We start from the raw sequence: 55,784 nt of genomic DNA on the forward strand, positions 1-55,784 counted from the left end.
CGATGGGGATGCAGCCAGGCTGGGCGATCGACAGGACAAGCGTCAATACGAACGTTGCGGCGACGCCGAAAGGAGTCCAGACGGCGAATGCCGAAACGGAGGCGATAACCGAAAGGATGGCAATGCAGAGATGGAACATGACATCCGAGCGCAACGAACTCGACGCAGGCGCCCCGTAACCGAGCTGACCTCCCGCAACGCTCATGACCGATCCTTACCGTTCCGCATCAATCGTCGCTCCACAACGCGATATCCTCCCGCATCTCAGCCGCCGCCGTGCCCGCCCAGCAGTGCGGCGATCATCGAACTGTCAAAACCTTCCGTGCTGCGCCTGCTTTCGATGAAGCCAAAGCCCTGGTCGAGCTCCCAGTAGGTCCAGCCGACCTGGTTGGCCTCCGCCGCCTGCCGGACAGCCCGAACCCAGGATGTGCGGCTTGCGGCATCGACGCAGAAATTGAGCACGCCGAACTCGTTCAGCATCACCGGGCAGTCATGTGTTTCCGACCAACGTTTAAGCCGCGCGAACTCCGTCGCGATCGCCGCTGCCGTCCATGGCGTCGATAGCTGTTCCTTGATGAGGCTCACGGCCTTCTCATCCCCGGCAGCACGCAGCTTGTCGATGGTTTCCTGGATGCGCGGTGTGGCGATGGTGGCCGGAAAGGGCAAATTCGATATCCGTGCGAGCGGAGAGGCGTCCCAGGTCTCGCATTGATGGGTGAAAGCCATGGGCGCATAGAAATGAATGGCGGCGATCTGGTTGTCGTCCGCAAGAGGCGGCGTCTCCCCGATCTCCCAAATCCCCTGGGAGGGCGACGGACCCCAGATCAGCGTGTGGCCTGGACATCTCGATCGCACGATCTCGGCAAGCCGATCCCGCAATGCGAGCCAGGCATCGCTTCGCATGGGCGGCTCGTTCAACAGTTCCGGATAGACGGAGCTATCCGGCAGATCGGCGACAAGTTTGCTCAGCGCCGCCCAGGCGTCGGCGACCCTTTTCGATCCGGTCTCGAAATCCCGGCGGAAAGCGGTATGAAGATTTTCGGAGGGATGCATATCCACCAGGACGGCAAATCCCCGCCGCATGAGCATCTTCACGCCCTCATCGATACGGCGGAGCTCGGCTGCGTCGCCCGCCGATATGAGATCGGCGTTTACCGGCAGGCGGATCGTCTCGAAACCCAGACGATGAAGCCTTTCGAGCGCTTCCTCGCCCGGCGCAATCCCGTCTTTTCGATCCAGCCATCCCGGCAGATTGACGCCGCGGGTGGGGACTGCGCGTTTTTCTGCGGCCTTCGCCGCGCCCGCGGCAGGAATGGCCGCAAGAATGGATCCGCCTGCGAGCTTGAGTGCGCTACGGCGACTTATCAGCATCGATGATCGCAAGCCTCGCCCCACGATCATCCCCTCGCGGACATTCTGTCGCTCTGTTCGCCGTCGCCGGACGACCGGATCGGCCGCACCACCTGGCTGCGTCCCGTCTCAACGTGCTCCGGTGTAATCGCGAGCGTTGCGCTGCGTCCGATCTGGTCGGCATCGAGGCGTTGGCGAAGCATGTTGGCGACTTCCGCTGTCTCTTCGGTGGGGCTGAGCGCAAAAAGCATCAGGTCCGCCTCGGCGAAAAGTGCCGGATCCCAGTTGCTGTCGACGATGGAAGGCCCCATCAAAAGCACAAAATCGAACGTGCCGGCATCGGCCAATATATCGTCGAGGCCGGGGCGCGTCATCGAATCCCCATTCTCCGGCGCCGGCCTGTTGTAGACGATGGTCCGCAGGCCGCTCGCGCCGCTGACAAAAACGCCGTTGCCGTTGCGCGCCGGCGCCTCCAGGCCCGGTTGGCCATCGAACTCGACGACAAGCACATTCTGCTCGGCCTGCTGCAGGCCGATGCCCACCATAGCCCCCGCCAGTCTCGCCGCCAGCGGCGTATGGAGCGGCGAGATCAGCAGCACATAAGGCTTCGGATGTTCGGTGAGGTGCAGAATGATGCGTCGTATGAGCTGCAGGACATCCCGCGAGAAAGCCTCGTTTCCGGTCTGGAAAAACCGCCGCCGCATCGCGCGGATGCTCAAATAGGCGCCGGCGCCCGCAACGCCCGGCAGGCGATATTCTCCGAGACTGACGGGGACCGGCTCCGGCTTTGCGACGTCCGTCAGGGTGTCCTTATGGGGCTCGAGGTCGAGCAGGCTGCGACGCAGAGGCGTTGTCGGATCCTCTTCCGGCCGATTTTTAGGGCCGCGTACCAAAGCAAGCCCGCAGCCGATGATGAGACCCAGCACCGCGCTGACCGGCAACAGCAGCAACGGCTTCGGCCAGGTCGGCTGCACCGGCGGAGCCGCGGCGCTGATCACCCTTGCCTCCTGCAATTGCAGGCCTTGCATCTGCGAAGTTTCCTCGGCGCGCTTAAGGAAGTCGTCAAGCACGGTGCGGGCTGCCTTTGCCTTGGCCTCCAGTTGCCGCAACTGCACCTGCGCGGCATCGGAACCTTCCAGCTTCTGGCGAAGATTGTCGAGCTTTGCCTGGAGCGCGGAGACATTCTGCGCAGCCAGGTCGGACTTTGCCTTCAACTCCCGCGTGATGCGTTGCGCTTCGACCGCCATCAGGTCCTGCATCCGGTCCAGTTCCGAGCGCAGCCTTTTGATCATCGGATGGCGCGGCTGGTACATGGCTTCGTAGTTGGCAAGATCGGCGGCGCGTTGATTGTAGTTCTCGCGCAGCTTCACCGTCGCCTCCGACGAGAGGATTTCGGAGAGTTTGGCAAGGCCGGCCGGCGAAGTACCCGCGGCCATCGCCTGCGCATATTTGTCCTTGGCCTGGTCGGCATCGCTCCGCGCGGTGATCAGTTGGTCGGTAAGCTTGTCGATCTGGGACTGCAGCGTGCCGCCGGCGGATGCGTCCAGGATCTGATGCGTGACCTTGAAATCCCCGACCTCCTGCTCCGCATCGCCGACATTCTTCTGAAGAGCGTCGATCTTGGTGGCAAGCAGCGAGTTCACATCGCTATTGGCCGTTTCCCGCTCGCCCGAAAGACCGGCCTTGTAACGATCGACGATGGCATTGGCGATCCGCGCCGCCTTGTCGGGGTATCGGGATACGAAATTGACATCGATGACATAGGTGAGCCCTGCCCGCTCGACGGTCACGCCGCGCTGAAAGCTCTTGAAGATCGAATCCCTCGTGGGATGAGCGGCCAGACCGACGCGCGACAGGAGCCCACCCCCGGAAAACTCGGGATCGCTCTCGATGTTCTCGCTTTCAAAGACCTTCATCAGCAGGTCGCGCGACTCGATGACGAACACCTGGCTGGCGATAGCGGCGCTGTCGCTGCCGATACCGGGAAGCACGTTGTTCAAATTCGTCGCGTGCAGATCACGCGGATCGATCATGACCGAGGCCGTGGCGGTATAGCTCGGCTTGGCGACGGCGAGATAGGCAACCGTCGCGAGAAGCACGGCGCAAGTGCATGCCAGCACCGTCATCCGGCGTTGCCAGAGGATAGTCCATGCGGCGCCTACATCGAACAGCGGCGGAAGCGTGCGCTCGTCCATGCTAAACGGCTTCATCCAAAGGTTCTCCGCAGCCGCGCAACTTCCGGCTCATCGTACATCACTAAATTCAGTATTAGTGAATAATGTTAATCATCCGTTGAATTTACACCGCAGCGTGTGATCGAAACGGGACACCGCAAGTAACCATGTTGCGAGTTCGTTCTGGCGCGACCATAAGAACTTACGATATTAGAGATACATTCTATTTCAGGACTTGCCGGCCTTCCGACCGGATAACAATCAACGCAGGATTACGACGTTGAGCGATAAAGCACGCAGTTTTGATAGTATATCGGCCGAAGCGGCGACGCCTGCGAGCAACCTGCGCTTGTCGATCGGCGCGCTTGCAAAGAGCGGCGCCGTTGCGGGCGTCATCAAGCTTGCGAGCGCCGGCCTGTCGTTCCTGATGTTCGTCGCCGTCGCCATGACGACCGACGGACGACAGTTCGGTCTTTACAGCGCCGCCTATGCCGGGGCGAGCCTGGCCTCCTTCTTCGCCGTGGTCGGCCAGCAGAGCGCGGTTTTGCGGTTCTGGCCCCAATATGCCGGCAACAACGATCTCAATTCGGCAAACGGCATGATGGCGGGCTCCATCCTTGTCGCGCTGGCCGGGCTCGCAGGCTCCAGCCTGATCATTCTCATCATCGGCTTCTTGCCATTCGCGGGTGCCCGGACGCCCGAATGGCTGCCGATCTGCGTGGCAACCATGGTGCTCGCCTTTGCGCTCGGCTGGTCGGAATTCGTGGCCTGCGCCCTTCGTGCCAAGAATGCGCTGATATTCGCGCTGCTCCCGCGCGACGTCCTGTGGCGGGCAGTCGCCATTCCGGTCTTCGTTCTCGCCCATTTCATGCACATCGAGATGAGCGCGGTGACCGCAACCTACCTGACGGCCGGATTGCTGCTTGTCATGATCGCCCCGCAAACGGTCGTCCTGTTCCGCGATACGCTCCGCGCCCGGCGCGGCCCGCTCACGAAAGAGCAGAAGGATGAATTCAGGACCGTGACCTTCGGGCTCTGGGGCGTCACCGCCTTGCCGCCGGCGCTCAGCCAGGCGAGCACGCTTCTCGTTGCGGCCATTCTCGGCCCGGAGGCCGCAGGCGCGATCTTCGTGGCGGATCGGACGATGCGACTGGTCGTGCTGGCGCTCAACGGCATCAACCAGGCGCTCGCGCCGCAGATTTCCGGCGCGTTCTATACCGGCGACAAGGCGCATGTGCAGCGCATCACCAGCCTTGCCGCCCTGGGTGGCTTCGCGATCGCCTTGCTCGTGCTGATCATGTTCCTGTTTTTCGGCAATCTGATCCTGTCGATTTTCAATCCCGCCTATGCCACGCCGACAATGCAGGTAACGCTCATCATCTTCGGGATCGGCGCAACCGTCGGAACCGCCTGCGGCCCGACCGAGATCCTCATGCAGCTGACGGGCCTTCAGCACGCTCTTTTCAAGCTGCTGGTCATCGTCAACACGCTTGGGCTCTGCGCGACGGCGGTGCTGACCTATTGGCTTGGCCCGATTGGCGCCGCGCTCAGCATTGCCGGCACCATCATCGTATGGTGCGTGACGGCCGTATCCATTGCGCGACGCACCATAGGCATCAATCCTTCGATCCTCGGCTTCTTCGCCGGCGAAGACGCCTTGGCCGCCCGCTCCTTCCTGAAAGGTCGCTCATGAAAATCGTCCAGGTGCAGACCCAGGCGGAAGCCGGCGGGGCGCAGCGCATTTCCGACATGATCGGCGAGGGGCTGCGGGCTCGCGGCCACGATATACGCACCGTTTTCATGTACAGGAAAACCGACGTCTACGACCGTGACCCTTATGCGGATTTCATCCTCATGGCGCCGCCGCGCGGATTGCCCGGGCAGATGCGGGCGGCCTTCGGGCTTGCGGGTTACTTGCGCAATGCCCGGCCGGATGCCGTCATCACCTTCCAGCATTACGGCAATGTTTTCGGTACCATCGGCGCACGGCTGGCCGGCACAAACCCGATCATCGCCAACCAGAGCGGAGCGCCGCAAAGCACGGGCGTGAGGGGTGTTCTCACCCAAATCGACAAGCTGATGGGCACTCTCGGCCTCTACCATGCCAACGTCGTCAATTCGAGCTGGACCGAAGCGCAGTTCGACAATTTTCCGAGGGCCTATCGGCGGCGGACGTTGCGCATCGACCACGGCGTTCCCGCCCCCTCGACCACACCCGACAAGGTGGCTGCGCGTACGGCCTTCGGACTTCCCCAGCAGGCATGGCTTGCCGTTTCCTCCGGCCGCATGGCGCCTTCGAAGAACCAGATCGCGCTTGCCGGCGTCCTCGTCCATCTTCCCGACATTCACATCGCTATCGCCGGCACCGGCCCGGAGCGGGATGCGATCACGGCGTTTGCGCAAGCCAATGGCGTCGCCGACAGACTGCATCTGGTCGGCGAAGTACCGCCATCCCGAATCTTCGAGTTCCTCGCGGCCGGGGACGCCTATGCCTTTTCGTCGTTGACGGAAACCTTCGGCCTTGCCGCTGTCGAAGCCGCCATTTGCGGCCTGCCGGTGGTCGCGAACAAGCTGGACGTGCTGCGGGAAGTGCTGACGACGGACGACGGCGAAGCCGCCGCGCTCTTCGTCGATGCCGATGCGAAGGGAATTGCCGAAGGGCTCGCCGAGCTCGTCGCCAGGCCGGAGCTGGCAGCAAGACTTGCCGCAGCCGGCCGACAGCTGAAGGAGCAGTATTCCCCGGCGCGCATGTGCGCCGGATACGAAGCGCTGCTCCTGTCCCGCTCACTTCCGCACGGCTGCAATCCCGTCGATCACCTCCAGTCGGCCTGAGCGATTGAGGGTGTGGATTTTCGGATAGGGCCAGTCGCCTTGGGTCGCGATCGGTCGCGGCGGCGACAGCCGAACCGTCTTTTCATCGAGCTCGAGCAATTGCGAGATACCGAGGCCACCGCCATAGCCGAGGGTTCCATCCTGGACCGGCAGGCAGACGCGGCCATCCCTTTCGCGGATGAAAGCGCCACCGGGGCGCGCCATGCGGCGATCGATGAGAACAGGGTTCAATACATGCGGCGTCCAGGGACCCGTGAGCCGGGGCGCATGGAAAACCACGAGCGTATCGGACGTGCTGCCATAGCCGTCGCGGTCGGTCGCAAACAGCCATAGCTGCCCCCCATGTTCCAGCAGGGTGGCATCGGAAATCTCGCCTTCGATGAGAACGGCCTCGGGAGCCCAGCGATCCGGAAATTCCGTCGCGCGATAAAGGACGAGCTTGCCGCCTGAGCTGGCTTCGGGGAGCATCCAGACCGAGCCATCGCGCTCGAAGACCTGCGGATAGGAAAGATGGTACGGCTCTTCCAGCACGCATCGCGGCTCCTGAGGCACGCCGGCGGCATCGAAGGGCACGACGGAGATGACCGCCTTGCCTGTCGCATGCGGATAATCCTCCACGAACAGGAAGAAACGGTCCTGCCACTGCAGCGGGAAGGGATCCGCATAGAAATGATCCCCCCGGTCCGGCAGGACCGACCAGCCGCTGCCCAGCGCATGGCTGCTTGCCACGCCCGGCCCTTCGGCAAAGCGATAACCGACGCGCCAATGTGCGTGGCGATAGCGCGTGCGTCGCATCGCTTCACGGCCGAGGCGCGGCAAGGCGCTGGTCAGATAGGCATGAGCAAATCCGGTCGTTCCGGCAACGGAATTGCTGGCTTTCGGGGAGGTTTGTTCGCTCAAGGCGGGCCGGTTTCCGGCAAAGGCGCTAACGACGGAAACAGAAAGCGTAATGGCGCGCGCCAAGACATCCTCGACGCCGAGCGATGCGGCCTCCCGTCGATCGACCATCGGCCAGGCGCGGTCTATGACGGTCTCGCCATCCAGCACGGCTTCGATGACGGGCAAAGTGCCCGACGCGACCGATTTTGCGACCGAAAGGTCGGAGGTGAAGCCGTCGAACCTCAACGCAATGGTCGGAACGCCCGATGATACGGCGCTGCCTGTCAGATCCAGGCGAAACGCCGCGGGCCTGTTGCGCGGGTTTTCGGAAATTTCCGATAGCGGCGCGGCAAGGGCCGGATCGCGCCGGCGGAAAATCGTTCGCTCGAAGGCCAAAGCCGCATCGACCGCCCCCGGCCAAGCGGCTGACCGGGGCTCATGCAGGACAGCGATGTCGTAGCCGTCCGCCTGCAAACGCCGGATGACAATCTCCTGCCAGCGGCGCGGAGCGGATTTCGGAACGATGATATCGATCGACGGCATGGCGCTTCCCATCCGCGGCAGCATCACCCGGGCCGCAAGAAACCAGAGAAGCTATATTTATTCGAGAAAGCTTACTTTCACGTTATTCTTTGGTTGTATTGAAGAATTGAGCTTCTCTACCGACGATGAAGGGTGCGCGCAATGGAAAGCGACCAAGGCCAGAGGCATCCGCCAACAAGCGAATGATGCCGATGACCTTGGTCAGCCCCGCGCCTAGGATCGGGGCGCAGTCTTCCCATGCAGCGGCTCCTTGCGGTGCCAGTTCTCGAGAATTCGGCCGTCGGTGTGTTTCTGATGCGCCCAGCGAATGCCGTTGGAGATCACCCTCAGAACATTCTTGTTGTGATAGACGGGATAGCTCTCGTGGCCCGGACTGAAAAAGAAGATCCGGCCGCGGCCGCGCTGGAAGGTGCAGCCGCTGCGGAACACCTCACCGCCAGAATACCAGGAGATGAAGATCAGCTCGTCCGGCTGCGGGATATCGAAGGGCTCGCCGTACATTTCCGATGCCTCCACTTCGAAATAGGGCGGCAACCCCTCCGCAATCGGATGCGAGGGATTGATGACCCACACACGTTCGAGATCGCCTTCGGGAAGCTCGCGCCAGGATAGATTGGCGTTGGTGCCCATCAGGCGGCGGAAGAGCTTCGAGTGATGACCGGAGTGCAGGATCAGGAGCCCCATGCCCTTCAGCACCCGCTGCTGTACCCGGTCGATCAAGGCGTCGCTCACCTCATCATGGGCGACATGTCCCCACCAGAGCAGAACGTCGGTATCCTCCAAAAGCGCATCCGACAGCCCCTGCTCCGGATCGTCCATCGTTACGCGCCGGATCTCGAAATCCGGACTTTCGATACCGCCGGCGATCGCGCCATCCATCCTGTCGGGATAGAGCTTCCGCACGATCGCGTCCGTCTGTTCGTGCCGGCCTTCATTCCAGATGGTCACCTTGATTGGCACTGCGCTATCCTCCTCCGGTTTCCAGCGTACCGATTGCTCACACGTATGCTCAAAAATTTCAATGCCACGACGAAATCATTCCGGAGAATATTTGATACATTTGGTTATATTGAAAATATTTCGATATCTAGTTAGATGGATGTTGCGCAAACGTGTGCGCAAATGGAGGAATTCATGTCAAAGCCGGTTCGCCTGGCCGTCATCGGAACCGGGCTGAAAGCTGCGGAATATGCCCATAGCTGGGTGCGGATGCCCGAAATCGAATTCGTTGCCGCAGCGGATGTCAGCGCCGCCTCGCGCCGCCGGTTCGCCGACATCTGCGCGGCTGCCGGACGGGCACCCTTGCGGGAATTCGATGATTTCCGGATCATGCTCGCGCAATGCAAAAGGGATCTCGACGCGGTCTACATATCGACACCGCACGCCTTCCATGCCGAGCAGGCGCTGGCGGTGATCGAGGCCGGTCACGACCTGTTCCTGGAAAAGCCCATGGTGACGACCGTAGCCGAGGCGAAGGCGCTGATCGAAGCCCGCTCGAAATCCGGCAACACCGTCGTCATCGCCTTCAATGGGGCATTGTCGCCACTGGTGCGCGACACGCACAAGCGCGCAGCTGCGGGCGAATTCGGCGAGCTGGTCAGCGTTTCGGCCACCATATGGGAGGGCTGGTCCTCCAAATATGACGGCCAATGGAAGCAGAAGCCGGAACTGTCGGGCGGCGGTTTCATGTTCGACACCGGCGCGCACATGATGAACACCGTTTGTCTTCTCGTGCGTTCGGACTTCGACCGTGTCTCCGCCTACATGAACAACTATGCCAAGCCGGTCGACATTGCCTGCGCGGTGGCCGCCCGCCTCGAAAACGGCGCGCTGGTCACGTTCAATGCCGCCGGCGAAGGCCCTCCGGGCTGCGCCTCGCACATGACCCTGTTCTATTCGAAAGCGATCGTGCGAATTGACGCCTGGGGTGCATGGCGCGAGATCGAAATCGAGGGAAGACCCGGCCCTCGCGAAGTTGCAGAAGCCGCCCATCAGGAGAATCCGTTAAAATCCTTCCTCAGCGTGCGGCGCGGCGAGGAGGAAAACCCCTCCACCGTGGAGAATGGGCTTCGCTTTGCCCGCCTCTGGGATGCTATCAAGACATCGGCTGCGCGAGACGGAGAATCGGTGAGGATCTCCGACATCGGCTAACAGGAAGCGAACATGAACAAGCGCATCACCTCGAGGGAAATCGCAAAGCTCGCCGGCGTCTCTTCATCGACGATCTCCAGGGCGTTCTCAGGCGATGCGCGCATCAGCGAGCGGACGAGAAAACGCATCATGTCCATCGCCGACGAGCACGATTATCGCCCGAATGCGATTGCACGCTCGCTGAATAGCCAGAAGTCGCGCCTCGTCGCCCTCGTGGTCAACTCGATAGAAAATCCCTGCGAGGCGCAACAGCTGCAATATCTGGTGCAACGCTTGCAGGAGCGCGGGCTTTTGCCGATCCTGCTTTGCTGCGCCGGCTACGATGACCGAGCGCAGCTGATGCGCATGGCGTCGGCCTATCAGGTCGACCACGCCGTCATCTTTTCCGACATGGTATCCATGGCGGACGCCATCCAGATTTTTCGAACGGCCCGCCCGATCATGGTTTCCTTCGAGCCGATCGCCGACCCCGGCATCGCGCAACTCCTGCTCGATGGATCGAAAGCGGCGGCTGAAGTCGTCGCAAAGGCGGTCTCTTCCGGGCGCAGCCGTTTCGCCTATCTGACCGGCCGCAATTCCAGCTGGATCGACAAGCAGCGAAAGCGCTGGTTTGCCGATGCGCTCGCCACGCATGGCCTCGGCTTTGTCGCGGAGAGCCACGGCGACTATTCCTACGATTCCGGGTTCAAGGAGGCCGTGGTGCTTCTTCGCCGATCATCGGTCGATGCCGTGGTCTGCGGCAACGACGCCATGGCGATCGGCGTCCGCGACGCAGCCACGCGCGTTCTCGGCAGGAAAGTTCCCGAGGATCTGGCCATTATCGGCCAGGATGGCATCAATCTCGCAATGTGGGAGTGTACCGACCTGACCACGCTGGCGCTCGATTTCGCAGCCTATATGGATACGATTATCGGCTTCATCGAAGATCAGGCGGAGGACAAGAAGGGAACTACCTCCGTGACGCATGAATATTTCATTCGCTGGGGCTCCACCTGCTAAAATCCCTGTCGGGCGCCTGCGGCGCTCATGTATGAGCACCGCACCACACAATCAATTTCATTCCCGCTCGGGCGCCAGGACGAAATCGTGCTCGACCTGCCAGAACGATCTGCGGAAACCGAGTTCCCTGGCGCGGGCGGGATCATCCGTCAGCTTGAACTCGGCAAGCAGGCTTTCCTTGACGCCGAACACCGCATCGGAATGGATGTACGGATCATCGGGATCGAAGATATGGGTCGTCAGCGTCTCGAACCCGTCCGCCTTGATGATGTAGTGCAGATGAGCGGGCCGGTAGGGGTGGCGGCCGAGGGCGGCAAGCAATTGGCCAACAGGGCCATCGTCCGGGATCGGATAGTATTTCGGCTTCACCGCCCGGAACCAGTATCGCCCGTCCTTGCCGGTGCGGAATATGCCGCGCAGGTTGAAATCGGGCTGAAGACCCTTCTGCTGGACGTCGTAGAATCCTTCGTCATTCGCCTGCCAGACGTCGAGCACGGCATTCTCGATCGGCTTGCCTTCGGTGTCGAGGATGCGGCCGCTGATCACCATGTCCTCGCCCTTCTGGTCGAGGCAGATGTTGGCGCCCATGGGAAGCTCCGGCGCATCCGCGACATGGAAGGGCCCGAGAACCGTGCTCTCCGAAGCGCCCGACGGTTTGCGGTTGTTGATCGCATCGACCAGCATCGACACGCCAAGCACGTCCGAGAGCAGGATGAACTCCTGCCGCCAGTCGGTGCAGGTATGGCCGGTGCGGGTGAGGAAGAGGATCGCCTCCATCCACTCGTCCTGGGTCGGCTCCAGTTCCTTCACGGCCTCGTGCAGCTTGCGGGTGACGACTTCCATTACCTGCTTCAGCCGGGCGTCCCGGGCATTCACGTTGCGGCTGGTGACAACCTCGACGGAATTTTCCTCTGTGAAATAGCCTTTTTCTTCGATGCTCATGATTGCTTCACCTATTCAGAATTGTCTTCAACACACGACGCAGTTCGCTCTCGGGATCGGCGACGGCGGCATGCGCGCGCCAGCCGACATGGTGGTCGGGACGCACGAGCAACGCGCCGGAGTCGCGGATTTCCCGCGCCCGCGCCCAGTCTCCGGTCAGGTCTTGCCATTCCTGCCGGGGACCTATCCTGTGGACGGCGATCGGCAGCTTCAGCTCTTTCGACAACGCCTTTGCCGCCGCGATCCAGCCGTCGCCACCAATACCGGTCAGCACCGTGAAGATACCGTGACCGGTGAGATCGAAGCTCGATACCTTCTCGCCGCTGTCGTTGAACAACCAGACATGCGGCAACCGCGCGCCGGGCCAGGTCGTCGGTTGAAAATGCAGTTCCGCGTCCTTCTCGAAGGCAGGTTCCGGCTGACCGTCCTTGACCACGGCATTCGAGGCATAGCGATGGTTCATTTCCACGCCATGCGCATCGAACTCGTAGACCTTATGGGCGATCGCCTCGCGGATCGCCGTGCGCTGGCGCTCGGCATCGGCGGTATCGTCGCAGCGCGCGTCCATATTCTGCTGCATCTTCACCGGATCGACGGAATCGAGCAGACCCAGCGACTTGAAGATCGGACCGAACTCCTCGATCGATTTATTGGCTCGGGTGACGATCTGCTTGGCAATCGGCGCGCGCTCGGCCTGGTAGCTGTCGAGCAGGCCAATGCCGGCCTGACCTTTCAGGACCATCGCCAGCTTCCAGGCAAGATTGAAGCCGTCCTGGATCGAGGTGTTGGAGCCGAGGCCGTTCGAGGGCGGATGGCGATGGGCCGCATCGCCCATGCAGAACACCCGGCCGTTCGACATCGTGGTCGCGTACATGTTGTTGACCGTCCAGGTCGAGACGGATTTGATCTTGGGCTTGAGATCGGCGACGCCCACCAGCTCGCGCACGACCTTGGTGGCGAAGGCGTCGTCGACCTCGGGTGGCGGCTGATTGATGTCATAGCCCCAGACGATCAGCCATTCGTTCCACGGCCGTACCATGCGCACCAGGCCCATGCCGATGCCGCCGACATCGGCGCCAGGCTGCAGCACCCAATAGAGAACGGACGGACGGTGCGCGACGTAGCGGGAAAGATCGGCCTCGAACAGAATGTTCATCGAGCCGGCGACGCCCATCTTGCCCTCAAAGGTCAGGCCGGCATGTTCCGCGACCTTGGAGTTGCCGCCGTCGGCGCCGATCAGGAATTTCGAGCGGACGGTCAGCTCCTTGCCGGTCAGGCGGTCGAGACAGGTCGTCGTGACGCCTTCGGCATCCTGAACATGGTGCAGATATTCCGTCGACATGCGGGCCTGTGCGCCGCGCGAACAGGCTGTCTTGAACAGCAGCGGCTCCATGTAGGTCTGCGGCAAATCGTTCATATGGGCGGGCGACGAAAGAAGGTGCTCGGCCCGCGACAGCGGATGATTGCCCCAGCTCTGCATGCGGCCGATTTCCTCGCCGGCAACCGCCGTGCAGAAGACGTTCTGTCCCATCAGATCCTGCCCGGTCGCAAAGATATAGGCCTCCTCCTCCACATCGCGACCGAGATCGCGCAGGACCTCCATCGTACGCTGGTTGGTGATGTGCGCACGGGGCGTATTGGCAAGCCAGCGATAGCGGTTGATCACGATGGGCTCGAGCCCGTAGCTTGCAAGCAGCGCAGCCGTCGCCGAGCCGGCTGGTCCCGTGCCGATGATCAGAACGTCCGTTGTAATGTCAGCCATTTGGCCCTCCCTTTTCACCATGTAGCATCGATCCGCCTCTCAGCAGGCGGCGAACCGGAAAGAGTTCCCAGCCGGTGCGGCTGGATATGAGCCCCCAGAGACCCCGTGGCGCGAACAGCATCGTGATGATGGCCAACGCGCCGAGAGCCAGCAGATACCAGGAGCCGTAGCTCGAAAAGGCATTCTGCAGCAGGAAGAAGACCAGCACGCCGACCAGCGGCCCTTCGATGGTGCCGATGCCGCCAATCACGACGATGAAGACGACATAGGCGGTCCAGTCGGTAAGCGAAAAAGCGGCGTCCGGCGATATACGCGCCTTCTGCAGATAAATGAGCGCTCCGATCATGCCTGTCAGAAAGGCCGTCGCCAGATAGACGGCGATCTTCAACCGGCGCGCATCGACGCCGAGCGCGCGGGCTGCCGTCTCATTGTCGCGCACGGCGGCAAGGCCAAGCCCCTGCTTGCTGCGCAGCAGCCGGTAGATGAAGCCGATCGTCAGCGCCGTGAGAACCAGCGCCAGCCAATAGGCCATCGCATCGGCCGCGGCAGCGGCGCGCATGCCGAACCAGTCCTGCAGCAGCGAGATCCCGAGCATGTCCCTGGTGGCCTCGCGCGGCAGGGAGGTGCCGGTCCCGCCCCCCAGCATCTTCCACTGGGCAAACAGCAGTCGCCCCACCTCGGCAATGACCCAGGTGCCGATCGCGAAATAGGGGCCGTAAAGCCGAAAGGAGAAAAAGGCGGCCGGTGCGGCGATGACCATGGCAAAGAGCCCGGCCAGCGGAATGGCAAGGATCGGATCGACGCCGGCGAGGATGACGAAGCCGAACAGCGCATAGGCGCCGCAACCGACGAAGAGCTGCTGTCCCACGGAGATCAGGCCGGCATAGCCGGCAAGCAGGTTCCAGCTCTGCGCCAGCGCCAGCATGGTGAGGATGAAGAAGAGATCCTGCACGATGCCGCGCGACACCAGAAATGGCGCTGCCGCCAGCACGACCACGGCAACGAGGGAAAGGATGGCGAAGACGCCGGAAAGGCGCGTCCGCGTCTCCACCCGCCAGCCTGCAGGTGCTTCGATTTCGGTCGACATTGTTTCGAAACCTGTGGTCATGGCGCCCTCAATCGACTGCCCGGGGAAAAAGGCCGCGCGGCCGGAAGAGAAGCACGATCAGGAAGGCGATATGCCCGGCTAGGATCTGCCATTCGGGGTTGATCGCCGCTCCCATCGTCTGGGCAATCCCGAGGATGACACCGCCGGCAAGCGTGCCCCAGAGCGAGCCGAGACCGCCGATGATGACGGCTTCGAAGGCGTAGATGAGCCGCGCCGGTCCCGCCGTCGGATCGAAATTCGCGCGCATGCCGAGATAGAGGGCGGCGACCGTCACGATCATCATCGCAAGCCCCGTCGCGATAGCGAAGATCGAATTCGGCCGGATACCCATCAGGCTCGCCGTCACCACGTCGTCCGAGGTGGCGCGAAAGGCGCGGCCGAGCTCGGTGCGGTAGATGAGTTGATTGAGGGCGACGATGACGAGAACGGCCGAGGCAAAGGTGAGGAGCGGCATCAAGCCGGCGCTGATGCCGCCGAACTGCATCGAGGCCGTCTCCAGAGCCCCCGCGGAGATGCGTCGGCTATCGGCGGTGAAGCCCTCCAGAAGGCCGTTCTGGATCACGATCGACAGACCGAAAGTCACGAGCAGGGGCGGCAGGATGTCCTTGCCGAGCGTCCGGTTCAGCAGATGGTACTGCAGCAACCAGCCGGCGGCGAACATCAAAGGCGCCGCGATCAGCGCCGCGAGGAAAGGATTAAGGCCGAGGAAGGAAACCAGCACGAGGATCAGAAAGGCCGCCAGCACGATGAGATCGCCATGGGCGAGATTGACGAGCCGCATGATGCCGAAGACCAGGCTGAGGCCCGCGGCAAATAGCGCATAAAGGCCGCCGAGCAGCACACCTTGAAGAAGCGTATCAAGCCAGCTCATGGGTTTCCGCTCCAAAATAGGCCGCATGGATCTCGGCGCGATCGAGTTCGGCCGGACGTCCGGTCAGGGTGATGCGGCCTTCCATCAGGCAATAGACCCGGTCGGCGACCTTCAGCGCCTGCGCGATATCCTGCTCGACGATGACGATGGCCGCGCCTGCGGCCCGGATATGAGAAAAGGCGGCATAGATGTCCTTGATGACGACGGGCGCGAGGCCGAGGCTCAGCTCGTCGCAGAGCAGGACTTCCGGATTGGACATCAGCGCCCGGCCGATCGCCACCATCTGCTGCTGCCCGCCCGAAAGCGCCGTCGCCGGGTTGCGGCGCCGTTCCTTCAGGACCGGAAACAGCGCATAGATGCTGTCGAGCGTCCACGGCCCCGCGATCCGGCGGCCATAGCGGCCGATCTGCAGGTTTTCCTCGACCGTCAGCGACGGAAAGAGCTTGCGCCCTTCCGGCACCAGCGCAATGCCGCGTCTAACCACATCGGAAGCAGCCAATGCCCCGATCGGTTCGCCGCGATACAGGACCATGTCCGGGCGGTTGGCGATCACCCCGGCGATGGAACGCATCAGCGTCGACTTGCCGGCGCCGTTCGCGCCGATGACGGCGATGGTCTCGCCGGCTTCCAGACGCAGATCAACGCCAAGCACGGCCTGGAAATCGCCATAGGCGGCGGTGAGCCCGCGGGTCTCGATGAGGCTTGCCATCAGACGTCCATCCCCAGGTAGATTTCGCGCACCTCGCTTGACGCCATGATCGTGTCGGGCTTGCCGATACCGATCACCCGGCCGAAATTGAGCACGAGAATACGCTCGGCCACCGCCGTCAGAGCGTGCAGCACATGCTCGATCCAGATGATTGCGATGCCGCGCTGGTGCACCCGCCTGATGGTCGCGACCAGCTGGCGGCACTCTCCTTCCGTCAGGCCGCCGGCGATCTCATCGAGAAGCAGCAGCTTCGGCTGGGTCGCAAGCGCGCGGGCAAGCTCCAGCCGCTTGCGTTCCAGGAGGGTCAACGATCCGGCGGGCGTATTGGCCTTGGCGATCAGGCCGGTCTCGACGAGAATGTCCGCGCAAAGGGCGGTAACATCGCTTTCCCTCGCCCTGGCGCCGAATGCACCGGCAACCACCAGGTTCTCGTAGGTCGTCAACCGTTCGAAAGGTTGCGGGATCTGGAAGGTGCGGCCCATGCCGGCAAGGCACCGCTGCATCGGCGGCGCATGGGTCACATCCCGGCCGTCGAACCGGATCAATCCACGCGCAGCGGAGAGATTGCCGTTGATCAGGTTGAACAGCGTCGATTTGCCGGCGCCATTCGGCCCGATGACGCCGAGTGCCTCACCGGCTTCGACAGAGAAGCCGATATCCTCGGCGACGACAAGCGCGCCGAAAGATTTCGAGACTCCGTTCAGTTCGAGTATGGACATTGCCGTTCTCCGTTGGAGGCTGCCCGGCGAGGCGCCGGACAATTCTCCTCTCACGCCAGGGCTTCGAGCTTGCCGCCGAGCGGCACATTCGGCGCCAGCCCGTTTTCGACGACGACGAGATCGTAACCGCCGCCCGACTTCAGCCGCCATTGCCCGCCGACGAGCGGCGTCTTGGCGACGCTCTTCCGGGCGAATGGCGGGAGTTTCTCGTTGCCCCAGGCAACCGGCCCGACGAGCGTGTCGAGCTTGGTTTCGCCGATCGCCTTGGCGACTGCCTCGGCATCACCCGCATCCTCGGTCCGCTTCATCACATCGACGGCGAGTTCGAAAAGCGCATGTGCAAAGCCGATCGGCTGCGTCCACGGGCGGCCGGTGGCCTTGGTAAAGGCATCCGCGACCGCCAGGGCGGTTTCCCCGGTCAGCGACGACTTGAACGGATGCGTTGGCGTCCACCAGACCTCCGTCGACAGATTGTGCCCGGCATTTCCCAGCGCCTCGACGGTCTGCGGGAAGAGAAGCGCCTTGCCGATCGAGGCGATCTTCGGTTTGAGGCCCTGCTGCTTGGCCTGGTTCCAGAATGTGGTTAGGTCGGGCGGAATCATGACACCGGTCAGGATATCGGTGCCTGCCTGCTTGAAGGCGTTGATCTGCGCCGAAAAATCATCCGTGAGATTCTGATAGCGGCCGGTATCCGTCAGCCCGTAGCCGAGCTTATCGAGAACCGGCGGGAAGCCAACGACCTTGTCACCCCATGCATTGCCGTCGCCATCGTTCGGAAACAGGCCGCCGACATGTTTGTTCGTCTCGATCTGGCTCCACATGCCGGTATAGACGGCTATGACGTCTTCAAGGCCCCAGAAGAAATGATAGGCATAATTGAAAGGCTTCCACGAGGCGGGGTCGCCCGGATTACCCTGTTGGCCGATGAACCAGGGCTGCCAGGGCGCCACCGTCGAAATGCAGGGCATCTCCTCGCCCTCGCAAGTCGTGGAGACAGGATTGGTCGTTTCCGGCGTCGAGGAAACCAGCATGAGATTGATCTGGTCGTCGACGATCAGTTCCTTCGCGACCTCCGCGGCGCGGTTCGGGTTCGACTGGCTGTCCTTGACCACGACCTCGTAGTTGAGGCCTTTTGCCTTGGTCGTTGCCAGGAAGGCATCGATGACGAACTTGTCGGCTTCGCCGAATGCGGCGAGCGGCCCGGTTTGCGGGCTGACATAGCCGAGCTTGATGGCCGCATTCCTGGCGATGGCGGGCATAGCCAGGCCCGAGGTCGCAAGCAGCGCACCGCCGGCAGCCGTCGTTTTCAGAAAATCGCGTCTCGTGAACATGTTTCCTCCCCTCATTGTCTCTCCTCCCAAAGAGCGCGCCTGCGGGCGCCTATGTCTCAGTCCCTTGGCCGCCGGCCTTCCCATGCGTCCTGCAGCAGCAGGCGGATCGCGCCCCGGTCGATCGGCCGCGGGTTCCAGTATGGGTTCTCAACGGCGATCGACGCTGCGCGATCGAGATCGGCCTCCGTCAGTCCGAAATCCTTGAGCGACAGCGGCGCTCCGATTGCCTTGGCGAAATCCCAGAGCCCGCCGCCGATCGAGCCGCCGAAGATACCGGCCGCGTCCGCCAGTTCGGACGCGGCGGCCGTCGCGTTGAATGCGGCCGTATGCGGCAGCATCACCGCGTGGGTTTCGGCGTGCGGCGTGTCGAAGGAGCCGCCGAGCGTGTGGCAGATCTTGTGATGCAGCGCCATGCCGACGGTGCCGAGCACCGAGCCGCAGAGCCAGGCGCCATACAGCGCATCGCTGCGAGCATCCGTGTTCTTCGCATCGCTCACGATAACCGGCAAGCTCCGCGCAAAGGCACGCAGGCCTTCCACGGCCATGAGGCTCGAAATCGGGTTGCGGTCCCGCGCATAAAGCCCTTCGACGGCATGTGCCATGGCGTTGAGGCCGCTGGTGACGCTCATGGCGACCGGCAGCCCGAGCGTCAGCGAGGGATCGTAAATGACGATCTCCGGCAGGATCCGGGCATCGCGCACCGTCGTCTTGCGACCCCCCTCGGTCTGGCCAAGGATCGGCGTGACCTCCGAACCTGCATAGGTCGTCGGAACCACGATCTGCAGAAGGTCGGTGCGATAGGCGATTGCCTTGCCAAGACCGGTCGTCGAGCCGCCGCCAAGGGACACGACACAGTCCGCTCCGGTCTCCGCCACCACCTTCATCGCCGCTTCCGTCACCTCGACGGGCGTGTGCATGGTGGCACCCGTGAACACGCCGCAAGCGAGCGGGCCGATCTCTCGGGCCAAAGCCTCGGCATCGGCCTTCTGATGCGGTGTCGACAGGACCAGGGCCCGCTTGCAGCCTGCCTTCGTTATCCATTCCGCAACGCTGTTCCGGCTGCCGGAACCGAAGACGATCTGGGCTGGACTACCCGCGTAGGAAAAAGGTTGCGTCATCCTGCCCTCCCCGGCTTTGTCCGCATCATGACGAATGTAAGGTTGACGGCCCGCGCGCGCTTTCCATCGATCTCGGCAGGCTCGAAACAGACGACGAGTTCCGGCCGCACGCCAAAAAGGGCATCCTCGGCAAGATGTGGGTCGCTCGCATCGTAGATATGAGTCGTGATCGTCTCGAAGCCCTTGGCCCGGATGACGAAATGCAGATGCGCCGGGCGATGCAGCGGATAGCCTGCCTCGGCAAGCAGCCGTCCGACCGGCCCGTCATCCGGCACGCCGTAGCCAGACGGCATCACCGAGCGATAGTGGAAGCGTCCATCGGCGTCCGTGCGGAAGAGACCGCGCAAATTGTGCTCCGGCTGCAGGTCCGGCTGCTGATTTTCGTAATAGCCTTCGGCATTGGCCTGCCAGGTGATCGCCTCGGCGCCTGAGATCGGCAGACCGTCGAGATCCTGCACGCGCACGGACACCATCAGCGGTTCGCCGATGCCATCCAGCGAGATCGAAGCCCCTGAGGCCCGCTCGGGCGCATCGCTGCGGAAGAATGGCCCGCGGATGGTGTTCGGTGTCGCGGTTTTCGGCCGCCGGCAATTGATCTCCTCGACCAATGCGGACGCTCCGATGAGATCGGACAGCAGCACCCATTCCTGCCGCCGCTCGTCGGAGGCGTGACCCACCTCCGTCAGAAATGCGATCACCTTGCGCCACTCGTCCTGGGTCGGGCGAAACTGCTTGATAAGGTCGTGAACATGGGAGACGGCAGCCGCAATAAGCCGCGGCAGATTGCCCTCCCCACCTGCAGGGAAGCGCTCGGCGAAAACCTCCGCCGACGTCGCTTCGCTGAATGTGAGCGCTTTAGCACGCTCCGCCATGCTCATCCTCCAAGATCTTCGTGCATGTGAAAGAACACTAGCAGCCGAATACGAGTGGATTGATGATTTTGTTGCCAATCAATATAACAGATCGCTATGAAGATAGATGAACGACATCTCATCCAGCTTGCGGCTGTCGTGAAGACGGGTGGCGTCACGGAAGGCGCTGCTCTTCTGGGGCTGGCGCAACCGGCCGTGTCACGCACCTTGTCCATGCTGGAGAAGCGTGTGGGAGAACCGCTCTTCATCAAAGGACGCCGGCCATTGCAGCCGACGCCGCTTGGCCTGTCGCTCGCCGAGCATGGCTTCGTAATGCTCGCGGCCTCGCGCAAGGCTTCCGATCTGGTGGAAAGCTTCCGCGTCGGCAAGAGCGGGGTCGTGCGGATCGGCGGCACTCCTTTCTTCATGGACGCGTTGATCGCCCGGCTGTGCGCTGAATTCCAGGCCAGCCATCCGGACGTGCGCATCGACCAGAGCTATGGCTATTTCCCCGACCTTCGCGCCGCGCTCAAGGCCGACCAGATCGATCTTGCCATCTGCCCGATCGATATTCTCGACGAAGGCTCCGGTCTCGAATTCCAGCAGATCCTTCCCGGGCGCAACGTCGTCGCCTGCCGGGTGACCCACCCGCTGTTGCTGAAGCGCCGGCCGCAGCAGAGCCACCTTCTCGACTATCCCTGGATAGCGCCGCCACCGGGAAGCCCGCTGCTGGCCGACCTGCGCGCCCTGCTTCTCTCCTTCGGCGCAACCGAAATCAAGATCCGCTACTCCGGCGGCTCGCTCATGAGCGTGATCAATTACCTGAAATCGGCGGATGCGCTGACCATCATGCCGCACAGCGTCGTCTTCGCGCAACGCAAGGAAAAGACGATCACGGCTCTGCCGATCACCATTCCCCATCCCGAACGCGCGCTGGCAATCCTCAAGCGCATAGATGCGCCGCGCGCGCCGGCCGTCGATCAGTTTGCCGATTTTGTTCGCCTGGGCTTTCAGGAATTGCGGCATCTCATCAAGCGCCATGAAGAGTCGGTCATCTGGGGCCTCTGACGATTGCAGCCGGCCTCTTTCGACCGTTCGTTCTCGGTACCGGAAATTACGGTCATCGTCGGCCAGCAGGGCGCTCCCCACCGGGAAGGCTCTTTCATTTGCATCGGGTTGGCTTGGCAAGGTCTTCAGATATCGCTGGTGGCCAATGATCTTTCCGACAGCGGCGGCAAGGTCGACAAGACCTCCGCGAAAGCATCGTTCAGAATATGCAGCTTGCGTGCGTGCGCCCGGGCATATTCGTCATAAAAGCCTCGCGAGAGCCAGATGTGCGAGCGACCACGCCGGCCGCTCCAACCGATGCCGCCGATCGACTCCGCTGCCGCAAGCTTGCGGCTGGTATGGGCCCGCGACAGGCCGAACGATTGCGCCAGATAGGAGATCGAACTCACATCCGTCAGCAGCCTGTCCCGCCCCGCCAATGCCTCGGGATCTATTCCCGCAATCAGCCTGTCCATCAAAAGACCGCCGGCATCGGCCCAGGTGAAGATCGTGTAGAGCGGGCCGGGGCTGCGCACCTCGGGACTGGAAAGAAGCGCATGCGCCGCAATCGGCTGGACCAGGGTCAGCAGGGTTTCCGGCTCGGACAGAAATCGGTTCGACCTGCTCCCTCCATCGACGAGATCGAGGGCCTGGAAATGCACATCGTACCAGTGGATCAGCATCGAAAGCGTCACCGGGGCCGGTGCTGCCTGATCCGATTGCTCGCCGGTGCGACCACCGAGCGGGCGAATGACGTCATATTTCAATGCTTCGTCAAAAAACGCGTAGGCGGTGTTGCGGCTGGCAATTCCATACTGCAGGGCGAGATTGCCGAGATCTCGTCTGGTCAATCCGGCCTGAGCCGTACGCGCCGTTCGAAAGTAGCTGCCCAATGCGGCATGACACAGGAGCCAGCGCTGCTGGGTGGCAAAAAGCGCCGCGGTCCGGGGAGAAGCCTCATGCACCGAGACGAAGCTCCGTGCCAGCAACATGACCGCACGGGAAAACGCTTCCGCGTCGATCAGACCGCCTGTCTCTTCGGCCGGCACCGTCCGAGCCGCACGCGTGGCGTCCGCCGGCCGATGGGCCGGGAAATCAAGCACCTTTCCCATGGGGAAGCTCTTTCAAGATTGTCGACTGGTTGACGTGCAAGGCGCCGCTATGCCGTTCAGGGACAATCATGAATGCTCGAAACATCCAATCCCGGGAAGCATCATGTAACCGAAAGAATACCCTAGACTTTTTCTCCATGATACCGAGCATATACCCTCAATTCGCGAGCAATCGCTGTAAACTCTTACTGGTTGCAACTGCTCAAACAATAGTCGGACCCGTCGAGCCAAGTCCTGAGAGGGCTCCGGCAAAGTTCTGATATTTTCTGATATTTTTCTGATGTCCGCGATTTTTGCCGAAAAAATCGATACTTAGCCGACTCCCCCGGACGTGGTCGGCCTGCACATGCAGGTCCCGATTGTTTTCCCGGATACAGGCATGGGTACGTTGACTGTCGAACTAAGCTCTCTTTATATTGCACCATATTTTAAATGCTGCGGTTGAGGATCGTTGGGAGCAGGTGTTTTGTTTCGCTGGGTTCGTTCTTGATCCAGATCGTGCCGAGCTTCATGGGCCTGACGGCTCCGTGATCCGGCTGCGCCCCAAGGCTTTTGAACTGCTGACATTCCTCGTCACGAATAATCGGCGCGCCGTCGGCAAGCAGGAGCTGATGGAAGCAGTCTGGCCCGCGATACACGTCGGGGAAGACAGCCTGTTTCAATGCATCCGGGAAATACGCGCGGCATTGAACGACTCGGAACGACACATGATCAAGCTTGTGTCCGGCCGCGGTTATCTCTTCACTGCCGAGGTATCCGTCAAAGAGGAAGGCTCGGATCTCCGGTCCGGAGCGGGCAATATACCGGCGTCCGGCGCGCAGCCGATGGCCGATTTCGTCGCACCGGAGCGCCGGCCCGGCTCACGCAAGGCATTGGCTTTCTGGGCATTCGCAGTGCTGTGTGTGGCCGTCGCATTCAGTCTTGCGATCTTTTCGTTTAGAGGCGGCGATGTGTTCGGCTCAAGCAAACCAGTCATCGAAGTCCTGCCGATTGTCGACAGCGCTACCGATCCCGAAAGCACCGCCCTTGCGCAGGCTGTCGCGGCGGAGATGATCAACGGCCTTGCCAAGATCGACGGCATCCGCTTGATAGCGTCCAAGGAGCAGGGTCCGGTGACCACCGCCGAAACGATTCCGGCGCGAGCCCATGGTGCGGGCCTCCTCCTTCAGGGGGAACTGCAGAGAGGCCCGCAATCCTGGATTTTCCAGACACGCCTCATCAATGTAACCAGCCGCGAAATTGAATCCGTTGCCGAAATAACCCTGGATGCCGGCGAACCTGACCAGCAGCGTCTCGCATCCCGGCTCGCCGCCGGCGCCGGCTATGAGCTCGCAATCCGCCTGAACAAATTCGGGGAGGCCGAGAGCCAACCGCAGACAGGCGCCGCCGACATCGCAATACAACAGGCAACCGCATCGATTAATCAGACGACGAAGGAGCGTTTCACGACGGCGCGAACCATCCTCGAAAAGTATCTGGCCGATCAACCGGACAATGTCGATCTCCAGATCGCGCTTGCGGCACTGCATCTGCGCGGGATTCAGCTCGCCTGGTACAGTCCTGCCGAGGGCAAGGCAGCAGAAAGCGAGGCAAGATCCCTGCTTGAGCGTGCCCTGCGCAGCAGGCCAACCGCCAGCCCGGTGCTTGGGGTCTATTGCCGCTTTCTGACCGTAACCAACCAGTTTTCGGAGAGTCTCGTCGCGTGTGCGAGGGCACTGAGCTTCAATCCGTGGGATGGCACGGCGTTGTTCCATCTCGGCCTTACGCAGATTCAATTGGGACGCTTCGAGGATGCCCTTGCGACATTCGAACAAGCCGACCGCTTCGATACTCCCGACGTTTCACGCTGGACCTGGCTGTTGGGAGCCGGATGGGCCGATGTGCTGTTAAACCGCAATGAGGACGCCGTCAGGTGGCTGCGACGCTCCATCGCGATCACACCGGGAACCGGACGCGCCCACATGCTCCTGGCGGTCGCTTATCAGCGATCGGGTCAACCGGACGAGGCAAAGCAAGCTCTTGCCAAGGGCCTGGAGTTGCGCCCAGGTTCGACAACCGCCAACATCTCCCTCCCCTCTCGCAATACCAGTCCGGTCTTTATCGAAGCACGACGGAAAATTAGCCAGACGCTGATTGAGTTGGGACTGCCAACTGGCGATGATGAGCAAAAATCAGCCAGTCAGAACTGATGAAATGCGCTACCAGTAAAGACTATCTTTGGTTGTTTATCTAAAAATATCTACTTCAAGTAATTTTATCCGTACAGAAAGTAGAATAACTGAAGTATTGCAACCAGTTCAGCTTGCATAAAAGCTCATTCGATAGAAATTAATCCACGTTTTAAACCATGCCTTTATAATTTCTGCGCATTGTCCGACCAAAGTTTAAATCTTTTTTGGTTGAGATAATGGCTATTGATTTTCTCCGGCATATGCGCCGCCTGGCAGCCGACAGCGGCGGCAATTTCGCGACGATGACGGCGCTGATCGCCGTTCCTCTGGTTGCCGTAGCGGGGATGGCCGTCGACTACTCGTCGGCGACACATCAGCGGGCCAATCTGCAGGAAATCGCCGACGGTGCGGCGCTGGCGGGCGGCAAGGTTTTCGACGGCACCAATCTTGCCACGGCACAGGCCGAGGCGACCCGTTTCATCACGGCCTACGCCGACACGACGCCCGCCAACCTCAGCTATACCATCACAGCGAGCGGGCGGATTCTTTCGGTCAATTTGACCGGTGCCGTTCCGACGAGCCTGATGCGCATCGCCAATATCAACAGCATCAACATCGGCGTGAATTCCCAGGCGACGGCGCCGGCAAAACCCGATGTCGTGACGCTCACGCCTACCCAGGCGCAAGGTTGGTATTACAAGGTGATCACCATCCGCGTCGTCCGGCCCAATGCGACGACCGAAACGGTCGTCGGCACAGTGACCTATCAGCCGACGACGCACAACAATGACGGTCAGGGAACGATGACAGCCGTGCCCACCGGGCCGATTACCCTTGGCCAATATACCAAGCTGGTACTGCAGATGGATGTCAAGGACGACGGCTGCCCGCTCGGAAAGGCCGCATCGGTATCGAGCAACAATACCGTCACCTGCAGCAGCAAGAACTCGGCCAGCACGAAGTACGACCTGACCTTGCGAACGGACGACCCGAATACCTCCAACTATCTTTTCGTCGACGGCAGCGAACTTCCAAAGGGCGTGACATTGCCTATCGAGAATTATTTCGGCTGCCAGGCCGCGCAGAAGCATGCCTGGGAGGATGGCGGCGGTTGGGATCGGCAGGACTTCTTCTACACGATCTCGTCGCAGTGCTCGTCGTCCGACGGCGATGCGGTGCGCCTTACGAACTGATGCAACGACTATCAGACAGCCACCCTATAGGGGCTGTCTGAACGATGCGTCTCGCTTCGGCAAGCACCCAGCCGGCAGCGCGATCGAAAAAGCGGGATCCGGCGCCAGGGACGCCGGCTCCAGGCGATATCGGCTGGCTTAACGGCGCGATCCGAAAGGACGAAGCGCCATGTGGCGGTTGACATCCTTGTAGAGCAGGTAGCGGAAGGGGCCAGGGCCTCCGGCATAGCAGGCCTGCGGGCAGAAGGCGCGCAGCCACATGAAGTCTCCGGCCTCCACTTCCACCCAGTCCTGGTTGAGGCGATAGACGGCCTTGCCTTCCAGCACATAGAGCCCGTGTTCCATGACATGCGTTTCCGCAAAAGGAATGACGGCGCCTGGCTGCAGGGTGACGATCGTTACATGCATGTCATGGCGAAGGTCGGATGGATCGACGAAGCGGGTGGTCGCCCAGCGCCCTTCCGTGCCCGGCATGGCTGCGGGCGTGATATCCTTCTCGTTGAGGATCAGCGGCTGCGGATGGTCCAGTCCGTCGACAGCCTCGTAAGCCTTGCGGATCCAGTGGAAACGGGCATGAGCGCCGCTACGGTTGTGCAGCGACCATTTCAGGCCCGGCGGCAGGAAGGCATAGCCGCCCGGCTGCAGAACATGCTTGCCGGAGGGCAGCGTCAACTCGATCTCGCCATCGACGACAAAGAGCACTCCTTCGGCTTCCGCGTCCTGCTCCGGCCTGTCGCTGCCACCGCCGGGCGCCACTTCCATGATGTATTGCGAAAAAGTCTCCGCAAAGCCGGAGAGCGGTCTGGCGATAATCCAGCAGCGCGTATCGTTCCAGAAGGGCAGAAAGCTGGTGACGATGTCCTGCATGACCCCTTTCGGGATAACGGCATAGGCCTCGGTGAATACGGCGCGCCCCGTCAGCAGATCGCTTTGCGGCGAATGGCCGCCAAGGGAGGAGTAATAGTTTCTTTGCATTGTCTGGACCCTTCATTCTCGTAGATTCGAGAGGCCAAAACATTTGCCTCCCCGATAGTTGGACAGCGTTGAAATCGGAATGCCGCGTTAGGTCGCCCCTGTTTCCTCCCGGAGCATCACGATGTCATCATAGCCGAGGCGACCGGCGCAATGCAGCCGCATCCCGCCGCCACGATCGACATCTGCAGCGATTGCCATCGGCATCCGCCCGGCAACCGCCTTGTGCAGTCGAGAATCCATGGTATCGCCAAAAGCAGAGAGGGGAGTGCAGACAGCTGCCAGGGAAAGCCAAGCCGACAGCAAAATTTTCAACATGCCCCATCCCGTTGGTGTCTCGCGCCCGAAACTAGCAGGGAACTCGACTTCAGAAAATCAAATATCCGGCTTCAGACCGCCGGGAAAAGAAAAACACTTTCAGGATTTTGTGTGGCAATAGCCGGCGAGAGGACCGTGCCGACGGCCTTGATGAAATGCGCCCGCCCGCCGTTCGGCGATGCTCTCACCCCTTTTGCCGCCAGCCCATGTCCGCCACCACGACCGACGGTGGTATGGAGCCGATCTGCAGCCGCACGCAAAAGCCGTGGCCGGTATCCAGGAACGAGACTCTTCCACCGTGGAGTTCCGCCGCCTTCTTGACCAGGTTCAGCCCCAGACCCGCCCCGGAGGAGCTGGCGTTGATGCGGCGAAACGGCTCGAAGACACGATCACGCTCCGATGGCGGTATGCCGGGACCCTGATCGCAAACATCGATCGTGCCGGCAGCGCCGACCCGAACGACGATCGAACCTTTGGCGCCGGCGTGATCGATGGCGTTGCGGATCAGGTTGACGACCGCCATCTCGATCGTCGAGGTCTGGATTACGAAGACTGCTTCTTGCGGGCTCGGCTCAAAATCGAAGTCATAGCCGGCATCCATGGCTATCGGAGCAAGATCGGCGGCGATGGCCTCGACCACCACATTCAGATCCTTCCTTTCCGCGCGCAGTTCCACCGCGCCGATAGCCTGCATTTCCAGCAGTTGATGCGCGACGCGAGAGAGACGGTCGATATCGTCCCGCAATTGCCGGCTGACCTCGGCCTCGGGAAGAAGATCCGCCCGCGTTCGTGCAATCGCGATTGGCGTTCGCAGTTCGTGCGCCGCATCGGCAAGGAAACGATTGTGCCTGTTATATCCGTCATCCAGTTTGGAAAGGGCATGATTGAACGCATCAACCAACGGAATGATCTCGGTCGGCACCTTCGCACGGTCGAGGCGGGCGGAACGGGTATCGAAGTCGATTGCCTGCGCTTGCCTCGCCGTTTCGACGAGCCCGCTCAGTGAACGTCCGACAGCACGGGGAGTCACGAGCAGCGTTGCCACGCCCGTGAGCGCCAGTATCGGGAAGACGCCTATGAAGATGACGAATGCCAGAGCCGGCAATACGTTGAGCCACTGGATTTCCCCATGGACACTTTTGGCAACTTCGACGCGGATATTGATCCACACATTCAAGCCATCATTGGTGAAGCCCCGCTCGGTGGCGGCGATGATCTGGAGCTTGCCGACAGATGTCTCCCGGTTCTCGACCGTGGCATGTGTCCCGTTGCCCGCCTCCAGCCTCGCCCGATCCACCGTCCAGGGGAAGCTCTCGTTGAGAGAGGTCGACGGTATCTCTCCATATTGGAGGAGGATCCCCTTATGGTCCCGGACGGTAAACCAGAGCTCCGGATATCGCTGCTTCAGCTCGGCGACCTCCTGCGTCTCCGCCACCTGCAGCTGCCCGTCGTCATCCCTGGTTATCTGCTGCGCAACGACACGGACGGCCTCTTCGTTGGCGTCTTCGAGCTCCGGATTGATGATCCAGATCCAGCCGACGAGGAGGATGAAGAAGAGGACGAGAAGAAAGGCCTGCAATGCGATCAGGCGCTTTATCAGGCCCCAGCGTAGCGATCGGCTGCGTTCCGGGTTCATGCCTTCGCCCGGATGAGGTAACCGATGTTTCGCACCGACCGGATCTCGACCGAGGCCTCGGTCAGCAGAAGCTTCTTTCGGATCCGTGAGATGTGCGCATCCAAGGCGTTCGATCCGATCTCGTCCTCGAGAGCATAAACCGCTTCGATCAGGTTCGGCCTCGTGACGATCCGGTTCGGACGGCGCATCAACGCCTCCACCACCAGATATTCACGCCGCGGAAATTCGACGAGCGCCCCGCCGATGGAAACTTCGTTGGTTCGGGGATCGACACTGAGGTTGCCGAAACTCAGATATCTGTCGGAAACAGCAGGTCCCCTTCGCTGCAGGGCTCGCAGGCGGGCTAGCAGCTCCTCGATTGCGAAGGGCTTGGCAAGATAGTCGTCGGCGCCGCTGTCCAGCCCGTCAACGCGATGATCGACACCGCCAAGAGCGGTCAGCACGAGGATCGGCACCGGATGCTTGCGTTGGCGAAGCGCTGCAACAAGATCCAGCCCCTCGCCATCCGGCAGGCGGCGATCCAGCACCAGGACGTCATAGGTCCCGACGCGGGCCATGGCGTCCGCATCCGCAATCGTACGGACATGATCGGCGAGAACATCGCGACGCCTCAGCGCTTCGAGCAGCGCTCGGGCCATTTCGGGCTCATCCTCAAGAAGCAAGATTCGCAATGACTTCTCCCCAAAGGATGGCCGCTGCCATCCTTTGCCCCCACTGACAGCCAAAGATTGCGGCTACATTACACGCAGATCCGCGAAGTCGCACCTTGGGATGTATCTACGATTGCGGATAGCGGACCCGTGCTTCGGCCGACGACGTTCTCATTCCGCAAGGGCACGCGCCAGCATCCGCCTGATGTGATCCTGACCGCCGAAGAAAATTGCGGCGACGACGATCGTCCGATGGTCCTCGATCGGCAGAAACCAGACAGCAGCCTTGTCGCGCCGCAAGAAGCGGATGCCCGGATGGATATCCGGCCGCAATGTTCCGATATACGGTGTCTCGACCAGTCGATGGATCGCGAGGCGAAGATCACGAATACGCTCTGCGGCACGCTCCAGAGCTTCGTCCGGCAGATCACCCAGATCGATATAGGCCGCAAACAGATGATCGAAGATCAGCTCGAAATCGCGGTCCGCGGCGCTGGAATATTCAAGGGTCCACACGAAGAGCTCGCCGCTTTCGCTCGATCATGCTCTCGATCCGCTCTTCCATATCCTTTGCCGAGACCTTCGGCCCATCGACGCGGCGCTGGATAAGCGTGCGAAGTCCTTCCGTCTCGGCGGATTCGGTCTCGGTCTTCTGACGAAGCAGTTCCAGGCCTTGCTGGAGAACCGAACTCAAGCTGGAGTAGCGTCCCGTCTCGACAAGCGAACGGGCGAACGCATCCTGCTGATCGGTCAGGGATATCGACGATTTGACGCTCACGAGACTATCTCCTTCCGGTACAAAATGCTACCCAGTCGCATATATGTCAAGACACGGCGCCGGCATCGTTTGCTGCCGCGGGGCTGTCGTTGCCGCCTCGCGGCACGGGCTGACGCCTTTCGGATCCGGTGCCTGGCACCATAGCCCATGTTCCTTGCCGGCCGGATGACGCCGCCATTTCGTTGTCGGCATCCCGTCATGCGGAGACGGCAGCTCCCATCTTCAAGGGAGCCGCCCGTTCAGGCAGAAACTCCCTTGCCTTGAAGCGCGGTTTGATGAACGACAATTCGCGCGTGATAGGGAATGCGTTCATAGAGATCGATGACGTCCTGATTGACCAATCGAACGCAGCCCGACGACGTTGCCTTGCCGATCGAATTCCACTCCGGCGAGCCATGAAGGCGGTAGAGCGTGTCCTTGCCGTTCTGGAATATGTAAAGGGCGCGCGCACCCAACGGGTTTTTGACGCCCGGATCCATTCCGCCGTTTGCCACGGAATATTTCGCAAGTTCCGGTTTCCGGGCGATCATGTCGTTCGGCGGCTTCCAGCGCGGCCAATGCTGCCTCCAGTGGATAACCCCCTCGCCCTCCCAGGCAAAGCCGTCGCGGCCGATGCCGACGCCATATCGCATGGCTGTACCGCCGCGTTCGACGACGTAGAGAAATCGTGACGCGGTATCGACGACCACCGTCCCGGGCGGTTCGCCGGTCGGGTCCGTCACGCGCTGCCGGTAGTATTTCGGGTCCATCTTTCGATAAGGTATGGCGGGAAGAACGTGACCGCCATCGACAGCCGACGCATAGCGAGCCTCAAGTTCGGCATTCGGCGCAGCTTCGCTCTCCGCGGTGGACGCGACGGGAACGACCGGCGGCAAGCGGGCGGGAGCCGCAATCGGAGTCGGAACGGGGGCCGTCGTGGCACACCCCGCAAGCGCCGCCGTCACAGAGATAGACCCGAGCATGAAAGCTCGTCGGGACAGAGTCTTTTCGTTCCTGGTCAAGCGCATTCCTATCCTAACGAGCCTCGCAAATCCGTGTCCCATCCTCGGCCGATGAAGGACAAAAAATGAAACATGTCTAATCATTATGTGGTGATAAGCTCATAGCCAGTTGCGAGCCATGATGGCAAGTTTGCTGACATCATGACCGAGCGGCCTCTTGGCCGAGCCGGGCCTGAACCCACAGAGATTTTGCGTTTCCACCCCCATCTCCGGCCTCGTAATGGCAATTCGCAGTCTTACCCGCGACGGGCGCCGCCTAGCTGTCGAACGAGTGGCCGGGCAAGACATTGTGTTCCATGTCCAGCCATGGCGGGTTTTCCCGGTACATTTCCTCAATCAGCCGTTTGATGAGATCGATATAGACGGAATTGTCGCCGACGCGATGGTTGAGGATCACCGGAGACGTCATCGCCTCTTCCTCGATCAGCCGATAGTGCACATCGGACCGCATCTGCCGCGCGGATGAAGGGATGACGCATACTCCGGCATCGGCAGCCACCAGGCCGAGGGCGGTCTGGATTTCCCGCACCTCATGCACTTCCGCCGGGCGAACATCGTGGCGCTGCAGCAGCCCCAAAACCTGATCGGCATAGCTCGGCCGCGGCTCCTTCGGATAGACGATCAGCTTTTGCCCGCGCAGACTCTTCACCGACAACGGGGTGGCAGCCCCTGCAAGTGCCGTCGCCATGGGCACGGCGGCCACGAGGCGCTCCTCGCGCAGGACAGTCCCGACCACATTGGGATCGCTATGACGTAGCCGGCCGAAGCCGACATCGATGCGCCCCTCCTTGAGTGCGGGAATTTGCTGGACCGACACCAGTTCCAGCAGCTGGATATCCAGCTCGGGCGCATGCTGGCGCATCTTGCGGACCAGCGAGGGAAGTCCGCCGTAGAGCGTCGATGCGACGAAACCGATGGAGAAGACGCTGTTCTGATTGAGGCCGATACGGCGCGTCGCGTCCCGCATCTGCTCGACGCGGCCGAGAACCTGCAGCGCCTGCTCGTAGAACAGCCGGCCGGCATCGGTGAGACGCACGGGCCGGCTTTTGCGAATGAGCAGCGATACTCCCAACCCCTCCTCCAGGAGCTGGATCTGCCGGCTCAGAGGCGGCTGCGCGATATGCAGCAATTCGGCAGCACGCGTAAAATTTCGCTCCTGGGCGACCGCCACGAAATAGCGAAGCTGACGAAGATCCATTCTCCATATCCTACCGGTTGGCACGCCATTCAACGTCGTCATTCGATATGCTGCGATGCGATAAGTCTATAAATATTACCATTTTTCTCCTTATCATACCTTAAAGGTATCGTTTGAGATACAAATGGTGTTGGACGTATGCCGCCTGCCCGGCGCAGAGTTCAGTCATGAACACGACCTTTGCACCCCTTGCGCCGAACGCAACGACCGCCCCCGTTATCGAACGAGTGGAAACGCTGCTGATCGACGTGCCGACTATCCGCCCGCACAAGCTCTCCGTCGCGACGATGAACGGCCAGACCCTGATGCTGGTCAAGGTTCACTGCAGCGACGGCATTGTCGGCATCGGCGAGGGAACGACGATCGGCGGCCTTTCCTATGGCGCAGAAAGCCCGGAGGGCATGAAGCTCGCGATAGACACCTATTTCCAGCCGGCGATGGTCGGACAGGATGCAACCCGCATCCAGATCCTGATGGCGCGCATCGGCAAGAGGATCAAGGAAAACCGCTTCGCCAAATGCGCCATCGAGACGGCATTGCTCGATGCACATGGCAAGCGTCTCGGCCTGCCCGTCAGCGAACTGTTGGGAGGGCGGGTGCGCAGCCGCCTGCCCGTGGCATGGACGCTGGCCTCCGGCGACACGGCGACGGACATCGCCGAAGCCGAGAAGATGCTCGACCTTCGCCGCCACAGGATCTTCAAACTGAAGATCGGCGCCAGGGCGCCGCGCGAAGACATCGCGCATGTCGCCGCCATCAAACGCGCGCTCGGCGACCGCGGCGCGGTTCGCGTCGATGTCAACATGGCCTGGAGCGAAACCGAAGCAGCCTACGGCATGGCGGCGCTCGCCGATGCGGGCTGCGAGCTGGTGGAACAGCCCGTCGCTTCGGCGGCGGCGCTGACGCGGCTCGTGCGTCGCTTCCCCATCGCCCTCATGGCCGATGAATCCCTGCAAGGCCCGGAGACCGCCTTCGAGCTTGCGAAGGTCAGCGGCGCGGATGTCTTCGCAATCAAGATCGAGCAGAGCGGCGGCCTCTTCAACGCGCAGCGTGTGGCGGCAATCGCCGATGCAGCGGGGATCGAGCTCTATGGCGGCACCATGCTCGAAGGTGCCGTCGGCACCGCCGCATCCGCCCACGCCTTTTCCACCTTCGCCAACCTGCAATGGGGAACGGAGCTCTTCGGCCCGTTGCTGCTGACCGAGGAAATCCTCGCAACGCCGTTGGAGTATGGCGACTTCGAGCTGGCCGTTCCCGAAGGGCCCGGCCTCGGCATCGCACTGGACGATGACCGGGTGAAATTCTTCCTGCGCGACGGACCGCGCAAAACCGTGAGCGCCGCCAGGTAGAGGAGTAGAATATGCTTTTTCATGTGCGAATGGACGTCAACATCCCCCGGGATCTGCCTCAGGCGGAAGCGGGCGAGATCATCGCCCGAGAGAAGGCCTATTCGCAGGAGCTGCAACGCAGCGGAAAATGGCGGCATATCTGGAGAATTGCCGGCGAGTACGCGAACTACAGCATTTTCGACGTGAAGGACAACGAAGAGCTGCATGCGATCCTGACGGGACTGCCGCTGTTCAAGTTCATGACCATCAAAGTCACGCCGCTTTTGCGGCATCCGTCGTCGATCCGCGACGACGACACCTGAGGCGACGGCGTGGAAGAGGACCTTGCCGCTGGCCGGGTTTTCGAAACGATGTTCGCAACAACCGGAAAAGAGGAGGAGTAAGACATGAGTGTGAGGATTTTTGACAGACCCGACGTGCAGGATTTCCTGAAAGTTCTGAGCGGTCTGACCAACAATGGCGGCAATCCCCGCGTCAAACAGGTTATCCATCGGCTGATGTCCGACCTGTTCAAGGCCATCGACGACCTCGACATCACCCCGGACGAATACTGGACTGCCATTGCGTGGCTCAATGAAATCGGCGCCGCCGGGCAGGCGGGCCTCATCTCCCCCGGCCTTGGGCTCGACCATTTTATCGACGAGCGCCTCGATGCCATCGATGATGCGCTCGGCATCAAGAACGAGACACCGCGCACGATCGAGGGGCCGCTCTATGTGGCCGGCGCGCCGGTATCGCAGGGCTTTGCCCGTCTCGACGACGGCACCGATGCCAACGGTCATACGCTCATCATGCATGGCACCGTCTATGGGGCCGGGGGCAAGCCGCTACCCGGCGCATCCGTCGAGGTCTGGCACTGTGATACGCGCGGGTTTTACTCCCATTTCGATCCCACCGGGAAACAGGCGCCGTTCAACATGCGCCGCACGATCATCGCCGATGCCGACGGCTGTTACAAGTTCCAGAGCATCGTGCCGCATGGCTATGGCGTTCCTCCAGGCAGCCCGACCGAACAACTCCTGTCGGCCCTCGGCCGCCATGGCCAGCGCCCGGCTCACATCCATTTCTTCATCGGCGCCGACGATCATCGCAAGCTGACGACCCAGATCAACATCGCCGGCGATCCGCTTGTGAACGACGATTTCGCCTATGCCACGCGGGACGGCCTGGTTCCGGCCGTGACGGAACGGAGCGACGAAGCCAGCATCAAGGCCAACAATCTCAGCGGCCCGTTTGCAGAGATCGAGTTCGACTTCCATCTCACCGCCCTCGTCAACGGCGTGGACAATCAGGTCAACGAGCAGCGCAAGCGCGCGGCGGCGTAACCGATTGACGCGGTGGCCCCTGGGGCCACCGCACCCTCTTCATCACCCTTTCATCATCGACATTGTTGCTGTGCTGCGCCGAGGCGCCGCGAGCGGGAGAGAAACCATGTCCGCGATCATAGATAAGGCCCGAGACCTCGATCATCTGCTGACGACTGCGGTGCAGGATGACAAGGAGGCCGGCATATTTCGTTGTCGCCGCGACATCTTCACCGATGAAGACCTGTTCGAGCTGGAGATGAAGCATATCTTCGAGAGCAACTGGGTCTACCTGGCGCATGAAAGCCAGATTCCGGACAACAACGACTATTACACGACCTATATCGGCCGCCAGCCCGTGGTCATCACCCGCGACAAGACGGGAGAATTGCATGCGGTCATCAATGCCTGCGCCCATCGCGGCGCCATGCTGTGCCGGCGCAAGCACGGCAACAAGGGCAGCTTCACCTGCCCCTTCCACGGCTGGACCTTCTCCAACACCGGCAAGCTGCTGAAGGTCAAGGACGAGAAGACCACCCAGTATCCCCAGCAGTTTGCCCAGAACGGCTCGCACGATCTCAAACGGGTGCCGCGCTTCCAGAGCTACCGCGGCTTTCTCTTCGGCAGCCTGAACGAAGACGTCGCGTCACTCGAGGATTATCTCGGCGAAGCGAAAATCATCGTAGACCAGATCGTCGATCAAGCGCCTGAAGGCCTGGAAGTGCTGCGCGGCAACTCGTCCTACATCTACGACGGAAACTGGAAACTCCAGATGGAGAACGGCTGCGACGGCTATCATGTCAGCTCCGTCCATTGGAACTATGCGGCGACCATGGGCCGGCGCAACGAGGACGGTACGAAGGCGGTCGATGCCAACGGCTGGAGCAAGTCCATCGCCGGCGTCTACGGTTTCGAAAACGGCCACATCCTGTTGTGGACGCGGGCAATGAACCCGGAAGTCAGGCCGGTCTACAATCGCCGCGACGAGATCGAGGCCCGCGTCGGCTCCGACAAGGCGGATTTCATCATCAACCAGACCCGCAACCTCTGTCTCTATCCGAACGTGTTCCTGATGGATCAGTTCAGCACGCAGATCCGCGTCACCCGTCCCATCAGCGTCGACAAGACCGAAATCAGCATCTTCTGCTTCGCGCCGAAGGGCGAAAGCGAAGCGGATCGAGCCCTCCGTATCCGGCAATATGAGGATTTCTTCAACGTATCCGGCATGGGCACGGCCGATGACCTCGAGGAGTTTCGCGCCTGCCAGGCCGGCTATGCCGGAACGACAGCGCTCTGGAACGATCTGTCGCGCGGTGCGCCGCTCTGGATCGACGGCCCCGACGAAAACGCCAGGAGGATGGGCCTCGAGCCGCTGCTATCGGGCGAGCGCAGCGAGGACGAGGGATTGTTCGTCCGCCAGCACGAATATTGGGCGAAAGTGATGCGGGAGGCGCTCGCCGCCGAAAAGGAGGGTGTTCTGTCATGAGCATTTCCGACGACGAGATCCGCGCCTTTCTCTATCGCGAGGCGCGCCTGCTCGATGACCGCGAATGGGATGAATGGCTCACTTGTTATGCGCCGGATGTAACCTACTGGATGCCGGCCTGGGACGATGACGACCAGCTGACAGAGGATCCGCATGCGCAGATATCCCTGATCTTCTATCCTAGCCGCGACGGCCTGGAAGACCGGGTGTTCCGCATCAAGACCGAACGCTCCGGCGCATCGACGCCGGAGCCGCGGACGAGCCACAACGTCAATAATATCGAGCTGCTGGCTCGCCGCGATGCGGAAGTCGACATTCGCTACAACTTCCACACGCTGAACCACCGCTACAAGGTCACGGATCAGTTCTTCGGAACCATGTTCGTCACCCTGCGCAGGAGCGGCGATCAACTGCTGATCTCAGCCAAGAAGATCGTGCTCAAGAACGACTACATCCGTCAGGTCATCGACATCTATCACATCTGACAGACGTCTCCTGACGGCATGGGAACGGACGAGGAGGGTTCCATGACCAGCTACAACATCGCTTTGAACTTCGAGGACGGCGTGACCCGCTTCGTCGAATGCAAGGAAGACGAAAAGGTTCTCGACGCTGCCTTCCGCAACAAGATCAACCTGCCGATGGACTGTTCCGACGGCGTGTGCGGCACCTGCAAATGCCGCGCCGAAAGCGGCAGCTACGATCTCGGCGACGACTATATCGATGACGCCCTGACCGCCGATGAAGCAAAAAGCGGGCTCGTCCTGACCTGCCAGATGAAGCCGTCCTCCGACTGCGTCATCGCGGTTCCGACGACATCGACGGCCTGCAAGACCGGACAACAGAAATTTGCCGCGACAGTCGTGCAGATCACGCCGCATAACGATGCCGCCATCGTGCTGGAGCTGGAAGTCGATGGCGTCTCCCCCGTTTTCCTGCCCGGCCAGTATGTCAATATCGATGTACCCGGCAGCGGGCTGCATCGTTCCTATTCCTTCAGCAGCGCACCCGGCGAGCGGCGCATCGGCTTCCTGATCAAGAAGATCCCCGGTGGCGTGATGAGCAGCTGGCTCGCCCAGGCGCAAACCGGCGAAAAGCTCGATATCATAGGCCCCATGGGCAGCTTCTATCTGCGCGACGTCCGGCGCCCATTGCTGATGCTTGCGGGCGGAACCGGTCTTGCGCCATTCCTGTCGATGCTGGAGGCGCTGGCCCGCGAAAACTCGCAGCAGCAGATCCATCTCATCTACGGCGTGACCCGGGATCTGGACCTGGTGCTCGTCGACCAGATCGAGGCTTACACGAAGCGACTGGCGAACTTCACCTACAGCACGGTCGTCGCCGAGGAGTCTTCCAGCCATCCGCGCAAGGGCTGGGTCACCCAGCACATGCCGGCAGAGATGCTTCATGGCGGCGATGTCGACGTCTATCTGTGCGGTCCGCCGCCGATGGTCGACGCGGTTCGCAACCATTTCGACGAGAGCGGCGTTGCACCCAACAGCTTCCACTACGAAAAGTTCACGCCCAACGTTGTGGCAAAGGAAGCCGCATGAGCGCTTCCTGTTTTCCGGGCCGCTTTGCTGGCAAGACGATCGTCGTCACCGGTGCCGCACAGGGCATAGGCCGGGCGGTGGCAACGCGAGCGGCCGAAGAGGGCGGGACAGTGCTGTTTGTCGACCGCGCCGATTTCGTCGCCGAGGTGGCAGCCACCGCGAGCGTCGACGCCCGGGCCTTCAATGCCGACCTCGAGACTTATGAAGGCGCTGCGGCGGCCATGCGGTTTGCCGCCGAGACCTTTGGCGGCATCGATATCTTGATCAACAATGTCGGAGGGGCGATACGCATGCGGCCCTATGCCGAATTCGAAGCGCAGCAGATCGACGCGGAAATCCGCCGTTCGCTGATGCCGACCCTCTACTGCTGCCACGCCGTTCTGCCGCATCTATTTGCCCGCGGCGGCGGGACCATCGTGAATGTATCCTCCAACGCGACGCGCGGTATTCACCGCGTGCCCTATTCGGCCGCCAAGGGCGGCGTCAACGCGATCACGCAATCGCTTGCTATGGAACTCGCCGATCGGAACATTCGGGTGGTCGCCACGGCACCCGGCGGCACGGATGCCCCGGCGCGCCGGGTCCCACGCAACGCTGCCGGAGACAGCGCCGCCGAGACGGGCTGGATGGCCGACGTGGTGCAGCAAGTCACGGCGTCGAGCCTCATGAAGCGCTATGCGACCATCGACGAGCAGGTTGCACCGATCCTGTTCCTGGCCTCGGACGAAGCATCCTATATTACCGGCAGCGTACTGCCCGTTGCCGGCGGCGATCTTGGCTGATTATGCGTTCGCGCTATCGGCTGGCGTCAATCCCGAACAGCGGGACCGACGCCAGCGACGATAGCGCAAGCCGTCCTCAAATGTTGCAGGAGGATTCGGCGCCGGATTGGTTTTGCTGACGGGATTTGCGCTCGTCATGCACGGTCAGATCCCGTCTTGCCCGCGCGCTCGCGGCTTCGATCGGTTCCGCCCGGCCTTGCTCGGCCACGGCAGCCCGCGCCCGCTCGATATCGACCATGTAGTCACGCGCCAGCGGAAGAGCCGAGACGTTCTTCGTCAGCTGCAATTGCCAGTTCATGTGACCCATGCGACGGAAGGCGAGTTCGGATCCGATCAGGTAGAATTCGAACATCCGGCAGAAACGCTCGTCGTAAAGCTTGGCCAGAGTGCTCCTGTTCTTCATGAAGCGCTCGCGCCACTGCTCCAGCGTCTTGGCATAGTGAAGGCGCAGGATCTCGATGTCGGTCGCCCAAAGGCCGGACTTCTCGACCACGGACAGGACCTCGGATGTGGCCGGCGAATAGCCGCCAGGGAAGATGTATTTGGCGATCCACGGATTGGTGCTGCCCGGGCCGTCGGCCCGGCCGATCGCATGGATAAGCGCCACGCCATCCTCCTTGAGCACGGAGCGGATCTTGTCGAAGAAGGTCCGATAGTGATTGATGCCCACATGCTCGAACATTCCGACCGAGACGATGCGGTCGACCGGACGCGTCCAGGAGCGATAGTCCAGCAGCTCGAACGTCACCAGGTGCTCCAGGCCGGCTTCCTTTGCGCGGACCTTTGCAGCAGCCAATTGCTCTTCCGAAAGCGTCAGGCCCGTGACCCGCGCTCCGAACTCCCTGGCCAGATAAAGCGCCATGCCGCCCCATCCGCAGCCGATATCCAGGACCTCGAGTCCCGGGCGATCAAGCATCAGCTTCGAGGCGATATGCCGCTTCTTCTTGAGCTGCGCCTCCTCAAGCGTCTCGTCGCCGACGGGAAAATAGGCGCAGGAATATTGACGGTCTTCATCCAGCATCAGTGAGTAGAGGCGCGCGTCAAGATCGTAGTGATGCGCAACGTTGCGCTTCGATCGGCCTGCGAAATTCAACTGATCGAGGTTTCGGCGCAGCCAGCGGATCTTTTCCATCAGCTTTTCGAAAGGATGGCTCCCGCCATCCATCATGTTGAGGACGAGGAAATCCATCAGCTGGAAGAGGTCGCCGGAAACCGGCATGAGGTCGCCGTCCATATAGGCTTCGCCGAACGCCAGAGCCGGATTGAAGAGCAGACGGCGCTTTGCGCGCGCGGTTTTTATCTTCATCGCCGCGCGCGGTTCCGATCCCGTACCGAAACTGCGTGTGGAACCATCGGGAAAAGTGACCGTGAGCGTACCGATTTTGATCAAGCGGGAAAGAGCTGCTTCTAGGAACATGACAACTACCTGTTTATCGTTTCCTTACGGGTGGTTCTTCGGCCTGAGGGCGGCCAGGAATCCCGTGACGGTATTTCTATGCGGAAAGCGTACTACTTAATCTGGTAGAATATCCAGATCATTTGCGACATCAAGGTTGCGGCGGCTTGACGACGACAATATGCAATTTGGCTGTATCAGCATGGTCGAAATCGCGCCCGGTATTGGCTCGGCCCCGTATCGGTTCGCAAAAGACTGCCGTTCGCATCGTATGCGATTGGCGAATCACAGCCCGATGCGGCCGAAAAAGCAATGCTTCGTTAGAATTTTAGATAAGCCTTCAATTCGTCATCAAGGCCGCAACTCTATTGTCGGCACGTCTGGCCGAACCGTGTTCGGCGGCACCATGACAGTGCCAAGGCATCCTCAAATAGGCCTTGCCTCAGACGGCTGCACTTTTGACCAGGGAGTCCCTCGGCGGGACGAAGTGCTCGATGTCTCTGTCAACTTTTCTTCGCCGTCGCGCAGCGATGGCCGTGCGTGTCCACAATACGCTGTGCACGTTCATCGATGGAACGATCGTCGCGCGGGCGGATAATTGGCGTCCGTTGCACGGAAGCCCCGATCTGTGCCATGCGCTCGGCCATACGTCATATCGCGGCGAGCTGGTGCCGGTATACGATCTGGCAACGATGCTGGGCAATGTCCCTTCGCAAGGCTGCCAGATTGCCATCGTCAAAATGGCAGTCGGCCATATCGCATTCCTGATCGACGAATTCGTCGGCAGTACCTCGGCGGCCAACGAAGCCATTCATCTCTCGCAACTCGAGATTTTTCGTCACGAGCACATGGCTGCCTGACGCCGCTTTGCAGCCTCTAAAGGATAATGGCGATCGCTTTCCTGGGCTTCCGGCGCTAGCCGGCCTTCGACAAGCTTGCGCGATCCATGATCTGCGTGATGACCCCACCGCCCATGATCGCGGCGCGGTCGCACATATGGGCAACGACGCCCGGATCGTGGCTGACGAGCACCAGGGTCATTCCGTGTGCCGCCTTCAAATCGTTGAGAAGGTTGAGAATGCCCGCCTGCACCGAAACATCGAGGGCGGATGTCGGTTCGTCGAGCAGCAACAGCTTCGGGCGCAATAGCAGCACGCGCGCAATGGCCACGCGCTGCCGCTGGCCGCCGGACAATTGGTGCGGATATCGCTGGCTCGTCGCCCCTGCCAGGCCGACCTGGTCGAGAGCCGCCCGCACCTGCGCGTCAACATCCTTCACGCCCCGCAAGGACAGGGGCTCGCCGAGAATGCGCGCGATCGTGTGGCGCGGATGCAGGGAAGAATAGGGATCCTGAAACACCATCTGGATGTTGTCGCGCAACGAGCCTGCAATCTTCTTGCCCGGCTGGAGCGGCTCGCCGAAGACGGAAATCCCGCCTTGCCAATGAACATTCAGCCCGGCGATGGCGCGCAGCACTGTCGTCTTGCCGCAGCCGGAGGGACCTATCAGACCGAACGTCTCGCCGCTTGCTACATCGAAACTCACGCCGCGCACGGCCGTGAATGCCTTCCTGGCGCCGGAAAAGGTGATGGAAAGATCAGACACAGTAAGCGCACTCATGCCCCGGCTCCATAGACCGGCAGACGGGTGCCGTAGGTCTTTGCCGATGGCCGTGCCGCCCACAGCGCACGCGTATAGGCGGACTGCGCATTGGCGAGATCGGCCGACGCCAGCTCCTCCTCGATGCGGCCGCCGCGCATGACGACGGCCCTGTCGGCAAACTGCGCCACTTGCTGCAGATCGTGGCTGATGAGCAGCAGACCCATGCCGAATTCTTCGGTCAAGGAACGCAGCAGCGTCAGGATCTGGCCCTGAAGCTCACGGTCGAGCGCGGATGTCGGTTCATCCGCGATCAGCAGCTTCGGACGGTTGATCAGCATCGCCGCGATCATCACGCGCTGCCCCATGCCGCCTGACAGCGCGGCCGGATAGCTCGAATAGACCCGCTTCGGATCGGGAAGGCCGACCTTATGAAGCATGTCGAGCGCCTGTTCGCGTCGCTCAGCGCCAGAAAGGCGCGTATGCAGCAGCAATGTTTCCTCGACCTGCTGGCCGACTTTGTGTGCGGGATTGAGCGAATATTTCGGATCCTGGAGGATGAGGCCTATGCCGTTGCCTCGAAGCGCATTCCAGCCGGAGGCTGGCAACGAGAGGAGGTCCTGGCCTCCGAAGGACAGGCGCGCGGCCCGCACCTGCGCATGGTGCGGCAGCAGCCCCATGATCGCCCGCCCCGTCATCGACTTGCCGGAGCCGGATTCGCCGACGAGGGCGACGATCTCGCGATCGACCGAAAAACCGATACCGTCGACGACGCGCACCATGCCTGCCCCGGAGGGAAACGAAACCGACAGGTCCTGAACGGAGAGCAGCGGCTCAGCCATGACGCGGATCCAGTATGTCGCGCAGGCCGTCAGCCAAAAGGTTGAAGGCGAGCGAGGTGATGAGAATGGCAAAGCCCGGCACGGCCGCCACCCACCATTGATCGAAGATGACCTGCGTGCCTTCCGAGACCATCGCGCCCCATTCGGCGGTCGGCGGACGAACACCGAGGCCAAGGAAACCCAGCCCTGCCGCGGCGAGAATGATGCCCGAGAGATCGAGAGCCAGGCGAATGATCGCCGATGGCAGCACCAAAGGCAGCACATGCCCATAAAGCAGCCGGATACCTCTGATGCCGACCATTTCGGCGGCGGCCAGATAATCGCTCCGGCGAAGCGCTGCCGTCTCCACACGCGCCTGGCGCGCATAGGCGGGCCAGCTGGTGAGAGAGAGCGCCAGAGCGCCGTTGATCAAACCCGGCCCCATGATCGCGACGAAGGCAAAGGCAAGCAGCAGCCTCGGGAAGGACATGACGACATCGGTGACGCGCATCAGGATGCGCTCGGTGATCCCGCCGAGAAAGCCGGCAAGGATACCGACGACGATGCCGAGGGGAGCCATGAGGAGAACGACGAACAGCAACAGGAGCAGGGTCGGACGCGCGCCATAGATCATGCGCGACAGCAGATCGCGACCGAAGCCATCCGTACCGAACCAGTGGGCAATACTCGGCGGCATCAGCCGGTTGGCCGTCTCCTGGAGGTTGGGATCGTACGGCGCAATCAACGGCGCGAGCAGCGCGACGGCAAGGATGAAGACGACGACTGCGCTGCCGGCGGCTGCGGAAGGCGAGCGCAGCAGACGCCGCAGGAAGGACGGTCCGTCGAGCGGATGGTGAACGATGGCACTCACCGCGTCTTCCCCGCCTCAAGCCGTGCGACGCCGAGATCGGTCAGTGCATTGAGCAGCACGAAGGACGCACCGACCACAAGGGTTCCCCCAAGGATCGCCGGCATATCGCCGGCAAACATCGCGGTCGTCAGATAGCGGCCGATACCGGGCCAGGCGAATACGGTTTCGGTGAGCACGGCGCCTTCAAGCAGGCTGGCATAGGAAAGGGCGATCACGATCAGAAGCGTTCCGGATATATTCGGCATGACATGCGCAAAGACGATGCGGGAAAGGCTTGCGCCCTTGGCCCGGGCGGTGGTCACATATTCCTGGCCGAGTTCCGTCAGGATCGAAGCCCGCGTGAGCCGTGAAATGGCCGCGAGCGCGTGAAAGGCAAGCACGGTCGCCGGCAGCGCCAGATGCGCCAGCGCGTCGCGAAAAGCGCCCTGCTTGCCGGAAAGCCATGCATCGATCAGCGCAAAACCGGTGACGGATTTGACCGTATATTGAAAGACGACATCCGCCCGGCCCGGTCCCGGCGCCCAATGCAGGCGCGCATAAAAGAAGAGGAGCATCAGCAGGCCGAGCCAGAAGATCGGCACGGAATAGCCGAGAAGAGAGATGAGCCGCGCCGCGCCGTCGAGCCATGTGCCCTGCCGCATGGCAGCAGCGATGCCGAGCGCCAATCCGATGACGGAGCCCATGATGATCGCCGCCGTTGCGAGCTCGATGGTCGCCGGAAAGGTGCGCGCGATATCCTTGGCGACCGGCTGGCCGGTCGAGGTCGATTGACCGAAATTCCCGGACGCTGCTGTTTCGATATAGCGAAGAAACTGTATCGGCAGCGGCTGATCGAGCCCGAGCTCGGCGCGGGCCTGTTCATAGGTCGATTGGCTGGCGTGGTCGCCGACCATCTGCAGCGCGGGATCGATCGGCGACAGGCGCGTCAGCGCAAAAGTCACCAGCGCAAGTCCGAAGAGCGTCAGCGCAAAGGACCATGCCCAGGAAAGAAACGACCTTACGAAAGACAACTCCCGCCAGGCTTTCATCTGGCGGGAGTTGGTCATGTCGGCATCGGATTGGCTTGCCGCTTGCGGCACTTACTTCTCCACCTTGTCATAGTAGACCTGGTCTGCATTCAGGCCCTGCGCATAGTTCTTCACCTTGTCGCTTAGCACGACCTGATCGTTGCCTTGAAGCATAAAGATGAAGGGGGAGCTTGCCTGGATCTTCTTTTGCAGATCCTGATAGAGGGCGACGCGCTTGGCGGCATCCTGCTCCTTGACGGCGGAAAGCGTCTCGTCCGTCAGCTCGGGGATCACCCAGCCGGCGTATTTTGCAGCCGTGTTGGCGGAGTTGTCCTTGTTGATGGCGAAGGCGCTGGCATTGGAATGCGGGTCGAAATAGTCCGGGATCCAGTAGCGCAGCGTCATCTCGAACTTGCCGGAACGGCCGCGTGCATAGATATCGCTTGCGACGCCTGGCTGGATGTCCAAGGTGATGCCGGCTTGCGCAAAGCTCGACTGCAGCGACTGCGCGATCGACAGGAACGGCTGGTCGTTGAAGACGATGAATTCGACCTTGAAGGGCGTCTTGATGCCGGCGTCGGCCAGGATCTTCTTCGCCTTCTCCACATCGAGCTTGAAGGGCGTATCCGTCAGCGCGCCGGGGAAGCCGACCGGCAGGAAGGCCTGATGCACCGTGCTCTGGCCGCGCAGCAGGTTCTTGGCGATACCGTCATAATCGACGAGATAGCGCGCCGCCTCCCAGAAGGCGGGATTGCCCAGCGTCGGATTGGCCTTGGTGTTGAGCAGGATATAGTCGGTACGCGCTGAGGGCACCGAGAGAACCTTGACCCCGCTCTTGGTCTTCAGCGCCTCGATCTGGTCGGCCGAAAGGCCGCGTGCGATATCGGCATCACCCTGCTCGACGAGAAGGCGGCGAGCGCCGACATCCGGGACATTGCGGATAATGACGCTGTCGAGCTTCGGCTTGTCGCTGGAGCTGGCATTGGCCTGCAGCACCAGTGCCTCGTGCGGGGTATAGGTTGCGATCGTGTAGGCGCCGCTTCCGGCCGAGTTCGTCTTCAGCCAGCCATTGCCGAAATCGCCATCCTTCGCCTGCGGCTCGACGGTCTTTTCATCGACGACCGAGGCGATCGGCGCAGTCAGCAGCGACAGGGCGAACCCGGAACCGACATCGGCCGACCAGGTGAGCTTCACATGCTTGTCGTCCACCTTGGTAACGGCGGCATCGACGTTGTCGGCCTTCCAGCCCAGCTCGTTGAGGATGAAGGCCGGAGACTTGTTGAGCTTGACGGCGCGCGTCAGCGAAAAGATCACGTCTTCGGGGCGGACCGGATTGCCGGAGGAAAACTTGGCGTCGGAAAGCTCGAAGGTCAGGCTGCGACCATCGCTGCCGGCAGCCCAGGAGGCCGCCAGCGCCGGCTCGATCTTCGTGCCGTCTTCGCGGTTCGACTGGACGAGACGCTGGTAGAGATTGTTGAAAGACTGGACGGTCGTCAGCTCGAAGCCTTCGGCCGGATCGAAACTGACGGCATCATCGATCGACTGCGCGACCACGAGCACGTTCGGCGGCGTTTCTGCGCGGGCGGCCGACGTGCCCAACAGAAGTGCCAGGCCGAAGGCCGTTCCGAGCAGCCTCGCACGAGAGGCAATAATTGACATGGGTGAGCTCCCTTAAATGCTTTTGCTATATGACGTTCTGGTTATGCGCTGTGTCTGACATGGTCCAACTACCGGCAAGCATTTAACAATCTCCTCGGGAGCATGCAGGCAAAATAGATCCAGCTTTTCGCGATTCTTGCGAAAAAATTTCCTCGTGATGTTTGGGCATCTCCCGACACCGGCTAAATCATCGTTATCGCCGGGCGGAGCTAGGCATCTTTCCAGCTGGAAAACGTCGCCGCCTGTCCGCGCAAGTTCCCGTCCCGGTCCAGAAGTTGCCAGACAATGCCGTCCTCGATCCAGAAGCGCCGGCCGGACTTTGCCACCCTCAGCCCGCGATAATCGGAAATGAAGCCATCGCGCTTCACGGCATCCAGCAGTCGCTGACGTTCCGCCCGATCGGGAAGCTCCGCCGAAAGGCGCGAAGGCAGCGTCACGAACTCCTCCCATGGATATTCGAAACAATCCTGCGCAGCTCTGTTGGCATAGACGAAACGCGGATCGGCCTCCGTATTGTGGGCGACGACCACGAAAGGCGCCTCGCGATAGAGCCAGCCAGGCCCCCACCCATCGCCAACAAGGTCAACGCCGACGACGCGACGAAAACTACCCGTCAAAAGGTCGAAGAACGCTTCGTCGCGCGATAAATCCACGGCATTGCTTTCAGGTCTATCCGTCATCCGTTCTCATCCTGCTCATTCTACGCATCGGCCGGAACGATCCCTATCAAATAGCCGGGGAGATCAAAAGCTGCGGAACGACGGCTATCCCGACCGTCCATCGGCAACCGGAGGCTCTATGGCATGAGGTGGCATGTGCTATAGGCTTGCGTGCATTGTGAGATTGGATGGTGAAGCCTTGGCGGATCAGACGATAGCGAAATATCTGAACGAGCTGAGCATTCTGACCATGCTTCGCATTCAGGGGCAGGCCAGCCGCATCGAGATTGCCCGTCATCTTTCCGTGACGCCGGCAACCGTGACCCGCCTGGTCAATAACCTTATCGAACGAGGGCTCGTTCGGGATATCGAGCTGTCGCCCAATCCCGAACGGCCTGCCAATCGCGAGCCAGGCCGGCCTGCAACCAGCGTCGCTCTCAACACAGATGGCGCCTTCTTTTTCGGCGTCGAGGTCGGTGTCGATGTGCTTCGTTTTGCCTTGCTGGACCTGGCCGCGACCGTGGTGGATTCAAGCGAGATGCCGTTCCACGACCGAATGTCTCCCGATCAGGTCGCCGGCGAAATTGCGCGGCGGGTCGGCAAGCTCAGGCGCGATCCGATCTACAGGGACAGTCTCAAGGGCGTCGGGATCGCATTCCCCGGCATCGTCCGCTCCGACGGTTTCGTCGTGAACCTGCCGATCGTCGGTTGGCGCAACGTCGATTTTCCCGCCCTTCTCTCCGAAGCGATCGACCTGCCGCTGTTCATCGAGAACGATGCCAATGCCGGAGCCTTTGGCTGCGTCTATACCGATCCGTCGCTGCCGAATACCTGCAGCCTCTTCCTGAAGCTCGATGCAGGTTGTGGCGGCGCTGTTGTCGTCGACGGACGGCTGTTGAGGGGCGCAAACGGCACGGCCGGCGAGTTCGGCCATCTTCGCCTTTCGGAGGACGGCCCCTTGTGCGGATGCGGAAACAGGGGCTGCCTGGAAAGCAGGATCGGCCTTTCCGCCATCGCGCAACGATTTCTGGAGACCTCGGACCTTTCCGGCATCGAGCTCACGCAGCTTCCCGAACATATCGTCGAGGCGGCGCGCGGTGGCGATGGCCGCGCCATCGAGACGATCGATTCATTCGTTCACTGGCTCGTTCTGGGCCTCGTATCGCTGGTCAACCTCTACAATCCGAGCGTCGTCTTTCTGGGAGGGCCGCTTGCCAAACTGGCCGAGGCGGCAATCGACCGGATTTCGGAGGGGATAGGCCGGGGCACCGTAACAGGCATCCCTGCCCCGACCTTGATGCTGTCAACGCTCGGATCCTACGAGGGCGCCATCGGCGCCGCCTCGATAGCGCATCACCATACGTTCGATATCTCGCGCGTGGGAATAATAGCGGGGCGCTGATAGTGCCGGAGCAGCCGACACCACCGCTCAAAGATCAGCCGGATTACGGCCGTTCGCCGGCCGCGAGACGCCGTTCGATATCATCGATCACAGGCATCAGATCGGCAACGGTATCGATGATGTAATGCGCGCCCTGTGCCTTCAGCGCGGCGGCTGCGCGCTCGCGGACCTTGGCGAGCGCATCCGGGGCCATGGCGGCGACGTCCTGCGGGGTCAGTCCTGCCTCGTTGCCGCTCAAGGCGACGCCAACCGTCCAGCAGCCGGCCGCGACACCCTCGTCGATGCCGACGCCGGTATCGTCCACCTTGACCACCGCATGCGCCGGCCAGACATCGAGATCGAGAAAGCATTTGTACATGTTCATCGGCGTCGGCCGGCCATGCGGCAGGTCTCCCGCGCAGACGAGATTGTCGACCTCATAGCCCTGCTCCCTGGCAAGCGGCAGGACGCGCTCCATGATCGAGCGGGTGTAACCCGTCGTGGAGCCGATCTTCATTCCGCGCAGACGCAGCGATGCCACGACGCCGGTCGTGCCGGGCACCAGATCGGCGAACTTGTGAACCACCTCTTCGTTCATCGGAACGAAGACCTCATAGATGGCATCGACATCCGCCGCCGTCGGCGCCCTTCCGTGACGCGCCGCCCACAGCTCCCTAATGCGCGGCTGCCTCAGCATGGCATCGATATGGTCCCATTTCGGCCGACCCATCGGCTCGCGCGCTTCGGCGATCGTGACCTCGATGCCGAAGCGGCTGAACGCCTCGACGAAGACACCCATGGGGGCGAAGGATCCGAAGTCGATGACCGTCCCCGCCCAGTCGAATACAACGGCTTTCAATTGGCTCACTGGTTTCACTCCCAAGACCGAGATGTTGAGGCATAGAGATCGTCGACCACCTGTTCGCCCAGGGCGAAGCCGGTCGATGCGCCTGTTCCGCCTGTCACCATGACCAGGCGGATATGATCGGCGGGGCGCTCGACCAGCACCGTGCGCTCCTTCGAGGAGGCGTAGGTGCCGATCCAGCGATTGACGACATGCCGACCCGGCAGGTCGAACACGCGATCGAACTCATCGAGGATCAGCCGGTCGAAGCGCTCGCTTGCAAATGGCTGCTGCGCATTGCCGTAGACGTGACTATCGCCGACGACGAGCGAGCCATCGGCCGACTGGACGGCGATCAGGTGAATGCCGGCGGCGCGGCTTTCGGCCTCTTCGAGATCGAGCCTCTTTCCAAGCGCGTCCGCCTCCGGCAGGTCGGCAAAACCCTCGTAACGGGCAAGGCTCATATCCGACATGACGGCCGCGCCGAACCGGCTCGGATGAGCGGGCGAGACGCGCAACATCTGCAGCGTGCAAATCGTCAGCGGGTGCCGGCCGATGACCTCAGGGAAGAGCGTCGAGAAATCGTCGCCGGGGCAGACGACCACCGCGTCTGCCTCGATCGTGCCATGGCTGGTCTCGATCCGTGTCCCGTCGATGACGCGGACAGCCGTGTTCCAGCGGAAATCGACCTTGTGGCGGGCTTCGAGCCAGGCAGCGAGTTTCGGCAGCGCCTCGGAGGACTCGACGCGCAGCTCATGCGGGCTGTGGAGAATTGTCTCGACGCCGTCGAGACGCAGGCCCGGCACGAGATCGCCGGCCTCGGCCTTCGTCATCAGCCGGCATTTCTCGCCCATCGGCGTCTTCAGGAAGGCATCCACCACGACGGCGGCCTCCGGACGTCGAGCCGGCATCACCAGACCATGGTGGATGACCGCAATACCGGCATCGTCGACGATCTCGGCCCATATATCGCGAGCCCGCATGGCCCGCTCCCAATGTGCGCCCGCCTTCTGGCCGGTGATGGTGACGAAGCCGAAATTACGGATCGAAGCGCCTACCGCCCTTGCATTGCGTTCGATGACGACGACTTTCTTGCCCTGACGTGCAGCGGCCAAAGCCACGCCAATGCCGACAATCCCTGCACCGACAACCGCAAGATCATACCCATTCGCCATCGCGTCACCCTTTCCTCGGCCGACCTTCAACCCCGGCCGCCAGTCTGTAGGGTAAAGACTAGCAAAACGATATGACAGAATTATAAATTATCAGAAATTATATGATTTACCTATAATTTGAGCTCAGGCGGAAGGCAGTCCACCACCGACTTCGAGCGCATGGTCCTTCGCGACATCGAAGAAGGCCTGGATGGCGGCGTGGTCGCGGCATTCCGGCAGGGTGACGAGATAGTGGCCGATGGCGAGCTCGGGCTCGACCAGCGGCACGACCTCGATATGGTCGTCGGGGGGGACCTCGCCTTCGATGGAGATCGCCAGTCCGATCCCGGCGGCGGCAGCGGCGTAGGCGACGTCGAGCGTCGCCACCTCGAGAACCGGTTTCAATCGCACGCCCTGCTTGTTGGCGGCATCCTCCAAAAGCGTGCGGGTGCCCGAAGCCTTGTTCCAGAGCACCATGTCGCGCCCGTCGAGATCGGCCAGAGCCAGCCGGCCCTTCGCAAGCATCGGATCGCCTTTGCGGCCATAGATCGCGATCCGGGATTCATGCAGCCTCAACGAGGAAAAGCGGCTGTCGGGGGCGACCTGCGAGATGGCGGCGACGTCGAGCTCACCGCGCAGCACGGCATCGGCCAGATCAAGAGACGGCCCGCCGCGCGTCGACAGGCGCAGGGACGGATATTCCCGAACGAATGCCGTCAGGATCGGCATGATCAGACGGTGCGCGCTGAAGCCGATCGAGATCGTGCCCGTGTTCAGCGATGTCGTATCGGTGATCGCGCGATCGACCTCGCTCAGGCATTTCAGCGTGATCCGGATCTTGGCAATAAGGTCGATCGCCGACGGCGCGACGCTGACATTGTGACCGTCGCGGATGAAGACGCGGGTACGGCACAGTTCCTCGAACGACTGGATCTGCGTCGAAACCGAGGGCTGACTGATGCCGAGGTCCTCGGCCGCACGGGAAAATTTCCCCGTGCGCGCCAGTGCTTCGACGGCTTTCATTTGCGCAAGCGTTACAGACGGCATTCTGGACAGCCCCACCTTCGGAAATCGTACAGCTGCCCGTTTCAATAAGTCGCATGTCCCGACGAGGCAACCGGCTTTCGACTGGATGCCCTCCGCCGGCCGCATGACGTCAGCGCAGGACCGACCTGTTGGAAAGCCGCGACAGCCCCCATAGCACGATCAGTGTCGCGGCCCCGAGGATCATCGTCAACGTTGCGGCATCGAAGATGGCGCCGCGGTCGGAGAGCGCAAAGATATTGACCGGCAGGGTGACCCAACCCGGAGGATAGATCATGACAGTCGCACCCAGCTCGCCCATCGACAGCGCAAAGCTGAGACTGAAGGCGGCGACGAGATAAGGCATCAGCAGCGGCAGCGTGACGCGTCGCAACCGATAGAACGGACGCGCCCCCAGGCTTTCGGCGATCTGCTCGCATTCGACGGGCAGGCGCGCCAGACCGGCCGAGACGTTGCCGTAGGTGAAGGCGGAGATCAGCACGAAATGCGCGATCAGCACGATCATGCGGGTTCCGTTCAGGAGCAGCGGCGGCTGGCTGAAGGCGACCAGCAGACCCAGCCCGATGGACACAGACGGAACCGCGCTCGGAACGAAGAAGATCAGGTCGAGGACGCGCCTGCGCAAGGGCTTCATCTTGCGCAGCGCCAGCGCCGCCCAGGTGCCGCTGACGAGTGCGGCCACGCTTGCGAGCGCTCCCGTGATGATGCTTGCCTTCAGGCTGTCGAACGAATCGCTGCGGAAGGCGTTGGCATAGTGAACCAATGTCAGCTTGCTGGGCAGGATATCGTTCCACTGCCCGCTGATGCTGGCCAGCGCAATCACGGCGATCGGCAGGCCATAGACGATCGCAAAGAGCGGCACGACGAACGCCCAGACCAGAAACCGGCCGGATTTAGACCATATCAGCACGATTGCCTCCCAAGTGAGCGATCGCCGCCCTGTAGAGACTGTAAAGACCGAGCGACAGCAGAACATTGACCACGGCGATGACGCAGGCCGTCGTATAGTCGAACTCCTGGATCGCCTTGGCATAGATGAGAACGGGCAGCGTAATGACACCCTTGGCGCCGATGAAGAGCACGATGCCGAACTCATTGACCGTCAACAACAGGCAGAGGCTGCCGCCGGCGATCAGGGCGGGCATGGCCGCCGGCAGAATGACCTGCCGCACGATGCGCCAGGGCTTGGCCCCAAGGCTGCTGGCAACCTCGATCTGGGCCTGGTCGATTTGCGAGAACGTGGCAAGCAGCGGCCGCATGACGAAGGGCGTATAGACCGTCGTTTCCGCCAGGATGACACCCCATTGCGAATAGAGAAAGTCGACCGGCGGCAAATCGACCTGCATCAGCCGCATCAGGCCTTCGTTGAGGAGGCCCGCCGAGCCGTAGATGAAGGTGAAGGCGAGCGTGACCAGGAAAGTCGGCAGCGCGATGAAGGTGTCGATCAACCGCCCGCAGAACTTCGCGCCGGGAAATGGCACGAACGCGATGACGAGCGAGAAGACGAAGCCGAGCACGAGGCATCCCGCCGTCGAACCGAGCGCGATGACGATGGTGTGCTGCAGCCCGTCATGGAACTCGCGAGACGACAAGACCTCGGCGAATGCCGCAAGCGACAAGGTGCCGGGATCACCGAGCGACTGCCGGGCAATGAGACCCAGCGGATAGAAGAACAGTATCGCCAGGATGAGCAGCGGCGGTACGCTCCACAGGCGATCCCAGCGCAGTCCCCGTTCAAGCGTTCCGGCAGCAACATCAGCCATGACGGCCATCCTCCGGCACCAGGGTAACGTCGGCCGGATTGAAGTGAAGCGTCAGCACCGCGCCCGGAACGGGCGGCAGACTCATCGGCGCCGACGACATGCGAACCTCCTGCCCGGCAACATCGAGGGTGACATTATGGGTGTCGCCCTGCCACTGAACGCTGCGCACGACGCCGGTCAGCCGGTTGCTGTCGCCCTGCGGCGCATCGAGGCGGAAATCATGCGGCCTGGCGCAAAGCAGACAATCGCTGCCTGCAGACAGACGGTGATGATTGCGCGCCACCAGCACCTGATCTCCGAACCGCACCTGCGCCCGCTGCTCGTCGAGCGGCTCCACGCCCTTGACTTCGAGAAGATTGGCACGGCCGAGAAACTCCGCGGAGAAGCGGTTCGGCGGATAGCGGAACAGCGACTGGGCATCGCCGAAGGCCCGGAGCTTGCCATCGCGCATGATGCCGATATGGTTGGCGAGCGTCAGCGCCTCGGACTGGTCGTGGGTTACGTAGAGCACGGTCAGGGACGGCAGCTCGCGATGCAGCCTTGCAAGCTCGTCCACCATCGAGCGGCGGATCTGCGCGTCGAGCGCCGACAGCGGCTCGTCCAGCAGCAGCACCTGCGGCCGGATGGCGATGGCACGGGCGATCGCGACGCGCTGCTGCTGGCCGCCGGAAAGCTGTCGCGGATAGCGCTTTGCATAGGCCGCCATGCCGACCATGACGAGCGCTTCCGGCACGCGGGCGCGAATGACCTCCTCCGGCGTGCGGCGAGCGCGCAGCCCGAAGGCGACATTCTCTTCCACGCGCATATGCGGAAAGAGCGCGTAATTCTGCACCACCATGCCGATGTCGCGGTCATAGGGCGCGAGATGGGTGACATCGCGGTCACCGATCATGATACGGCCGCCCGAGGGGCGTACGAAGCCGGCAACGGCCCGCAGCGCCGTCGTCTTGCCCGATCCGGATGGACCGATCAGAGCGACGATCTCACCCGGATTGACGGTGAGGTTCAGCGAGTCGAGAACGGTGAGGCCATTGTAAGCGACGGAAACATCCTCGAAGACAATCCGCTTGGCTGACGCGGCCGACGTTTCCGTCGGCCGCCCGTTCTCGGATGGCTTTATGTTCGCCATCGTCATCAGTTGCTCGCGATCGCCTTGCCGTAGGCATCGACGTCCTGCTTCAGATCGGCAAGCACCTTGTTCCAGTCCGGCGACCAGATTTCGATGCCGTCCATGATGGCATGCAGCTTGGCGAAATTTTCATCCGTCGGATGAACGTCGGTACGTACAGGCAGGCCCTGGGCAACGGCGCTGACATCCTTCTGGGCATCCTCGCTCAACAGGAAGTCGATGAGTTTCTTGCCGTTGTCAGAATGGGGCGCGCCGGAGACGAGGCCGATATAGTAGGGCAGCGAGAAGGCGGTCTTCTTGCCATCCGGGCCGGTCGGGAAGAAGATCTTGATGTTCGGATTGTCGGCCTGCTGTGCCAGGTTCATCTGCAGGTCGCCATTGGCGACATAAAGCTCGCCCTTGTTGACGAGGGTGGTGAGCTTGCCGGTCGAGGCGGACGGGCCGAGATTGTTGGCCTGCAGCTTCTTGAGATAATCAAGTCCCGCATCCTTGCCGCCGAAGGCATGGAATGCCTGCAACATCAGGGCGGTGCCGTCACCGGCCTGGCCAGGCGTGGAATACTGGATCTTCTGCTTGAACTTCGGATCGAGCAGGTCCTGATAGGTGGCCGGCGGCGTCTTCAGCACCGAGCTGTTGTAGATGAAGTTCGGATAGTTGTTGATCATGGCGGCGTAGAAGCCCTTGGGATCCTTGTCGCGCGCTTCGATCTTGTCTGCGCCGGCAGGCGCGTAGGCCTCGAGCAGGCCTTCGCTTGCAGCCTTCTGCACGAAGGGAGGCAAGGTGACGAGAACGTCGGCCTGCGTGTTGGACTTTTCCTTCGACAGCCGGTCGACGACACCGCTCGAGCCTGCCTCGACATATTGGACCTTGATGCCGGTCGCCTTGGTGAAGGCGTCGAACTCGTTGCCATACCAGCTCGGCGTGCCGTCATGCAGACCGTCGGCACTATAGATGGTGACGACATCATCCGCTGCCATTGCCGGCAGCGCGACAGAGGCCAGAAGGCCCGCAAGCGCAAAAATGGATTTCGTTTTCATGATCTTTCCTTTGCTCAATGACTTGACCCCTGCCAGCATCGGAGGCGGGCTAGCGTGAACGGCGCGAGCAAATTTATAGTCAATGACTATTTCATTTATATGACAATAGCTATTTCCTATAATTTTAATAAGGGAACAGAACTATCCAACCGGCTCCTCCGGGGCCGGTCCGCAAAGAAATGTCTGCTTGTCAAATTGCCCATGATCGCAGCTTCGAGACTGAAGAAATCCCGGCGCGGTCTGCAATGAACGCCCATATGCTCGGGCTGCGCCGACTTAGGCGCTTATAGATCGCCGACAGAAATCGGTAACGGCTGCGACCAGTCTCTGTCTGTCGACTTCGGGGCCGTCGGCCAGACAGTCATCCACGGCGCTGTGCATGGCGTTGAACAGCATGACGGCCGCAAGCCGGGCATCGACGAACGAGAAGGCTCCGGCGGCATGACCTTCGACAAGGAAGGATGTGAGGCGGCTGACGACAGGATTGGCGCGTTTCATATCCCGCTTCGTGGGCTGGAACTGATGGAACAC

The 55,784-nt window shown here is 61.6% G+C and carries 55 protein-coding genes (2 of these 55 only partly in view); 17 read left to right on the forward strand and 38 right to left on the reverse strand.

Annotated elements, in window-relative coordinates:
* The 3 genes in view from ACQZ6J_RS18270 to ACQZ6J_RS18280 are tightly spaced (at most 59 nt apart) and all read right to left on the reverse strand, a layout consistent with a single transcriptional unit that may run on beyond the window.
* A protein-coding gene (locus ACQZ6J_RS18270; RefSeq protein WP_449085115.1) for a hypothetical protein crosses the window boundary here: on the reverse strand, nucleotides 1–205 show its 5' portion. It extends 1,352 nt beyond the left edge of the window; the window shows 205 of its 1,557 coding nt (coding positions 1–205); it begins with the start codon at nucleotides 203–205; the stop codon falls past the left edge of the window.
* 59 nt (nucleotides 206–264) lie between these two features.
* Nucleotides 265–1,371 carry a glycoside hydrolase family 5 protein gene (locus tag ACQZ6J_RS18275; RefSeq protein WP_449085116.1) on the reverse strand — a complete coding sequence of 369 codons (1,107 nt, stop codon included), beginning with the start codon at nucleotides 1,369–1,371 and terminating at the stop codon, nucleotides 265–267.
* 26 nt (nucleotides 1,372–1,397) lie between these two features.
* A complete protein-coding gene (locus ACQZ6J_RS18280) occupies nucleotides 1,398–3,560 on the reverse strand; it encodes a GumC family protein (protein WP_449085117.1) in 2,163 nt (720 codons plus the stop codon).
* 244 nt (nucleotides 3,561–3,804) lie between these two features.
* On the opposite strand from ACQZ6J_RS18280, the gene ACQZ6J_RS18285 reads away from it, so the two are divergent.
* Both ACQZ6J_RS18285 and ACQZ6J_RS18290 read left to right on the forward strand, forming a co-directional pair.
* Nucleotides 3,805–5,217, forward strand: coding sequence for a lipopolysaccharide biosynthesis protein (locus tag ACQZ6J_RS18285; RefSeq protein ID WP_449085118.1), 1,413 nt, complete (start codon nucleotides 3,805–3,807; stop codon nucleotides 5,215–5,217).
* On the forward strand, nucleotides 5,214–6,356 hold the full coding sequence (locus ACQZ6J_RS18290; protein ID WP_449085119.1) for a glycosyltransferase family 4 protein: 1,143 nt from the start codon (nucleotides 5,214–5,216) through the stop codon (nucleotides 6,354–6,356). The genes ACQZ6J_RS18285 and ACQZ6J_RS18290 overlap by 4 nt, the downstream gene beginning before the upstream one ends.
* Here ACQZ6J_RS18290 and ACQZ6J_RS18295 read toward each other — a convergent pair.
* Complete coding sequence (locus tag ACQZ6J_RS18295; RefSeq protein ID WP_449085120.1) at nucleotides 6,309–7,778, reverse strand: glucosamine inositolphosphorylceramide transferase family protein; 1,470 nt, start codon at nucleotides 7,776–7,778, stop codon at nucleotides 6,309–6,311. The two genes, ACQZ6J_RS18290 and ACQZ6J_RS18295, sit on opposite strands and share 48 nt — an antisense overlap.
* Between ACQZ6J_RS18295 and ACQZ6J_RS18300 the strand changes: the two genes are divergently transcribed.
* A complete protein-coding gene (locus ACQZ6J_RS18300) occupies nucleotides 7,759–7,995 on the forward strand; it encodes a hypothetical protein (RefSeq protein WP_449085121.1) in 237 nt (78 codons plus the stop codon). The two genes, ACQZ6J_RS18295 and ACQZ6J_RS18300, sit on opposite strands and share 20 nt — an antisense overlap.
* On the opposite strand, the gene ACQZ6J_RS18305 is transcribed toward ACQZ6J_RS18300, so the two are convergent.
* Nucleotides 7,992–8,738 (reverse strand): ThuA domain-containing protein, encoded by a 747-nt coding sequence (locus tag ACQZ6J_RS18305; protein ID WP_449085122.1) that lies wholly within the window; start codon nucleotides 8,736–8,738, stop codon nucleotides 7,992–7,994. The genes ACQZ6J_RS18300 and ACQZ6J_RS18305 overlap by 4 nt on opposite strands.
* 174 nt (nucleotides 8,739–8,912) lie before the next feature.
* Between ACQZ6J_RS18305 and ACQZ6J_RS18310 the strand changes: the two genes are divergently transcribed.
* Together ACQZ6J_RS18310 and ACQZ6J_RS18315 are read left to right on the forward strand one after the other, a co-directional pair.
* On the forward strand, nucleotides 8,913–9,929 hold the full coding sequence (locus tag ACQZ6J_RS18310; protein ID WP_449085123.1) for a Gfo/Idh/MocA family protein: 1,017 nt from the start codon (nucleotides 8,913–8,915) through the stop codon (nucleotides 9,927–9,929).
* Nucleotides 9,930–9,941: 12 nt separating this feature from the next.
* A complete protein-coding gene (locus ACQZ6J_RS18315; RefSeq protein WP_449085124.1) occupies nucleotides 9,942–10,928 on the forward strand; it encodes a LacI family DNA-binding transcriptional regulator in 987 nt (328 codons plus the stop codon).
* Between the two features lie 57 nt (nucleotides 10,929–10,985).
* Here the strand turns inward: ACQZ6J_RS18315 and ACQZ6J_RS18320 are convergent, their stop codons facing one another.
* From ACQZ6J_RS18320 to ACQZ6J_RS18360, 9 genes are read right to left on the reverse strand one after another with little or no spacing between them, the layout of a single operon-like run.
* A complete protein-coding gene (locus ACQZ6J_RS18320; RefSeq protein ID WP_449085125.1) occupies nucleotides 10,986–11,870 on the reverse strand; it encodes an intradiol ring-cleavage dioxygenase in 885 nt (294 codons plus the stop codon).
* Between the two features lie 7 nt (nucleotides 11,871–11,877).
* The gene (locus ACQZ6J_RS18325) at nucleotides 11,878–13,632 is read right to left on the reverse strand and encodes an FAD-dependent monooxygenase (RefSeq protein WP_449085126.1); all 1,755 of its coding nucleotides are present in this window, start codon (nucleotides 13,630–13,632) and stop codon (nucleotides 11,878–11,880) included.
* Nucleotides 13,625–14,740, reverse strand: coding sequence for a branched-chain amino acid ABC transporter permease (locus ACQZ6J_RS18330; protein WP_449085127.1), 1,116 nt, complete (start codon nucleotides 14,738–14,740; stop codon nucleotides 13,625–13,627). The genes ACQZ6J_RS18325 and ACQZ6J_RS18330 overlap by 8 nt, the downstream gene beginning before the upstream one ends.
* A gap of 7 nt (nucleotides 14,741–14,747) precedes the next feature.
* A complete protein-coding gene (locus ACQZ6J_RS18335; RefSeq protein ID WP_449085128.1) occupies nucleotides 14,748–15,611 on the reverse strand; it encodes a branched-chain amino acid ABC transporter permease in 864 nt (287 codons plus the stop codon).
* On the reverse strand, nucleotides 15,598–16,320 hold the full coding sequence (locus tag ACQZ6J_RS18340; protein WP_449085129.1) for an ABC transporter ATP-binding protein: 723 nt from the start codon (nucleotides 16,318–16,320) through the stop codon (nucleotides 15,598–15,600). Before ACQZ6J_RS18340 ends, ACQZ6J_RS18335 begins: the two co-directional genes overlap by 14 nt.
* Entirely contained in the window at nucleotides 16,320–17,039 is a 720-nt protein-coding gene (locus ACQZ6J_RS18345) for an ABC transporter ATP-binding protein (protein ID WP_449085130.1), read from the reverse strand. Before ACQZ6J_RS18345 ends, ACQZ6J_RS18340 begins: the two co-directional genes overlap by 1 nt.
* A 50-nt stretch (nucleotides 17,040–17,089) precedes the next feature.
* Nucleotides 17,090–18,370 carry an ABC transporter substrate-binding protein gene (locus ACQZ6J_RS18350; protein ID WP_449085131.1) on the reverse strand — a complete coding sequence of 427 codons (1,281 nt, stop codon included), beginning with the start codon at nucleotides 18,368–18,370 and terminating at the stop codon, nucleotides 17,090–17,092.
* A 56-nt stretch (nucleotides 18,371–18,426) separates the two neighbouring features.
* Nucleotides 18,427–19,488, reverse strand: a complete 1,062-nt coding sequence (locus ACQZ6J_RS18355; protein ID WP_449085132.1) for a maleylacetate reductase — start codon at nucleotides 19,486–19,488, stop codon at nucleotides 18,427–18,429.
* Nucleotides 19,485–20,360 carry a dioxygenase family protein gene (locus ACQZ6J_RS18360; protein ID WP_449085133.1) on the reverse strand — a complete coding sequence of 292 codons (876 nt, stop codon included), beginning with the start codon at nucleotides 20,358–20,360 and terminating at the stop codon, nucleotides 19,485–19,487. The genes ACQZ6J_RS18355 and ACQZ6J_RS18360 overlap by 4 nt, the downstream gene beginning before the upstream one ends.
* Before the next feature lie 96 nt (nucleotides 20,361–20,456).
* Here ACQZ6J_RS18360 and ACQZ6J_RS18365 point away from each other — a divergent pair, with 96 nt between their 5' ends.
* A complete protein-coding gene (locus ACQZ6J_RS18365; protein ID WP_449085134.1) occupies nucleotides 20,457–21,407 on the forward strand; it encodes a LysR family transcriptional regulator in 951 nt (316 codons plus the stop codon).
* Between the two features lie 125 nt (nucleotides 21,408–21,532).
* Here the strand turns inward: ACQZ6J_RS18365 and ACQZ6J_RS18370 are convergent, their stop codons facing one another.
* On the reverse strand, nucleotides 21,533–22,498 hold the full coding sequence (locus ACQZ6J_RS18370; RefSeq protein WP_449085135.1) for a hypothetical protein: 966 nt from the start codon (nucleotides 22,496–22,498) through the stop codon (nucleotides 21,533–21,535).
* Nucleotides 22,499–22,914: 416 nt separating this feature from the next.
* Here ACQZ6J_RS18370 and ACQZ6J_RS18375 point away from each other — a divergent pair, with 416 nt between their 5' ends.
* Nucleotides 22,915–24,687, forward strand: coding sequence for a tetratricopeptide repeat protein (locus ACQZ6J_RS18375; RefSeq protein WP_449085136.1), 1,773 nt, complete (start codon nucleotides 22,915–22,917; stop codon nucleotides 24,685–24,687).
* A gap of 218 nt (nucleotides 24,688–24,905) precedes the next feature.
* Nucleotides 24,906–25,862, forward strand: coding sequence for a TadE/TadG family type IV pilus assembly protein (locus ACQZ6J_RS18380; RefSeq protein WP_449085137.1), 957 nt, complete (start codon nucleotides 24,906–24,908; stop codon nucleotides 25,860–25,862).
* Nucleotides 25,863–26,000: 138 nt separating this feature from the next.
* Here ACQZ6J_RS18380 and ACQZ6J_RS18385 read toward each other — a convergent pair whose 3' ends face one another.
* The 8 genes from ACQZ6J_RS18385 to ACQZ6J_RS18420 form a co-directional block, all read right to left on the reverse strand.
* Nucleotides 26,001–26,837 carry a bifunctional allantoicase/(S)-ureidoglycine aminohydrolase gene (locus ACQZ6J_RS18385; RefSeq protein WP_449085138.1) on the reverse strand — a complete coding sequence of 279 codons (837 nt, stop codon included), beginning with the start codon at nucleotides 26,835–26,837 and terminating at the stop codon, nucleotides 26,001–26,003.
* Between the two features lie 87 nt (nucleotides 26,838–26,924).
* Complete coding sequence (locus tag ACQZ6J_RS18390) at nucleotides 26,925–27,152, reverse strand: hypothetical protein (RefSeq protein WP_449085139.1); 228 nt, start codon at nucleotides 27,150–27,152, stop codon at nucleotides 26,925–26,927.
* A 184-nt stretch (nucleotides 27,153–27,336) separates the two neighbouring features.
* Nucleotides 27,337–28,788, reverse strand: coding sequence for a sensor histidine kinase (locus ACQZ6J_RS18395; protein WP_449085140.1), 1,452 nt, complete (start codon nucleotides 28,786–28,788; stop codon nucleotides 27,337–27,339).
* Nucleotides 28,785–29,459, reverse strand: a complete 675-nt coding sequence (locus ACQZ6J_RS18400) for a response regulator transcription factor (protein WP_163992363.1) — start codon at nucleotides 29,457–29,459, stop codon at nucleotides 28,785–28,787. Before ACQZ6J_RS18400 ends, ACQZ6J_RS18395 begins: the two co-directional genes overlap by 4 nt.
* 150 nt (nucleotides 29,460–29,609) lie before the next feature.
* Nucleotides 29,610–29,954 carry a type II toxin-antitoxin system RelE/ParE family toxin gene (locus tag ACQZ6J_RS18405; protein WP_163992361.1) on the reverse strand — a complete coding sequence of 115 codons (345 nt, stop codon included), beginning with the start codon at nucleotides 29,952–29,954 and terminating at the stop codon, nucleotides 29,610–29,612.
* The gene (locus ACQZ6J_RS18410; protein ID WP_163992359.1) at nucleotides 29,941–30,216 is read right to left on the reverse strand and encodes a type II toxin-antitoxin system ParD family antitoxin; all 276 of its coding nucleotides are present in this window, start codon (nucleotides 30,214–30,216) and stop codon (nucleotides 29,941–29,943) included. The genes ACQZ6J_RS18405 and ACQZ6J_RS18410 overlap by 14 nt, the downstream gene beginning before the upstream one ends.
* Before the next feature lie 239 nt (nucleotides 30,217–30,455).
* Nucleotides 30,456–31,178 (reverse strand): L,D-transpeptidase, encoded by a 723-nt coding sequence (locus ACQZ6J_RS18415; RefSeq protein WP_432444420.1) that lies wholly within the window; start codon nucleotides 31,176–31,178, stop codon nucleotides 30,456–30,458.
* Between the two features lie 295 nt (nucleotides 31,179–31,473).
* Nucleotides 31,474–32,415, reverse strand: a complete 942-nt coding sequence (locus ACQZ6J_RS18420) for a LysR family transcriptional regulator (RefSeq protein WP_449085141.1) — start codon at nucleotides 32,413–32,415, stop codon at nucleotides 31,474–31,476.
* A 167-nt stretch (nucleotides 32,416–32,582) separates the two neighbouring features.
* On the opposite strand from ACQZ6J_RS18420, the gene ACQZ6J_RS18425 reads away from it, so the two are divergent.
* From ACQZ6J_RS18425 to ACQZ6J_RS18455, 7 genes are all read left to right on the forward strand, one after another.
* Nucleotides 32,583–33,764, forward strand: coding sequence for a muconate/chloromuconate family cycloisomerase (locus tag ACQZ6J_RS18425; RefSeq protein ID WP_449085142.1), 1,182 nt, complete (start codon nucleotides 32,583–32,585; stop codon nucleotides 33,762–33,764).
* An 11-nt stretch (nucleotides 33,765–33,775) separates the two neighbouring features.
* Nucleotides 33,776–34,066: a muconolactone Delta-isomerase gene (catC, locus tag ACQZ6J_RS18430; protein WP_163992349.1), complete on the forward strand. Its 291-nt coding sequence runs from the start codon at nucleotides 33,776–33,778 to the stop codon at nucleotides 34,064–34,066.
* An 84-nt stretch (nucleotides 34,067–34,150) separates the two neighbouring features.
* Nucleotides 34,151–35,089 (forward strand): catechol 1,2-dioxygenase, encoded by a 939-nt coding sequence (gene catA, locus ACQZ6J_RS18435; protein WP_163992347.1) that lies wholly within the window; start codon nucleotides 34,151–34,153, stop codon nucleotides 35,087–35,089.
* Between the two features lie 106 nt (nucleotides 35,090–35,195).
* Nucleotides 35,196–36,554, forward strand: a complete 1,359-nt coding sequence (locus tag ACQZ6J_RS18440; protein WP_449085143.1) for a Rieske 2Fe-2S domain-containing protein — start codon at nucleotides 35,196–35,198, stop codon at nucleotides 36,552–36,554.
* Nucleotides 36,551–37,039, forward strand: coding sequence for a benzoate 1,2-dioxygenase small subunit (gene benB, locus ACQZ6J_RS18445; protein WP_449085144.1), 489 nt, complete (start codon nucleotides 36,551–36,553; stop codon nucleotides 37,037–37,039). Before ACQZ6J_RS18440 ends, benB begins: the two co-directional genes overlap by 4 nt.
* A gap of 42 nt (nucleotides 37,040–37,081) precedes the next feature.
* Nucleotides 37,082–38,107, forward strand: coding sequence for a benzoate 1,2-dioxygenase electron transfer component BenC (benC, locus tag ACQZ6J_RS18450; protein ID WP_449085145.1), 1,026 nt, complete (start codon nucleotides 37,082–37,084; stop codon nucleotides 38,105–38,107).
* Entirely contained in the window at nucleotides 38,104–38,889 is a 786-nt protein-coding gene (locus ACQZ6J_RS18455; RefSeq protein ID WP_449085146.1) for a 1,6-dihydroxycyclohexa-2,4-diene-1-carboxylate dehydrogenase, read from the forward strand. Before benC ends, ACQZ6J_RS18455 begins: the two co-directional genes overlap by 4 nt.
* 76 nt (nucleotides 38,890–38,965) lie before the next feature.
* Here the strand turns inward: ACQZ6J_RS18455 and ACQZ6J_RS18460 are convergent, their stop codons facing one another.
* Nucleotides 38,966–40,306, reverse strand: a complete 1,341-nt coding sequence (locus tag ACQZ6J_RS18460) for a class I SAM-dependent methyltransferase (RefSeq protein ID WP_449085147.1) — start codon at nucleotides 40,304–40,306, stop codon at nucleotides 38,966–38,968.
* Between the two features lie 473 nt (nucleotides 40,307–40,779).
* Between ACQZ6J_RS18460 and ACQZ6J_RS18465 the strand changes: the two genes are divergently transcribed.
* The gene (locus ACQZ6J_RS18465; protein ID WP_449085148.1) at nucleotides 40,780–41,145 is read left to right on the forward strand and encodes a chemotaxis protein CheW; all 366 of its coding nucleotides are present in this window, start codon (nucleotides 40,780–40,782) and stop codon (nucleotides 41,143–41,145) included.
* A gap of 55 nt (nucleotides 41,146–41,200) precedes the next feature.
* Here the strand turns inward: ACQZ6J_RS18465 and ACQZ6J_RS18470 are convergent, their stop codons facing one another.
* The 6 genes from ACQZ6J_RS18470 to ACQZ6J_RS18495 all read right to left on the reverse strand — a co-directional run bounded on the left by ACQZ6J_RS18470 (nucleotide 41,201) and on the right by ACQZ6J_RS18495 (nucleotide 46,922).
* Nucleotides 41,201–41,905: an ABC transporter ATP-binding protein gene (locus tag ACQZ6J_RS18470; RefSeq protein WP_449085149.1), complete on the reverse strand. Its 705-nt coding sequence runs from the start codon at nucleotides 41,903–41,905 to the stop codon at nucleotides 41,201–41,203.
* Complete coding sequence (locus tag ACQZ6J_RS18475) at nucleotides 41,902–42,726, reverse strand: ATP-binding cassette domain-containing protein (protein WP_449085150.1); 825 nt, start codon at nucleotides 42,724–42,726, stop codon at nucleotides 41,902–41,904. The genes ACQZ6J_RS18470 and ACQZ6J_RS18475 overlap by 4 nt, the downstream gene beginning before the upstream one ends.
* Nucleotides 42,719–43,576: an ABC transporter permease gene (locus ACQZ6J_RS18480; protein ID WP_449085151.1), complete on the reverse strand. Its 858-nt coding sequence runs from the start codon at nucleotides 43,574–43,576 to the stop codon at nucleotides 42,719–42,721. The genes ACQZ6J_RS18475 and ACQZ6J_RS18480 overlap by 8 nt, the downstream gene beginning before the upstream one ends.
* Nucleotides 43,573–44,622, reverse strand: coding sequence for an ABC transporter permease (locus ACQZ6J_RS18485; RefSeq protein WP_163992431.1), 1,050 nt, complete (start codon nucleotides 44,620–44,622; stop codon nucleotides 43,573–43,575). The genes ACQZ6J_RS18480 and ACQZ6J_RS18485 overlap by 4 nt, the downstream gene beginning before the upstream one ends.
* A gap of 33 nt (nucleotides 44,623–44,655) precedes the next feature.
* Nucleotides 44,656–46,242: an ABC transporter substrate-binding protein gene (locus tag ACQZ6J_RS18490; protein ID WP_163992327.1), complete on the reverse strand. Its 1,587-nt coding sequence runs from the start codon at nucleotides 46,240–46,242 to the stop codon at nucleotides 44,656–44,658.
* 209 nt (nucleotides 46,243–46,451) lie between these two features.
* Nucleotides 46,452–46,922: an MEKHLA domain-containing protein gene (locus ACQZ6J_RS18495; protein WP_449085152.1), complete on the reverse strand. Its 471-nt coding sequence runs from the start codon at nucleotides 46,920–46,922 to the stop codon at nucleotides 46,452–46,454.
* 178 nt (nucleotides 46,923–47,100) lie between these two features.
* Here ACQZ6J_RS18495 and ACQZ6J_RS18500 point away from each other — a divergent pair, with 178 nt between their 5' ends.
* Nucleotides 47,101–48,303 (forward strand): ROK family transcriptional regulator, encoded by a 1,203-nt coding sequence (locus ACQZ6J_RS18500; protein WP_449085153.1) that lies wholly within the window; start codon nucleotides 47,101–47,103, stop codon nucleotides 48,301–48,303.
* Between the two features lie 43 nt (nucleotides 48,304–48,346).
* On the opposite strand, the gene phnX is transcribed toward ACQZ6J_RS18500, so the two are convergent.
* The 8 genes from phnX to ACQZ6J_RS18540 all read right to left on the reverse strand — a co-directional run.
* A complete protein-coding gene (phnX, locus tag ACQZ6J_RS18505) occupies nucleotides 48,347–49,150 on the reverse strand; it encodes a phosphonoacetaldehyde hydrolase (RefSeq protein ID WP_449085154.1) in 804 nt (267 codons plus the stop codon).
* 5 nt (nucleotides 49,151–49,155) lie between these two features.
* Nucleotides 49,156–50,301, reverse strand: a complete 1,146-nt coding sequence (locus ACQZ6J_RS18510) for a TIGR03364 family FAD-dependent oxidoreductase (protein ID WP_449085155.1) — start codon at nucleotides 50,299–50,301, stop codon at nucleotides 49,156–49,158.
* Nucleotides 50,302–50,424: 123 nt separating this feature from the next.
* Entirely contained in the window at nucleotides 50,425–51,327 is a 903-nt protein-coding gene (locus ACQZ6J_RS18515) for a LysR family transcriptional regulator (RefSeq protein WP_449085156.1), read from the reverse strand.
* A 109-nt stretch (nucleotides 51,328–51,436) separates the two neighbouring features.
* A complete protein-coding gene (locus ACQZ6J_RS18520) occupies nucleotides 51,437–52,234 on the reverse strand; it encodes an ABC transporter permease subunit (protein ID WP_163992315.1) in 798 nt (265 codons plus the stop codon).
* Nucleotides 52,218–53,087, reverse strand: a complete 870-nt coding sequence (locus tag ACQZ6J_RS18525) for a 2-aminoethylphosphonate ABC transporter permease subunit (RefSeq protein ID WP_163992313.1) — start codon at nucleotides 53,085–53,087, stop codon at nucleotides 52,218–52,220. Before ACQZ6J_RS18525 ends, ACQZ6J_RS18520 begins: the two co-directional genes overlap by 17 nt.
* Nucleotides 53,080–54,222: an ABC transporter ATP-binding protein gene (locus ACQZ6J_RS18530; protein ID WP_163992311.1), complete on the reverse strand. Its 1,143-nt coding sequence runs from the start codon at nucleotides 54,220–54,222 to the stop codon at nucleotides 53,080–53,082. Before ACQZ6J_RS18530 ends, ACQZ6J_RS18525 begins: the two co-directional genes overlap by 8 nt.
* On the reverse strand, nucleotides 54,222–55,253 hold the full coding sequence (locus ACQZ6J_RS18535; RefSeq protein ID WP_449085157.1) for a 2-aminoethylphosphonate ABC transporter substrate-binding protein: 1,032 nt from the start codon (nucleotides 55,251–55,253) through the stop codon (nucleotides 54,222–54,224). The genes ACQZ6J_RS18530 and ACQZ6J_RS18535 overlap by 1 nt, the downstream gene beginning before the upstream one ends.
* Nucleotides 55,254–55,529: 276 nt before the next feature.
* Nucleotides 55,530–55,784, reverse strand: the end of a protein-coding gene (locus ACQZ6J_RS18540) for a TetR/AcrR family transcriptional regulator (protein ID WP_449085158.1). Its footprint extends 345 nt past the window's final position; only the last 255 of its 600 coding nucleotides appear in the window; the start codon falls outside the window, past its right edge; its stop codon occupies nucleotides 55,530–55,532.

The sequence above is a fragment of the Rhizobium sp. A37_96 genome, assembly GCF_053521765.1.

Excerpts from the sequence above, each read along its gene's own strand:
- ACQZ6J_RS18455 (WP_449085146.1), top strand. The coding sequence starts at position 38,104 with ATGAGCGCTTCCTGTTTTCCGGGCCGCTTTGCTGGCAAGACGATCGTC.
- ACQZ6J_RS18330 (WP_449085127.1), bottom strand. The coding sequence starts at position 14,740 with ATGACCACAGGTTTCGAAACAATGTCGACCGAAATCGAAGCACCTGCA.
- ACQZ6J_RS18515 (WP_449085156.1), bottom strand. The coding sequence starts at position 51,327 with ATGCCGTCTGTAACGCTTGCGCAAATGAAAGCCGTCGAAGCACTGGCG.
- catA (WP_163992347.1), top strand. The coding sequence starts at position 34,151 with ATGAGTGTGAGGATTTTTGACAGACCCGACGTGCAGGATTTCCTGAAA.
- ACQZ6J_RS18360 (WP_449085133.1), bottom strand. The coding sequence starts at position 20,360 with ATGGCGGAGCGTGCTAAAGCGCTCACATTCAGCGAAGCGACGTCGGCG.
- ACQZ6J_RS18325 (WP_449085126.1), bottom strand. The coding sequence starts at position 13,632 with ATGGCTGACATTACAACGGACGTTCTGATCATCGGCACGGGACCAGCC.
- ACQZ6J_RS18490 (WP_163992327.1), bottom strand. The coding sequence starts at position 46,242 with ATGTCAATTATTGCCTCTCGTGCGAGGCTGCTCGGAACGGCCTTCGGC.
- ACQZ6J_RS18300 (WP_449085121.1), top strand. The coding sequence starts at position 7,759 with ATGATATCGATCGACGGCATGGCGCTTCCCATCCGCGGCAGCATCACC.
- ACQZ6J_RS18280 (WP_449085117.1), bottom strand. The coding sequence starts at position 3,560 with ATGAAGCCGTTTAGCATGGACGAGCGCACGCTTCCGCCGCTGTTCGAT.
- ACQZ6J_RS18535 (WP_449085157.1), bottom strand. The coding sequence starts at position 55,253 with ATGAAAACGAAATCCATTTTTGCGCTTGCGGGCCTTCTGGCCTCTGTC.
- ACQZ6J_RS18355 (WP_449085132.1), bottom strand. The coding sequence starts at position 19,488 with ATGACGCAACCTTTTTCCTACGCGGGTAGTCCAGCCCAGATCGTCTTC.
- ACQZ6J_RS18470 (WP_449085149.1), bottom strand. The coding sequence starts at position 41,905 with ATGAGTGCGCTTACTGTGTCTGATCTTTCCATCACCTTTTCCGGCGCC.
- ACQZ6J_RS18350 (WP_449085131.1), bottom strand. The coding sequence starts at position 18,370 with ATGTTCACGAGACGCGATTTTCTGAAAACGACGGCTGCCGGCGGTGCG.
- catC (WP_163992349.1), top strand. The coding sequence starts at position 33,776 with ATGCTTTTTCATGTGCGAATGGACGTCAACATCCCCCGGGATCTGCCT.
- ACQZ6J_RS18495 (WP_449085152.1), bottom strand. The coding sequence starts at position 46,922 with ATGACGGATAGACCTGAAAGCAATGCCGTGGATTTATCGCGCGACGAA.
- ACQZ6J_RS18485 (WP_163992431.1), bottom strand. The coding sequence starts at position 44,622 with ATGACCAACTCCCGCCAGATGAAAGCCTGGCGGGAGTTGTCTTTCGTA.
- ACQZ6J_RS18295 (WP_449085120.1), bottom strand. The coding sequence starts at position 7,778 with ATGCCGTCGATCGATATCATCGTTCCGAAATCCGCTCCGCGCCGCTGG.
- ACQZ6J_RS18275 (WP_449085116.1), bottom strand. The coding sequence starts at position 1,371 with ATGCTGATAAGTCGCCGTAGCGCACTCAAGCTCGCAGGCGGATCCATT.
- ACQZ6J_RS18530 (WP_163992311.1), bottom strand. The coding sequence starts at position 54,222 with ATGACGATGGCGAACATAAAGCCATCCGAGAACGGGCGGCCGACGGAA.
- ACQZ6J_RS18465 (WP_449085148.1), top strand. The coding sequence starts at position 40,780 with ATGTCTCTGTCAACTTTTCTTCGCCGTCGCGCAGCGATGGCCGTGCGT.
- ACQZ6J_RS18395 (WP_449085140.1), bottom strand. The coding sequence starts at position 28,788 with ATGAACCCGGAACGCAGCCGATCGCTACGCTGGGGCCTGATAAAGCGC.
- ACQZ6J_RS18335 (WP_449085128.1), bottom strand. The coding sequence starts at position 15,611 with ATGAGCTGGCTTGATACGCTTCTTCAAGGTGTGCTGCTCGGCGGCCTT.
- ACQZ6J_RS18290 (WP_449085119.1), top strand. The coding sequence starts at position 5,214 with ATGAAAATCGTCCAGGTGCAGACCCAGGCGGAAGCCGGCGGGGCGCAG.
- ACQZ6J_RS18390 (WP_449085139.1), bottom strand. The coding sequence starts at position 27,152 with ATGTTGAAAATTTTGCTGTCGGCTTGGCTTTCCCTGGCAGCTGTCTGC.
- benC (WP_449085145.1), top strand. The coding sequence starts at position 37,082 with ATGACCAGCTACAACATCGCTTTGAACTTCGAGGACGGCGTGACCCGC.
- ACQZ6J_RS18370 (WP_449085135.1), bottom strand. The coding sequence starts at position 22,498 with ATGGGAAAGGTGCTTGATTTCCCGGCCCATCGGCCGGCGGACGCCACG.
- ACQZ6J_RS18425 (WP_449085142.1), top strand. The coding sequence starts at position 32,583 with ATGAACACGACCTTTGCACCCCTTGCGCCGAACGCAACGACCGCCCCC.
- ACQZ6J_RS18345 (WP_449085130.1), bottom strand. The coding sequence starts at position 17,039 with ATGTCCATACTCGAACTGAACGGAGTCTCGAAATCTTTCGGCGCGCTT.
- ACQZ6J_RS18415 (WP_432444420.1), bottom strand. The coding sequence starts at position 31,178 with ATGCTCGGGTCTATCTCTGTGACGGCGGCGCTTGCGGGGTGTGCCACG.
- ACQZ6J_RS18440 (WP_449085143.1), top strand. The coding sequence starts at position 35,196 with ATGTCCGCGATCATAGATAAGGCCCGAGACCTCGATCATCTGCTGACG.
- ACQZ6J_RS18420 (WP_449085141.1), bottom strand. The coding sequence starts at position 32,415 with ATGGATCTTCGTCAGCTTCGCTATTTCGTGGCGGTCGCCCAGGAGCGA.
- benB (WP_449085144.1), top strand. The coding sequence starts at position 36,551 with ATGAGCATTTCCGACGACGAGATCCGCGCCTTTCTCTATCGCGAGGCG.
- ACQZ6J_RS18340 (WP_449085129.1), bottom strand. The coding sequence starts at position 16,320 with ATGGCAAGCCTCATCGAGACCCGCGGGCTCACCGCCGCCTATGGCGAT.
- ACQZ6J_RS18460 (WP_449085147.1), bottom strand. The coding sequence starts at position 40,306 with ATGTTCCTAGAAGCAGCTCTTTCCCGCTTGATCAAAATCGGTACGCTC.
- ACQZ6J_RS18310 (WP_449085123.1), top strand. The coding sequence starts at position 8,913 with ATGTCAAAGCCGGTTCGCCTGGCCGTCATCGGAACCGGGCTGAAAGCT.
- ACQZ6J_RS18365 (WP_449085134.1), top strand. The coding sequence starts at position 20,457 with ATGAAGATAGATGAACGACATCTCATCCAGCTTGCGGCTGTCGTGAAG.
- ACQZ6J_RS18385 (WP_449085138.1), bottom strand. The coding sequence starts at position 26,837 with ATGCAAAGAAACTATTACTCCTCCCTTGGCGGCCATTCGCCGCAAAGC.
- ACQZ6J_RS18320 (WP_449085125.1), bottom strand. The coding sequence starts at position 11,870 with ATGAGCATCGAAGAAAAAGGCTATTTCACAGAGGAAAATTCCGTCGAG.
- ACQZ6J_RS18315 (WP_449085124.1), top strand. The coding sequence starts at position 9,942 with ATGAACAAGCGCATCACCTCGAGGGAAATCGCAAAGCTCGCCGGCGTC.
- ACQZ6J_RS18525 (WP_163992313.1), bottom strand. The coding sequence starts at position 53,087 with ATGGCTGATGTTGCTGCCGGAACGCTTGAACGGGGACTGCGCTGGGAT.
- ACQZ6J_RS18475 (WP_449085150.1), bottom strand. The coding sequence starts at position 42,726 with ATGGCTGAGCCGCTGCTCTCCGTTCAGGACCTGTCGGTTTCGTTTCCC.
- ACQZ6J_RS18380 (WP_449085137.1), top strand. The coding sequence starts at position 24,906 with ATGGCTATTGATTTTCTCCGGCATATGCGCCGCCTGGCAGCCGACAGC.
- ACQZ6J_RS18510 (WP_449085155.1), bottom strand. The coding sequence starts at position 50,301 with ATGGCGAATGGGTATGATCTTGCGGTTGTCGGTGCAGGGATTGTCGGC.